The following is a 47,094-nucleotide window of genomic DNA, read 5'->3' as shown; positions in this document are numbered from 1 at the left end:
ATTCGGCGAGCAGGGTCAGGAATCGTGCGGTGGCGGCGGCGATTTGTCCGGCGAGGGTGCAGATTTCGGTTTCGATCTCTTCGATCGGCCGTTGTGTCGGTAGTTCTGTCGGTAGTTGTGCGGTGGTGTTCATCGAATCTCCCCGTTTCGATAGAACTGATGTTCGACAAACCTACCTCGGACCACCGACAGAAACATGATCACCGAAACGTCCCCGCGGGGACGTTCGAATCGGCGCGAAAGGGCGAATTCCAACGATCAGCCGCAGGCCGACTCGCGCACCAGGTTCGTCAGGACCCAGATGCCCGGTCACCGAAAGACCGGATCACCAGAACGTCCCCGCGGGGACGTCCCGACCGGTCCGCGTCAACCGTGTACGTTCGCGGAGCGCCGATCGGCAAATGAATTGATCGCACCCGCCATGGCGTCGGCATGCTGGGTGGTGATCGTCAGCATCAGCCCACTTGCTGCGCCGATCTCGACGGCAGGTCCGGTGGTGGTGACGATCCCGTAGCGGCCGCGCCCCTTTGCGCGCAGCCCCCACCCGCCGTAGTCCTTGAACGGATTGACGTGGATCGACTTAGCTCCGGTGATCTCGTCGATCGAGATGTCTATCGAGGTGAGACCGAAATTGCGGACCCGCACCCCGGTCGAGTCGACGATCACTTCGAAACGCATCAACGCCAGCAGGACAAGGACGACTGGCACGGTCGCAACGAGGGGCCACGTCGCATCGACGAACAGACAACCGATCGCCGCAACTGCGACCACCGACGTAGCAACGACGACCGATCCGATTCTGCTGAAGCCGACGGTGTCTTCGATCGAGGCCAGCACCCCGCGCGGCAGCGTCGGCGGCGGTGGTTCCTCGGCGCGGATCCGGACGCGGAAGTCACGCAACATCGCTGCGCCGGTACTGCCGAACAGGATTCCGGCGAGCACGCCCAGACTGATGACCGGCCACGGCAGGCGCACGTCGGTCACGGAGTCTCGGTCGAGCTGGATCACCAGGATCGTGATCTGCAAGGTGAACAACAGCCCGACGATCGTCAGCCCGAGCAGCAGCATCGCTCGCCGCATCAGCAGCAGTGCCTGGGCCAATGCCGCGACGGCGCAGCATCCGCCGCCGACCAGCACGATCACGAGCGCGAACACCCAGGCGAAGGTCATCGGTTCGGAGAACGAGTCCGGTTTGGCGGCCGTCCAGTGCGTCGCAATCTGATCGGGTAGGCGCGATTTCAGCAGCGCGGTCACGGCGATCCCGACCGCCGCGGCGAGTATCGGCACGATGATGCCGAACACGAGGCCGACGGGGTCGATCAGCCGTTTGTGCTTCACAGCGTCACCGGCTTCACAGCGTACGTCGGCTTCACAGCGTCGCCGGCTTCCGGTGCCGCCACGGCCACCGGGACCGCGCCACCGGTTGCAGTCCGATGGCGGTGAGGTGATCGGCGAAGGCTCGGGCGTCGGCGTATGTCGTCGTCTTAGGTCGGTCCTTAGCCCAGGCGCAGTAGAGGTCCTGGAAGCGATCCCCGCACGCGTACGTCAGTCGCGGATACCGCCGACCGACCTCCTGCGCGCGTTTGCGAAGCAGTGCTCGGGACGCTGTGGCGAGTGCTTCCCGATCGAAGCCTTCGGGTGGTTCTGCGCCCGCGACCAACGCCCGAACCAACGCGGCCTGCTGCGCCGCCAAACCGTCCGTCATCGGTTCGACCATTCTGTTGCTGCGGTGATTCGGTCCAGACCGGCCGAATCTGCGATCGCGTCGAGCTCGGCGAGCAGTGCCGCAGCGGGCGGATAGTTGCCGTCGAGTTCGAGCATCAGAGGTGCAGATGTTGCCGCGCGTAGCTCGCCGACCAGCGCGAGGACATCGTTCGGCACCCGATCGGTGTGAGTGTCGTGATACATCCCGTCGAATTCGCTGCCGCCCGCGACGTGGCAATACGCGATCTGCTCGATCGGGAGTCGGGCGAGTTCTGCGCTGGCGTCGAGACCACGGTTGCGGGCGTTCGCGTAGACGTTGGCGATGTCGAGCAGCAAGTACACACCGGTCCGTTCGATCAACTCGGCGAGAAATTCGGATTCGCTGTATTCGGCATCGGGCCAATCGAACAGTGCTGCGATGTTCTCGACTGCGAACGGCAGGTCGAGCCCGTCCTGGACACGGCGGATATTGCGTGTCAGAACGTCCAGCGCTTCGGCTGTTCGAGGCATCGGCAACAGATGACCGGCCTCGACGCCATCGGCGCGGACGAATGCGATGTGCTCGCTGACCAACGGCGCGTCCAGTGCATCGGCGCAGGCGGCCAGATGGGCGATCCGTGCCGAATCGACTTCGTCGACACCGCCTATCGACAGTGAAATGCCGTGTGGAACAACGGGAACACCGCGGGAACGCAACACCGTCAGCTCGTCGGGTATGGCCAACCCGCGATTCCCACTTACCAGCGACTCCGCGATCACCTCGCAGAAGCCGATGTCGAGTTGCGCGATGATGCCGCAGATCTCCGGTCGCCAACCCATCCCGAGTCCACGATCGGCGAGCGGGCTGCTCAGCCCCCGCATCCGCCACCACCGCCACCACAACCGCCGCCCCCACCGCAGCTTGATCCGCCACCGTCTCCGCTCGACGACGAGCCGCCGTCGCCCGACGAAAAAATACCGCCCGACGATTCCGACGACGACACCCCGGACGCACCGGCGACAGCGGGATCGAGCAACCACAGTGCAGCGCCACCGAAGATCGCGGCGGACACGGCTGCGCTCGCAGGTCCGTAGGACCCGAGCGCAGGCGCGCGACTCGGTCGCAGATGCGCGTTGTTCTGCCACGCGATCATCATCTCGGTCATACCGCGCCGGGTACGACGTGAGGACCGCGCGACGAGCAGACCCGCCATCGTCAGCACTACGAGGGCCAAAATGAGGAAGAAGACCGGCTTTCCGTTCAGCACCCCCGCGATGACGCGAAGCAGTCCGACAACCCCGACGACGACGATCGGTACGGTTGCCATCTTCGCCGCGCGCCGATGGTCGGGCCCGACGAGTAGACCGCGGTCCACAAGCGAACCGCGCAGCTGCGCAAGGGGAACGGTGAGCGAGGACGTCAGCGCGCCGACCGACAGCGACCCGCCCATTGCGATCCGGTCGTACACGCTGCGCGTGAACGGATCCAGAGCGTGTGTGTCGGCTGTTGTCATCGATCGAGCGATGCCGGTGGCGGTGATCAGCTGCGCTCCACGCAGCAGCGCGAGCGCCGCCAGCACTGCGCGTTCGTCGGATATCAGCATGCCCATCTCGGGCGGGGTCAACGGACCGACGCTGCCGCGCGGATTCGACACACTGCGGGTGTACGCCTTGCGCAAGAAGATGCTCACCACGATTGCGATGACGGCACTCACAAGGAACCCGCGCAAGAACTGCCCGCTCGGAATTCCCCAGGTGTCGGCTGCTGTTACTGCGTCAGCGATTACATAAACGTTCGACATCGCAATCACCTTTCTGCGCGGACTGGAACGGCGGTACAACTTCGCCGCCCGTGCGCGTCAGCGAGTGCAGGTACTCGTCAGGTTCGCGCCGACGCGGAGCATCTCATTTTTCGCAGGCATCCTTGAGCGAGCACGAACCGCACGCGTCGCCACAGCCACCGACCGCGGCGGTTGCAGCTACTGCACGAGTTGCGATCGATCCACCGATTCCGGCGATCACCAATGCCGCGAATGCAGCGACGACGACCGCGACGATTGCGATGACACCGCTGAATGCGAAAGCGGCGACGCCACCGATCGCGAGCACGCCGGCGCTGGCCAGTATTGTGGGCGCAGCAACTTTGTTCGCAAGTTCGAACGCAGCGTCGTCGCGCAGGGTTTCCGCAGTCCGGATTCCGGCCCAGCGGTTGCGCGGCAACTGGCCGGTCAGTCCTGCAAGTCCGACACCTGCAACGACGACCGCCAGTACGAAGAAGACAGAAGCGACGATAACCACGTATGCAGGATACGGCCGAACTGCCTGCATGCATAAATGACTTTCACGACGCTTTACGCTGATACACGAGTTTCGAGACTGTCGCCGAGAAGATGTGAGAGCCCTGTGCCGAACGCCGAAGTACCCGAGCACCGCTACGACGCCGCCGCGGCGGGGCGGATCGAGCGCCGGTGGCAGCAGCTCTGGAACGAGCGTGGCACGTTCAATGCGCCCAATCCGGTCGGTCCGTTGGCGACCGGTTCGCCCGTCCCGAAGGACAAGCTTTTCGTTCAGGACATGTTCCCGTACCCGTCCGGTGCGGGTCTGCACGTCGGCCATCCGCTCGGTTACATAGCGACCGACGTTTTCGGACGCTTCCACCGCATGCGCGGCCACAACGTGCTGCACACACTGGGCTACGACGCGTTCGGCCTGCCAGCGGAGCAGTACGCGGTGCAGACGGGTACCCATCCGCGGATCACGACCGAGGCCAACATCGTGACGATGCAGGCGCAGTTGGATCGGCTCGGTCTCGGGCACGACAAGAGGCGCTCGTTCGCGACGACGGATCCCGAGTACTACCACTGGACCCAGTGGATCTTCCTGCAGATCTTTCATTCGTGGTACGACGAAGCGCAGGGCAAAGCGCGTCCGATAACGGAGTTGACCGACGAATTCGCCTCCGGCACAAGGCCGCTACCCGACGGTCGAGCATGGGCGGACCTGAGCGAAGCCGACCGCGGTGCCGTGCTGGACTCGTATCGCCTTGTCTACCAAACCAACTCGATGGTCAACTGGTGCCCCGGCCTCGGCACCGTGCTGGCGAACGAGGAGGTGACGCCGGACGGGCGCAGTGAGCGCGGCAACTTCCCGGTGTTCCGTAAGCGCTTGCAGCAGTGGATGATGCGCATCACGGCGTACTCCGACCGTCTGGTAGACGACCTCGAGTACCTGGACTGGCCCGACAAGGTCAAGGCCATGCAGCGCAACTGGATCGGGCGATCGCGCGGCGCCCAGGTGAAGTTCGATGCCGATGGCGGGGTGATCGAAGTCTTCACCACCCGGCCCGACACGCTGTTCGGCGCAACGTACGTCGTGCTCTCACCGGAACACGAACTGGTCGACACCCTCACCGCGGCCGAGTGGCCCGACGGTGTCGACGAGCGCTGGACCAACAACGGCGCGGCGACCCCCGCAGAGGCAATTGCCGCCTACCGCAAGACGATTGCCGCGAAGACCGATCTCGAACGGCAGGAGAACAAGGACAAGACCGGCGTGTTCGTCGGTTCTTACGCAACCAATCCTGTCAACGGCCACAAGGTGCCGATCTTCATCGCCGATTACGTCCTCAGCGGCTACGGCACCGGAGCGATCATGGCGGTCCCCGCTCACGATCAACGTGACTGGGAATTCGCAACGGCTTTCGGGCTCGACATCGTCGACGTCATCGAGGGCGGCAACTCGGCAGAGGCTGCCTACCCCGGCGACGGACCGCTGAAGGACTCCGACTACCTGAACGGTCTCGGCGTCGACGCGGCGAAGGCCGCGGTCATCGCCCAGTTGGAGGAAGACGGTCACGGCACCGGCACCATCCAGTACAAGCTGCGCGACTGGCTGTTTGCGCGGCAACGGTATTGGGGCGAACCGTTCCCGATCGTCTACGACGAGAACGGTGCCGCGCACGCATTGCCGGAATCGATGCTGCCCGTTGAACTGCCCGAGGTCGAGGATTACGCACCCGTCTCCTTCGACCCGGACGACGCCGACTCCGAGCCGTCACCCCCGTTGGCGAAGGCAACCGAGTGGGTCGAGGTCGAACTCGATCTCGGCGACGGACCGAAGAAGTACCGTCGCGATACCAACGTCATGCCCAACTGGGCGGGTAGCTCGTGGTATCAGCTGCGCTACATCGATCCGACCAATCCGGATACGTTCTGCGCCAAGGAAAACGAAGAGTACTGGGTCGGTCCGCGGCCCGAGTTGCACGGTCCGAACGATCCGGGCGGCGTCGACCTCTACGTCGGGGGCGTCGAGCATGCCGTGTTGCATCTGCTGTATTCGCGGTTCTGGCACAAGGTTCTGTTCGACCTCGGCTATGTCAGCTCGAGCGAGCCCTACCGGCGGTTGTTCAACCAGGGCTACATTCAAGCGTTCGCCTACACCGACGCTCGTGGCGTCTACGTCGCGGCAGACGAAGTCCGAGAGCGTGACGGAAAGTTCTATCTCGGCGACGACGAGGTCTTCCAGCAGTACGGGAAGATGGGCAAGTCGCTGAAGAATGCTGTTGCGCCCGATGAGATCTGCGACGAATACGGTGCCGACACACTGCGTATGTACGAGATGTCGATGGGTCCACTCGACACCTCGCGCCCGTGGGCGACCAAGGACGTCATCGGTGCCCATCGCTTCTTGCAACGTGTCTGGCGCGTCGTACTCGACGAGGAGACGGGCGAGCTCAAGGTCACCGACGACGCGCCGTCCGACGCGACACTTCGCCTGCTGCACAAGACGATCGACGGCGTCATCGCCGATTACACCGCTCTGCGCGACAACACGGCGGGTGCGAAGCTCATCGAGTTGAACAACCACCTCACCAAGGCCTACCCGGCCGGAGCGCCGAGGTCGGTCGTCGAGCCGCTGGTGCTGATGCTGGCTCCGCTCGCTCCGCATCTCGCCGAGGAACTGTGGGAGCGCCTCGGTCACACGGAATCGTTGGCGCACGGACCGTTCCCGACCGCGGACCCGGCGCTGCTCATCGACGACACCGTCGACTACCCGATTCAGGTCAACGGCAAGGTCCGCAGTCGGATCACCGTTGCAGCGGATGCAGACAAGGCTGCTGTCGAGGCCGCCGCGCTGGCCGACGAGAAGATCGTTGCGCTGCTCGACGGCAAAGCGCCGCGCAAAGTAATCGTGGTTCCGGGACGGATGGTCAACGTCGTCGCTTGACGCTACGCTCACTCCATCTAGAACACGTTCTAACTTTGGATGGAGTGAGCGATGACGTCGACGTTGACGGACACAATCCGCGCGACTGTGGAGCGCTATGTTGCGCTGGTCGCGACAGGCACCGCACAGGAGCTTGCCGACCTCTACACGGCCGACGCCGTCGTCGAGGATCCGGTCGGCACCGAACCGAAGGTCCGGCATGCGGCGATCCGTGACTTCTACGAGGTACTGCAGGCCGCCCAGCGGGAGACGAAACTACTCACCGCTCGCATCGCGGGTAAGCAGGCAGCATTTCACTTCGAGTTGACGACGACTTTCGGCGAACAGAAGGTCGTGCTGGCGCCGATCGATGTCATGGAATTCGACGACGACGGCAGAGTGACGAGCATGAAGGCGTACTGGGGTCAGGACGATCTGAAACTGACGTAGTTCGCCATTCGGTTCTTTAGCGGCAGGCGCTGCTGAGCGACTGATACAGGTCGGCCTTCTGCTGCGTCCAGTCCGCGATCGCTTGTGGGTTCAGGTCGCCGACGTTCATCTGCGAGATCGTGCTCGACATTGCTTCGAGCGCGTCCTGCAGCGTGACATCGGTCGTCTGGCCCGCCAGATCGGACAACTTCTGCGCGGCATCGGCGGCGTTCTGTGCCGAAATGTCGGGGTTGTTCACATCCGGGGTGAAGTTTGCTGCCTGCAGTGCATCGACGCAGACGCCTGCCTTGTCGACCGTTGCCGCAGCCTGGTCGAGCGTCTCGCAACCACTGAGAACCAGGACTGCGAAAGGGGCCGCAACGAAAGCGGCAGTGACAGAACGGCGGACGTGCTGGCGGAGGCGCATAGCCGGAGTTTACCGGCATATCGGACGTTGACGAAGGCCCATGTGAACAGCGCGATCTTCCAGCAAATCCGGCGTCGAAACGCACGGATAACGACTCGCCGAAGAGGGCTAGACGGGTAGGTGAACCCGCGCTAGTATCTCGATTCAGCATCGGTGAGGTCACAGCGTAGTCACACTCACCGATTGCTACAAGTTGGGTCGCGACCGGAATCGGATACGGGGATCTCGATATATGTACGAAGAGCGAAAGCCTGCGCCGGACACGGCACTCGGCTATTTACATCAACTTCCGGCACTGATCCTGATCGACCGCCTGCCGATACCGATCTTGGCGGTCGACGCAAAAGGTGAGGTACTGCACGCCAATCCGGCGTTGGAAGAACTGCTGGGTTACGACCCCGGCAACCTCACCGGTCGGCCGTTGGACAATCTGCTCGGTCGGTCGCCGGACGAATACCAGAGCGCTATCGGTGTTCTCGCCTGCCACGGTGGTCAGCCGATAGCGCTGCGTCACCGCAACGGCGACCCGGTACGGGTGATCGCGAGCGACTCGGTCTTCATGCGTCGCGACGATCCGATCACCCTCGTCTCCCTACACGATGTCACCGAAAACCTTTGGGCCGGTGGCCCGTACATGTCACTAGGGCGTGCCCACGGGGCCTAGCCCTCGCCCGGTGGTGAGCGGGAGGTCGACCGCGGTCAGCAGTCCGGGCCGCGCTTCGATCACCGCCGAGACCGCGCTGACAAGTCTGGCCGCCGTGCCGACGAGTCCCGCCGTGCTGTGCTCGCCATCGCTCGCGACGAGCTGCAGATCGAGGATGTAGTCGGGCTCGCCCTTGATTTCGACTCGGTAGCAACCCTTTCCAGCGGGCTGTGGCCATTGCGGCGCGAGATCAGGGCGTAACCGGGTGACGTGTTCGAGCACGAACACCGCCTTGCCCGCCTTCATGCCGCACACCTGGAATCGCAACGCCGCGGCCGTGCCCTCCGCAATCTGGTGACCGTTGAAGTCGAACGACTCGGGCGCGGGCACCCGCTCGAAATTCTGCTCGACACCGTCCAAATCCACGTCGAGTGCGCTCGCGAGCTGCCGGACGACGCTTCCCCATGCCAACGACAGAATGCCGGGTTGCAAGAGCAGCGGCAGGTCGTCGAGCGCGCTGCCGAAGCCCATGATCTCGAAAAGGACTTTCGGATTGTCGTAGGTCGAGTAGTCCATGACCTCCGAGCAGATGATCTGGTCGAACCGCTCGCACCCGCTACTCAGCAGCAAAGGCAACCAGTCGTTGGCCCATCCGGGATCGATACCGTTGACCCACAACGACACTCCACCCTCGGCGGCGGCGTCGACGATCGGATCGATCGCCTCCTGCGGCAGCGTGCCGTACGGAAACTGCAGAAATACAGGACTGCTGGAGACGACGTTGATGCCTGCCCGCAGAAACTTCTTCAAGTCCTCTACGGCTTCCATCAGTCTGTCGTCGGCCATCGCCGTATGGACTATGCAATCCGGCTTCAGTGCGACGAGCGCATCGGCGTCGGTGGTCGCAGTAATTCCGACCGTATGGTCGAGGCCGGCCAGTTCACCAGCGTCCCTACCTGCCTTCTCGTCACTGGACACCCACACGCCGACCAGTTCCAGCTCCGGACGCGCGATGATCGACCGCAACGCCCAGCGCCCGACATTTCCAGTGCTCCATTGCACGACGCGGTACGCCACAGCGATCTCCTTGGTTACGGGGTTTACAGGTCAGGTAGGCCGAGTTCGAGGTTCGGCGCTTCGATTCCGCCGTCGATCTCGAGCACTTTGCCCGTGATGTAGCTACCGGCTCGCGAGCCGAGATAGACGATGGCCGCCCCGATCTCCCACGGCTCACCGAGGCGACCGAGCGGTGTGGCCGCTTCCATTTTTTCCTTGATCGCCGGATTGCTCGCGACAATGTCCAGTGCCGAGGTCAGTACCGAGCCGACCGCGATCGCGTTCACTCTGATTCGCGGCGACAGGTCGGTCGCGGCAAGCCGGGTCCAGTGCGCGAGTGCAGCTTTGGCGGTTCCGTAGGCAAGAAAACCGCGGCCGGACACACGACCCATCACCGACGAAATGTTGATCACCGCACCGCCTCCGCTGGCAAGCAGATGTGGCACGGCAGCCTGAGTCAGCGCATGGGCCGTCGACACATTGAAATGAAAGGCCTCTTCGAGAAAGTCGGTCGAGGTTGTGAGAAATGTGTTCGGCATCGTCCCGCCGACATTGTTGACGACGATATCGACACGTCCCAATTCTTCGGCGGCAGTGGCGCAGAAGCCGCGGACAGCGTCCAGATCCGACAGGTCGGCAGGCACGACGACGACCCGTCGGCCGAGCTCGCGGATCCGGTCGGCAACCTCGACCAACTGCGGTTCGGTCCGCGACGCGATGGCAACGTCGGCACCCGCTTCGGCGAGGGCGAGAGCGGCAGCAGCGCCGATACCGCGACCCGCGCCGGACACAACGCCCACCTTGCCGTCGAGCGAAAAGTTGTCGAGTATCACGTGCCGCTCCTCTAATGCGCCGATGCCCTTCGAGAACGATTATTAAGACCGCTGTCTTAACTGTCAATGGGGTAACATCATACGATGACGATCTCCGCACGGGAACGGCTGATCCTCGCCGCCGAGCGTCTGATGGCGGAGAAGGGCCCGTCGGTATCGCTGCGCGACATCGCAATCGCAGCCGAGCAACGCAACAACTCGGCGGTGCAGTACCACTTCGACACCCGCGACGGCCTGATCCGTGCGGTCGTCGATTACCGCATAGAGATGCTCGAACCGAGACGACGTGCCCTACTGGCCGAGTATTTCGGCAGCACCGTTTCGTCCGCCGAATCGGGCAATCCCGTCCACGGCTTGCTCGAAGTCCTCACGTTGCCGATGTTCGAACTCGGCCCGCGCTTCGGCGCAACCCACTACGCGCGGTTCCACGAACAGGTCCGCGCGAACCGCGCAGTCAGCGACGTCACGAACCTCGGCGACGAGCGACGGTCGTCGATCCTGGCGATCATGCGCGGTCTCGACAAAGCCCTGGCCCCGCTGCCTCCACAATTGCGCGAGCGGCGGCTTCGGTCCTTGCCGACCGTCCTGTTCTCTCTGCTTGCCGACCACGAGCGAGCGGTCGAGGACGGTCGCACTGCCGCTGACGATCCCATTGCTGTTGCCGAGCTGCTCGACATGGCGAACGGACTGCTTCGCGCGCCGGTATCGGCGGGTCAGCGCGTCCGCTCCGACCTCAGCGTCTGATCGGTCGCAACACGATTTCGGTCGGGTGCGCGTCGCGCGGTGTCGCGATCGCGTTGGCAACCGTCCGGGCAACGGTCTGCGCGGTGAGGAATTCGTCGGCGTTGTATTCGCGACCTTCGTGACCGATGATTTCCCGCTGCATGTCGGTGTCGATCCGGCCCGGGTGGATGGACGTGACGCGAAGGTCGGGTTCTTCGAGCCGAAGCGCGTCGCCGAATGCCCGCAGCGCGAACTTGCTCGCCGCATACGAGGCCCAGCCCGCGTTCGCGCGCAGACCGGCACCCGAATTGATCAGCACCACATGCCCTTTCGATGCTCGCAACACTGGAAGGAGAAGTCGGGTGAGCTCGGCGACGGCAATGACGTTGCCCTCCAATGTGTGCCGCCACTGCTCGACGCTCGATTCTGCGATCGTGCCCAGATCGGCGACACCGGCATTGTGCACGAGCACGTCGAGTTTCGTTATGGCACTGACTGCTTCGGCAACGGCGTCGTAGTCGGTGAGATCGGCCGGCCAGGCACGGACGCCGGGAATTTCGCTGATCAGAGCGGTCAGCGCGTCCTGCGTTCGTGCTCCGACAAACAGGTCGTGGGTCGGCGCCAATTCGCGCGCGATCGCGGCGCCGAGTCCGCGGCTGGCACCGGTGATCAATGCTGTCGGTCGCATACATCCGAGGTTAGCCCCACAATATGACCATGGCCGACCGTGGATTCACCCCGACACAGCTGGCTGCCCGCGCTGCGTACCTGCTCCGCGGCAACGACCTGGGCACGATGACCAGCGCCGCCCCGCGCCTGTATCCACACATGTGGAGCTGGGATGCGGCCTTCGTGGCGGTCGGACTTGCGCCGCTGAGCGTCGAGCGCGCCGTCGTCGAACTCGACACCCTGCTCTCGGCACAGTGGAAGAACGGCATGATTCCGCACATCGTGTTCGCGAACGGTGTCGACGGCTACTTTCCCGGGCCCGCGCGCTGGGAATGCCGGGAACTCGCAGCGTTCGCACCACTGGGTCCGGATACGTCGGGCATCACGCAACCGCCGGTCCACGCGATCGCCTTGCAACGAATCCTCGACCATTCCCGCAAGCATGGACGCACCACCCGGTCGGTCGCGGAGGAGTTTCTGAACCGCCGCTGGCCCGACCTCGTGCGCTGGCACCGCTGGCTCGCCCACGCTCGTGACCAGGACGAACGCGGCCGAATCACGCTGTACCACGGCTGGGAATCCGGAATGGACAACTCGCCTCGCTGGGACCGCGCCTATAGCAACGTCATCCCTGGCGAGCTGCCCCCGTATCAGCGCGAAGACACCGCGATAGTCACCGATTCGTCGCAGCGACCGAGCAATGTCGAATACGACCGGTACCTGTGGCTGCTCGAAGAAATGCGTCAATCCCGCTACGACGACACACAACTCGCGGCAACCATGAGCTTCGCAGTGGAAGACGTGTTCGTCAGCGCGATCTTCGCATTGGCGTGCGACGTCCTCGCTCACATCGGTGAGGAGTATTCGCAGCCCAACTCCGATGTCCGTGAGCTGCACTATTGGGCCGACCACTTCCGCAAGGGCGTCGTCGCGACGACCGACGAACGTTCTGGCGCGGCACGCGACTTCGACCTTCGACTCGGCCGTTGGATCAGCACGGAAACGCTCGCAATGTTCGCACCATTGCTGTGCGGCGGACTTCCTCGCGCGCAGGAGCGCAACCTGCTGAGAATCTTCGAGGGTCCACGATTCTGTGGCCATCCCGATCTGCGGTATGCGTTACCTCCGTCGACATCACCCGTCTCGAAGTACTTCCGGCCCCGCGAGTATTGGCGTGGTCCGGTGTGGCCGGTGATGAGTTGGCTGTTCTCCTGGGCATTCGCGCGTCGGGGTTGGGCGGAACGCTCGCTCGGCCTGCGTGCGGAGGGTCTACGCCAGGCCAGTGACGGCAGCTTCGCCGAGTACTACGAACCGTTCACCGGCGAACCGTTGGGGAGCATGCAGCAGTCGTGGACGGCGGCCTCGGTCCTCGACTGGCTGGGGTAGGGGGCTACGCCCCTCGTGCGTCTTTTTGGCGCGCCCACCCTCCTAAAAGACTCACGACCCGCTTCCACCTATGGTGAAAATATGGGGGTTACTTATCGAAGCCAATCGGTGTTCGTAGCACTGGCCAATCTTCCGATCTTGACCAGCCGTTCGAGAATGCGTGTTCTGAGGCACGCAGGGGTCGTCGCAGGCACTCCGTCTCTCGTGCATCGCGGAGTTGTGGTGCAGGGCCTCGGGACCCTGCGCTTCGGGTCGGGGTGTTTCGTCAACTACGGCTGCTACTTCGACACGGTCGCCGATATCACCATCGGAAACAGCGTCTTTCTCGCCGACCATGTCCGGGTCCTCACCAGCAGCCACGAGATCGGCACCGCTGCGCAGCGGGCGTCGACGCTCAAATCGGAGAGCGTCGTGATCGGCGACGGCGTCTGGATCGGGTCCGGCGCCGCGATCATGCCGGGTGTGACGATCGGCGCAGGCACCATCGTCGGAGCGAATTCCCTGGTCACTCGCGACTGCAAACCCAATGCCGTCTACGCGGGCAGCCCGGCCGAGTTTCGCAGGGAACTCGACTAGCCGCTAGACCCCGATCCGCCCGCCACCCGATTTCCAGACTGCGACGACGGACGGTCGTGGCTGGCTGTCGCCACCGTCCGGCCAGTGCGAGGCCGGGTTGTCGGCGCTGGCATCGTCTTCTTCGCCGGGATGCTGGACGCAGACCGTGACGCGGGCGTCGGAGATGATCGGCCCGCAGGTCTCGGCACCCTTCGGCACCGAAAGGAACTGTTTGGTTTCGCCACGATTCGGACCTTCGAGGACGACGGAGAACAGGCCGTCGTTCGACTTCAACGCGTTGCCGTCGGTCGAGATCCACAGGTTGCCGTAGTCGTCGAAGGCAAGGTTGTCCGGGCACGAGATCGGGCTGACCTTGGTTTTGTCGAAGCCGCTGAAGTAGGTGTCGGCCGCTTGCGGGTCGCCGCAGACGAGTAGAAGCGTCCACGTGAACTTCGTGCCTGCGTGCTCGTCGGTGATCTCGAGGACCTGCCCGTTTTTGTTCGTGTTTCGCGGGTTTGCCTCGTCTGCAGGCGCTTTGCCCTCGGTGCCACGCTTGTCGTTGTTCGTCAGCGCGACGTACACCTTGCCGGTCTTCGGGTTCGTCTCGAAATCCTCGGGACGGTCCATCTTCGTCGCGCCGACCTTGTCACCAGCCAAGCGGGTGAACACCGCGACCTCTTCGGCGCTCATGCCGTCGACGAACGACTCGCCCTTACCGTCCTCGTTGGTCTTCAGGATCGGCAGCCATTCCCCTGTGCCGCTGAATCCGTTGTCGGACGGCACAGTTCCGGAGCCGTCGATCTTGCTCGGCTCGTTACCGGTCAAGCGCGCGACGTACAGCGTTCCGGCGTCGAGCAGTGTCATGTTGTGGCGCATGCTCGCCTGCCCGGTACCGGGTTGCATCTTCTTCGACGAGACGAACTTGTACATGTAGTCGAACTTCTCGTCGTCGCCGCTGTACGCGACAACCGTTCCGTCGTCGGTGATATGGATGGTGGCGGCTTCGTGCTTGAAGCGTCCGAGTGCGGTGTGCTTGATGGGAGTCGACGCCGGATCCCACGGATCGACCTCGACGACGTAGCCGAACCTGTTGGCCTCGTTGGGTTCCTGCTCGAGATCGAATCGACGATCGAAGCGCTCCCACTTGCGTTCCGACGCGCCGTCGACGAATCCGTACCGCTTCAAGCGGTCCTTGGCGGTCTGGTCGCCGACCTTGTCGTAGTTGCCGAAGTACTGGTTGAAGTTCTCTTCACCCGAAAGCACTGTCCCCCATGGTGTCACACCACCCGAGCAGTTGTTGAGCGTGCCGATGACCTTGGTTCCGGTCGGATCCGCAGCGGTCTTCAACAGATCGCTCCCGGCCGCGGGACCGGTGACGACGAACTCGCTGTTGGCCGTGATGCGTCGGTTGTACTGTCCGAAAGCCGGTGTGAGCTTGCCACTTCCGGACTCGCCCTGCACCTGCACGACAGACAAGCCGTGCGCGGTGACCGCAACCTGAAACTGCTCGAGCGTGGGATTCTCCGCGTCGTAGCCCTTGAACATAAACGGCTCGGTTGTGTACTCGTGGTTGCAGACCAGCAAGAACGTATTCGGCTGACCCTCGATCGGCAGGAGGCCGGCGAAGTCGTTGTTGAAACCGAACTGCCGCTCCTGCGCCTGCGGCGTCTGACGGTCGAAGTCGAAGGCCGGCGCATCGGCGAACAGTGGCTCGCCCCAACGAATTACGACGGCCTGCTCGTAGCCGTCCGGGATTACCACGGCATCTTCCTTGTTCGGAGCAACGGCCGTGAACTGAGTGCCGGACGGCGATCCCCCTGCCTCCGCCCCCGTGCTCGTTCCACCGCCACTCGACGAGCCGTCGTCACCACACGCCGCGAGCACGCTTCCCGCACCCACAGCGAGGACCGCCGCGGCGCCACCTTTGAGCACGCCACGACGCGACATCGCGGAACGAACGATGTCTCCGAAGTACGCACCGTCGGAGTTGTTCGGCACCTCGTGCGAGCACGCGTTACCGCACTTGTACTTACACGTCACGCCCGCGCGGGACGACTGTCCGTCGTGCTTCACGAACAACGCCAAAGGTATGAGACTCACTTGCAGAACTCCCCGAGTCGGTTGGTCAACTCGCTGGAACCTATAAACCGCAAAAGAGGACAAACCAACGTGCGGGTGAACGATGCAATAACGAGGCGACCCTAAGTTCCGCCGAAAGTCAGAGCACCTGCGCCAGAAACTGCTGCAAACGATCCGTCTCGGCGTTGTCGAAGATCGCGGCAGGCGGACCAGTTTCGATGACGGTGCCGTGATCCATGAAGACAACCGTGTCGGACACCGACCGCGCGAACCCCATCTCGTGGGTTACGACGATCATCGACATTCCCGTCGAGGCGAGGTCAGCCATCAGTGCCAGGACACCCTTGACCAACTCGGGATCCAGTGCCGAGGTCGCCTCGTCGAAGAACATGATCTCCGGCTTCATGGCCAATGCCCTTGCGATGGCGACCCGCTGCTGCTGACCACCCGAGAGATTGCCCGGACGTGAATCTGCTTTCGCCGATAGCCCGACCGACTCGAGCTGCTCGAGTGCAGTCGCCCGTGCTGCCTCTTTGGACAGTCCGAGCAGTTTCTGCGGTCCAAGTGCGACGTTGTCGGCGACCGTCTTGTGAGGGAACAGGTTGAAGTGCTGAAACACCATGCCGATGCGCTGCCTGAGCTTGTCGGGATTGTCTTTCAACACCGAACGACCGTCGATCAGGATGTCGCCCTGATCGGGTTCGTGCAGCCGGTTCAGCGCGCGCAGCAACGTCGACTTGCCCGACCCGGACGGGCCGATCACCGTCGTCGTCTTGCCTGCATCGACGTGTACGTCGACCCCGCGCAGCACCTTGTTCGTGCCGAACGCCAGATGAATGTTGCTGCCTGTCAACGAAACCGGTGCGGTCGTCGGCGCTGTAGCTACCGTGCTCATCGGCTAACCTCTCTCCACGACGATGGCCTGCTCGAGCGGATCGAGCGTCCCTGATTTGTCTGCCTTGCCGGTCCGCAAGCGCTTGTCGATGTAGTTCACGAGATGTGTGAGTGGGATCGTGAGCGCGAGGTAGAACAGTCCAGCGGCGACGAGCGGCGACAGATTGCCGGTCTGCGCGTTGAGGTCTCGCCCGACGGCGAACAATTCACGTTGCGACGCAAGGAGTCCGAGGAAGTAGATCAGCGACGAGTCCTTGATCAGCGAGATGAACTGGTTCATCAGCGCCGGCAGAACTCGGCGCACACCCTGCGGTATGACGACGAGCGTCATTGCCTGGTTGTAGCTGAATCCGATTGCTCGCGCTGCCTCCAACTGACCCGGCTCCACGCTCTGTATGCCGGAGCGGAAGATCTCGCCGATGTAGGCAGCAGCCAGCAACGAGAGCGCCGCCGCGCCGAGCCAATACGGATTGTTGCCGGTGATGCCCTTGACCACTGGACCGATGCCGAGGCCGATGATCAGGATGATCACAACCGCGGGCAAACCGCGGAAGATGTCGGTGTAGATCCGCGCGGGCCAGCGCAACCACCGTGTCCGCGAAATGCCTGCCACCGCAAGGATCATGCCGAGGACCGAGCCGACGATGCCGGAGATCAACGCCAGGATCAAGGTGTTCGGCAAGCCCGTCGTGAACAGGTCGGGGATCGCTTTGCGGTACAACTCCCAGTCGAAGAAGGTGTCGCCGAGTTGCTCGAAAGTACCCTTCGGCGAACTCGGTGCAGCGGCGTCGCCCTTGCCAGCGTTTTCGGCCGCGAGGGCTGCGAAGTCCGGCAGGTCAGGGATGGTCGTCGCCTTGCTACCGGGCTTCCAACCTTCCGGCAGCTCGCGCGGTACCCACTCGGCGTAGAGCTCCGCCCAGGTACCGTCCGCGATCACCGCGTCGAGGCCGGAGTTCAAGGCATCGGCCAGGGCCGGATTGTCCTTGGCCACAGCCCAACCGACGAAATTGTTGAGGCTGAAGGTGTTCTGGACGATCGCAGTAGGATCGCCGTCTTTGATGGCGCCTTCGGCTTGCTGCGACGGCGCGACCCAGGCGTCGATCTGGCCGGTCTTCAGGTTCGCGTACGCCGTGTTGTAATCCGGGAACTTCACGGGGTCGAGCTTCAACGTGTTGACGACATAGTCGTCTTGAACTGTTCCCTGCACAACGCCGATTCGGGTGCCCGCGTTGAGATCTGCAAATCCCTTCACGGAACTGTCTGTCGGTGCGACGAGGGAGAAGTAGCCGAAGTCGTAGCCGTTGGTGAAGCCGACCGTGTTGCGACGCTCGTCGGTTGTGGTGATCGACGACGATCCGACATCGAAGCGCCGAGTTGCGACCTGCGACAACAGACCTGCGAACTCGGTTCCCGAAAACTCCACGTCCAGACCGAGTTTCGCGGCGACGGCCTTCAACAGTTCGTTGTCGTATCCGGTGAACGTCCCTGTGGAGTCGACACAGATGCTGGGCGGTGCATCCGACAGTGTGCCGACGCTGATCTTGCCCGGTGTGATCAGACCCAGCTTCGTAACGTCGATCTGATCGACGGGCGTCGTATTCGCTGTGGTGTATCGATCCTCACCCGCTTGTGCGGAAGCATCGAGGTTCGTCGGTGCTGCAGAGGAACTGCCGACGCCGGGCGGGGAGCACAGATCGCTTGTCCCCGAACTCGAATCATTGTCGCTCCCGCAGGCCGCCAAACCGAGCACGAGCACCGCGGACGGCAGTACCAGCACGAATGCGCGGGCCTTCACCGTGAATTTCCGAACCATTCGGAGCAGCCTAGCGGTGCGCGACCCATAGACAACGGTTGCGATCCCCTGGATTCCAGGGGAATACGTCAGCGCTACTGCGCGTCGACCACCGCATGCCCGTCCCGGCCGAATTCGGTCCGTTTGACGCCAGATGCGTCGCTCACCAGCATCGTTGCAAGCCGTTCTCGATGTGGCGGCAGAATTCTGATGGTTACCAGTCCGGATCCGACGTCGTCGAGCCGATCCGCGATCTCGGCAACGAAGGTCGCACGGCGCGCAGCGTCGAGATCATCGGAACCTTTGTCGTCCAACAACACAACCTCGACGCCGCGGCAACGTGCCGACCGTGCAGCGCGACCGACCGTCTGATCCGACAGGCCAGGTGCCCTCAGGGTGTCGCGTAACTGTGCTTCGAGTAACCGGCACGTCAGCGCCTCTTCCTCGGTGAAAGCGCCACCGCCCGCAATCCGCTCGAGCATCGGTCGGGCAAGGTCGTCCAGGCGGTTGAGCTGGGCGTCCCGCTCTTCGAGCACCGCTGCCGCCGCGGCTTCTGCGGCCACCCGGGCTGTGTTCTGTGCGCGAAGGTCGAAGATCGATCTAGCGAGCGGTCGCAGCGTGATCGCGAAGAACGTAGCCATGAGAACCGGTCCGGCATTGATTGCAGACAAGGACAGCCCGTACGTTGCGCCCTGCCCCGTCGCCGACGACCAAATCATGCACGACGCGATCATCAAGGCAAGGCCGCCAAGCGCGAACGCCGTACGTCCGCGCACACAGAGGAACGCGCAGATCAAGGTCAGTGGACCCAAGAACGATGTCTGCAACGAGTTCTCTATCGGTATCGAGAGGACTGGAAGGACCAGTGCGCAGTTGACCGGTACGAGGGCCATCATCGCCGCAGCGGCTCTGTGCGGCAAAGGATCCCCAGGGATCACGATCAAACCGATCATTCCCGCCGCCGACGCGACCAAGGCCGCGACGATGGGGGCGAGGCTTCGGACCCCGTCCATCGACGTGAAGGTCACCAGAACGTTGGCGGCGATGTAGTAGCCGACCAGGAGCCAGGCACCGGGCGTCTGCATACCGAGCAACGCCGTGGCATCAGCACGCTGCACACGTGATTTCCACGGCGCCTGGACGCGCGAATACTTCATTCGGCACCGATCCACGACAGCTGAACGCGCGTCCCGACATCCGGACGTGACTCGATAGTCGCCGACCCTCCTGGGAGCTGCCGCATCCGTCCCCTGATGCTGACGGCAAGACCCAGTCGATGAGGAGGGACCGCTGCGGGGTCGAATCCGACTCCGTTGTCGGCAACCACTACGTGAAGAGCGATGTCCGAGACAGCAACCGAGATTGCTCGTTCTGCACGAGTTCCGGCATGGCGCAAACTGTTTCGGACAGCCTCGGCGAGTCCGGCACCCATCGCACGCGCCACGTCCGCAGGTATAGCGATTGTTTCGGCTCCAGGTTCGACACTCGTCCGAATTCGGATCGTCTGATCCACATCAGTCGCCGCCAACCGTAGATGCGCAAGGGTGCCGGCCACGTCGAACATCTGCGAGCTGACCTCACCGACGCGCAGTCGATCGAGTTGCGCGAGCGTGGAACGCGATTGCCTGCGCAACAGGCTGTTGACTCCCTCGTTTCCAGCGGACAGGAGCGTGGCCATCACGCCGTCGTGGATCAGTGCGTCGAAGCGCTCACGCTCGACGCCACGCGCTTCGACAGCCGCGGCGCTCGCGGCGGCGGCAAAGGTCTCTGCCCTGGTCTCGTCCATCACCCGTCCGGTCCGGATCGCCATCACCGCGGCGCCGACGACCACTGCGCTGAAACCCAAGCCGTTCACCAACTCCGGCAGCAGCGGACTCTTCGGATCGCGAGCCGCATGGTTCGCAATCTGCGCGGCGACCGTGACAACGAGTAGATGCGCGAAGACCCACCGAGCCCGCCAGGCGGCAGCGGCCGCCAAGCTGGACAGTCCTGGAAAGCTGCACAGCCAGATACCGAGGTGCGAATCGACTGGAACGCCGTTCCATGCGATTGGCCAGGTGCCGATCGCGATCAGGTAGCCGAGTCCACACAGAGTCGCCAGGCGCGGTACCAGCACGGCGCCGCGGCGAAAGATGATGAACAGCAACATGATTCCTGGACCGAAGGACGTCACCAACGCCAGCGGCGTCCACCACGTCGCCATGATCGACGTTTGCGCGTCGATCGCGGGTAGCGAAAGAACCAGATAGGCGACGTATCCGAGTCCGACGAAGATGCCGAACGAGCGCAAGATTCGATCCGCTGCGCTGTGCGGTTCCAGCGCTCTCTCGATTGCCATCGGCTCCCCACCCATCCCTTAGTGACCTGCATTCTTCACCGCCTGGCGCGAACGCGCCCAGTAAAGGGGGGTGGGCATTGATCACCCCTCTGGGGACTGCTTTGCGGGTCGCCGCCCAGCCAAACTTCTTTCAACACCAAAACAATCCAACACCCGCTCAACTCGACCGAAAGGAACTTCGATGACCACCAACATCCGACTCCGCAAGGCAATCGTCCGCACGACCGTCGCCGCCGCCGCCACTGGAATCGCGGCCATCTCCGCGCTCGGTCTTGCCGGCACCGCAGCCGTCGCATCGGCCCAAGACTTCGGACCCAACACCTGTAAGTCCGGATACGTGTGGCGTGAGGCCAACGAGGCCGACCTCGTCTGCGTCACCCCAGACATCCGCGAGCAGGTTCGGGACCAGAACGCCACGCCGCTCGCGAACCGCGTGCTGAGCGAATACGGCCCGGCGACCTGCGACTCGGGCTACGTCTGGCGCGAGACGCAAGCCAGCGACCTCATCTGCGTCACCCCCGAGATTCGCACGGCAGTGCTCGGCCAGAACGCGGACCCGACCGCACACCGTGCTCCCGGTGGCGGCGCATTCGGCCCCGACACCTGCGAGTCCGGCTACGTCTGGCGTGAAGGTTTCGACGGCGACACCATCTGCGTCACGCCCGATTTCCGGGCCACGATCCTGGATCAGAACACCGCACCCGAAGCGAACCGCGCGGCCGACGACCTGGCCTACGGTGCCGACACCTGCATCGACGGCTACGTCTGGCGTGAGGCATTCGACGGCGACACCATCTGCGTCACTCCCGACATCCGCACGCAGACCCTCGCCGACAACGCAGCGGCCTCGAGCCGGATCGCGTAACACCACAACAGCACCGACTTCGAGGCGGCTACCTATCGGGTAGTCGCCTCGAGGCGTTGTCTGCCAGGTTCGCACTTACACTGATGCGATGCTGCGGGGGCGAGGCGTCGTGCCGACGAGACCGCTTGGGTTCCGCGAGGCCATCGACTATCCCTTCGCGGTGATTCAAGCCAATCTCGCGATTCTGGCCGCGCTGACTGGGATTGCTGTTGCGATCGGTGCCTCGATCGTCTCGATCGCTGCTGTTGTCGTGGCGGCCGCAACCGGCGAGATCGGATCCGCCGTCGAGTGGACCGTCGCGGGCGCAACCCTCTTCGTCGCATGGCTCGCGCGAGTTTTCCTGGCGACGATCACGACGACCGTCTCCGCCCTGACCTGCACACAAGCGCCCGTCACGTGGCGAGCCGTCCGGTCACGATCGACGTCGTCGGCACTGGTCCGAATTTCCGGACTGCAGCGCAGTCAGATTGTCATCGCAGTGGGAGTACTGAGCGCAATCGTGTTGATCGCCGACGACTCCGTCGGAATCGGTGTATTGGTGCTCGTCTGTCTCGGTTTCGCCGTGCTCGCACTCGTCTACTTCGGTGCACGCAATTTCGTCGCTGCGCCCGCGGTGATCGAAGAGAACATCACGACCGCACAGGCAACACAACGATCGCGCGCTCTCACAACCAACGCGATCGGACGGATGCTCGGCCTCTGGATCACGATGTACAGCATCGTCATTCTGCTCGTCCTTCCGATCGCCAGCCTGCCGCAGTTCGTCATCGACGCTGTCGGGGGTCCGGACTGGGTTGCGTTGCTGCTGACCGTCCTCGGGTTCCTGCTGATCGCCGGTGTATCGATCGTCGTCGAGTCGGCGACCAGGGCGGTCTCGTATTTCGATCGCCGGTGTACCCGTGAGGGTGCGGACATCTACGGCGTGCTCGGTGCCACATCGCTGACGACAGGTGCCAAGCAATGACCGAGCACGAACCACACAACGCACCCGTTGCCGAGCCGCTCGGCCCCGCGGCTGCCCATCGCGACAGATCCGAACACGCTGCTGCTCAACAGGATTACTCGGCGGCGGTGCAGGAGAGATTCCGCGCGGTGATTCGTGGGCTCGAGCAGGGTGGTGTCCTCGAAACGCGACGATCGCGCACTGCAGACGAGACCGCCGCCGACGCATCGAACCAACTCCCCGGCGACGCCGACGGTTTCACCTCCTCGGCAATCGTTTACGACGAGGTCGTCTACGGTGGCCGGGTCGCCACGCCGGACGATTACGCGCTGCTCGCACACGTTGACCGATTCTCACCGACAGCTCCGCCACCCGCACCCGACGAACCGACCGGACCCGACGAGACCGCACGCACACCACGCCGCCGGCAGCGACGACGTCGCCGACGTCGCCCTATCCGTATGCCCGGATTTCTCGCATCGTCCAAGCTGTGGATCGTCGTTGGGGTCACCGCGATCCTGCTGGTGCTGCTGTTGTTTGCGCCTCGTTCCTGTTCTGTACCCGACGCCTCTGCCCCGCCGCAGTCCCAGTCGGACGGATGGGGCCGCGATTACAACCGCGACGACACCCCGACCGAAGAGCCGGACACCCTGTTCGATCGCCTTCCACCCGAGGTGGTGTTCGGCGGAATCCAGCTGTTCGTCGCTGCGGTGCTGCTGGCGCTGTGGCGCGCGCGTCGACGGGGCGCGCTCGTCCCCGCCGAGCGTCCTGTCGAGGTGAGTGCGAACGAGCTCACCGACGCTCATGCGCGGTTGTACCGCAGGTCCGGTGACAGCGAGCACGTGGCCGGGGTGCTGCGCGGTTCGATGTTGCGACGGGTGCTGCCACGCCTCGGCCTTGCGCCGAACTCTCCGCACGACCGGATAGTACGAACACTTGCCGAACACACCGGAGCTCCGCCCGATCACATCGGCGCCATGTTGTACGGCCCAGTCGAAGACGACGAGACACTGACCATTATCGCTGCCGAATTGGACGCGATCGAGGGAGAGATTCGAGCGAGATGACAAGCGAGACAACAGTAACTCCCGACGATGCCGTCACGGCTCTCAGCGCGGTTCGCGACGAGATCGGCAAGGCGGTCGTCGGCAATCACAACGCCGTCATGTACCTCGTGCTCGCGCTGCTCTGCGAGGGCCATGTCCTCCTCGAGGGTGTGCCAGGTGTGGCGAAAACGCTTCTGGTGCGGTCTATGTCGCGCGCACTCGACGTGGACTACGCCCGGGTCCAGTTCACGCCCGACCTCATGCCGGGTGATGTGACGGGCTCGCAGATCTACGATCCTCGCACTGGCGACTTCACCTTTCGCGAGGGTCCCGTATTCACGAGCCTGCTGCTCGCCGACGAAATCAACCGGACGCCACCCAAAACTCAGGCTGCACTACTCGAAGCCATGGAGGAACGGCAGGTGTCGGTCGACGGCCAGGCGCGGCCGCTACCCAATCCGTTCGTGGTGATCGCGACGCAGAACCCGATCGAGCACGAGGGCACGTATCCATTGCCGGAGGCGCAGCTCGATCGCTTTCTGTTCAAGGTCGACGTCGAACTGCCAAGTCGCGACGATGAATTCCGAATCTTGGAACGCCACGCCGCTGGTTTCGATCCGCGGGATCTGGAAGGTGCCGGTGTCTCACCGGTTGCCGGCGTCGCGCACATACAGGCTGCGCGCCAGGCGGTTTCGATGGTCACGCTCACTCCGGCGGTGCTGGCATACATCGTCGACGTGGTGCGAGCATCGCGATCCTCACCCGCCGTCCAACACGGTGCCTCACCTCGTGGCGCCACGGCTCTGCTCAAAGCCGCCCGGGCCTACGCCTGGTTGAACGGTCGCGGCTACGTCACCCCCGACGACGTGAAAGCTGTTGCTGTACCAGTACTTCGACATCGCCTGTTCCTGCGTCCCGAAGCCGAACTCGACGGCGCAACAGCGGAAGCCGTGCTGAATTCGTTGCTGCTTTCGGTACCGGTCCCGGTGTAGTGCGTACCCAACTCGTCGTCACGGGCCGGGCCGCGTTGGTTGCGGCGGTCGGCAGCATCGTCGTGGCCGTTATGGCGCCGTCGTGGCTGGGCGTCACCGTGATGACGCTCCTGTTGCTCGGAGCGGTCGGACTCGACATGAGCATTGCAGGCAATTGCCGCACCGTGACGATCACCCGATCGAAGTTCGCAACGGTCCGGCTCGGCCGACGCGTCGCGGTACCGCTTACGATCGCCAACGGGAGTGCAGGCCGGGTACGCGGAACCCTATGGGACGACTGGCAATCCAGCGCTGGGATCGTGCACCGCTCGCACCCGATCGATCTTGCACCGGGCCAGGAAACCCGTCTCGACAACGAGGCCGAGCCCGTCCGACGTGGCGATCGCCTCGGCAGCGCGGTGACTCTGCGGGTGATCGGTCCGCTCGGCCTCGGTGGTCGCCAGATTCGCCACACGATCGACACAACGATCCGCGCGCTGCCTGCGTTTCGGAGCGAGCGCCAATTACCCTCTCGCGTAAGGCAATTGCAGCATCTCGAAGGGCGGAACATCGCGACGGTACGCGGCCAGGGTACGGAGTTCGACTCCTACCGCGAGTACGCGATCGGCGACGACGTCCGGTCGATCGATTGGCGCGCGACCGCACGCGCCCGCGACGTGGTCGTCCGCACCTGGCGGCCGGAACGTAATCGCCACGTACTGCTCATCCTCGATACCGGACGTGCGAGCGCTGGACGAACGATCGACGGCACGCGCCTGGACACGTGTATGGAAGCGGCGCTGCTGCTCGGCGGACTCGCGTCCCGCGCGGGCGACACCGTCGACCTACTCGCCTACGACCGTGAGGTACGGGCAGAGGTGCTTGGCATCACGGGAAAACGTCTGCAGCACAGGCTGATGCACGCCATGGCACCGCTGACGCCGAGGCTCGACGAGACCGATTGCCGCGGCCTCGTCGAAGCTGCCCTGCTGCGCACCAAGCGACGCAGCTTGGTCGTCTGGTGCACGAGCATCGAAAGTGGCTATCCTGCAGCCGATCTGCTGCCTGCTGTGCGCACGCTCGCGCATCGGCACCACGTCCTGATGGTGTCGGTCGGCGATCCGGAGGTCACCGCGTTGGCCGGTCGACGCGACGACGCCGCTGCTCTGTACGGCGCGGCCGCTGCCGAACGTGCAATTGCCCGTCGCGATCTCGTCGGTGAGACACTTCGCCGAATCGGCGTCAAAGTCGTTGCTGCCGAGCCAGAACGACTACCGGCCGCACTTGCCGACGAGTACCTGGAGCTCAAACGCGTCGGGACGATGTAGCGATCAGATCGGCCTCGCGAGTGCTCGACGTTGTCGTTCGGCGAGCACAGCGGCGAGAACCTCGAACGGCGGAATCGGTGCAGGCACCTCGACTCGCATGCAGGCGCACACACGTTGTGTCAGCTGTAATCCCACGTCGAAGGCGACCGGCGGCGCGAACTGTCCGTAGCGCTTGAGGTAGTCCCTGACCAGTAGAGCAAGCTGGTCGGGCACAGCGTCGATGTCGAGCTGAGCGGCCCACATCACCATGCGCGGCGGTGGATGCAACAGCGAAGGCGCGAAATAGGCCGCCTCCGAGCGGATTACGACGGTTCCCGCAAGCAGGTCACCGACCCGACGCCCTCGGGCCGAACAGGTCGACGACACCACCGCGACGAGGCCGAAGAAACCAAGCAGCCAGAAATCGACGATGGCGCCGCACAAGCCACGGGTGAGCGCATGACGGAACTCGGCGGGTCCACCGTCGGCACGGACCACCCGCAGGCCGAGCGCGAACTTGCCCGGCGACCTGCCTCTGGTCAGCGTCTCCCACGCCACCGGATAGCCGACCAGGACGGCGACCGTCGATACGATGACCAACGCGGCGAGCAACGCCTCGTCAGCGCGGTATGCGACCATCCCCACAAAAATCAGAAGCCCGAAAAGGGTCGCCAGCTGCAACATCAGATCGATGAGAAATGCGAGGCACCGTGTCGGCACACGAGCGATCGGCAGGTCGAGAGCCACTGCTTCGCCCGTGACGAAAGTGGTGTCGCCTCCGGTCACCGATGCTGCTGTCACGTTCGTCGTCCCCCAGGTTGCGGCGGTTCGCAGCGTAACATTTCGAGCGCGAGAGCCACCGGCTACGCGAGTAAGCGATCCACACGCCGGAGCAGGGGGAAGCCAAGTGGAGTTCGACGTATTCGTTCACAAGCGCACGCCCGGCTGGCGACGCCTCGATCAACTCGTCGGTCGGCGTCGGCTCACCGGCGCCGAGGCCGACGAACTGGTGACGCTCTATCAGCTGGCGTCGGCCGACCTTGCGCATCTGCAGGTTGTTGCCCCCGAACCGATCGTGCTCGCTCAACTCACCGACCTCGTCGCGCGCGCTCGTGCCAAAGCGCTCGGTGCGCGGACCGGCGTCCGTCAAGAAATCGTCACGTTCTTCGCCTACCGCTTTCCTGCGGTCCTGTACAGATCGTGGCCTTGGTGGGTAAGCGTCGCCGGGGCGTTCCTGCTCGTCGCGACCGTGATCGGCGTATGGGTGGCAAACGATCCGAATGTGCAGGCCACCGTCGGTTCTACCGAGGAGATCGAGCGCGTCACAGCTCCGGGCGGCGAATTCGAGACGTACTACTCGGAGAATCCCGCACCGTCCTTCGCCGCTCAGGTCTGGACGAACAACGCGTGGGTTGCCGCGATTGCCCTCTTCATGGGTGTCCTGATCGTGCCTGCGGTGTACGTGTTGGTGATGAACGCCGTGAACATCGGTGTCAGCGGTGGTCTGATGGCGGACGCTGGACGCCTCGACGCCTTCTTCGGATTCATTGCGCCGCACGGCATTCTGGAGCTGACGGCGATCTTCGTCGCAGGCGGGGCAGGTCTGCAACTCGGTTGGACGCTGATCGACCCCGGCGGGCAGAGCCGTGTGCAAGCGCTCGCGCGCCAGGGTCAGGCGGTCGGCGCGATGGCACTCGGCCTCGTCGTTGTGTTCCTGTTCGCGGGCACGATCGAAGCCTTCGTCACGCCGAGCAGCCTCGGCACACCGATCCGCGTGGGAATCGGCGTATTTGCCGAAGCACTTTTCCTTGCTTATGTATTCGTGCTGGGTTCACGCGCTGCTGAAGCCGGGTACACGGGTGCGCATCGGAGTATCGAGGTCACCTGACCACTCGATTCGGCGGCTGACGAAATGCGGCTCGTGCCCTCGGTCTGCGCAGGAAATTCCCGAAACGGCACTCCAGTGTCCTGGAAGGCCAGCATCGATCCTGGCATGACATATACGTCGGATTCGAGCGAGTTCACCTACCCAGTGGTACCAGCACCCCCGCCGATGCTCGGATATTGGGCGGTGATCGAACGAGGCAAGAATCGTTTCTGATCGGAGCCGTCGGGCTTCATCGAAGCGAGCTCCGAACGGTTCGAGGTAGATACGTCGACAACCAACTCACCCGACTGCGTCGTCGCTCTGCTGTAGAAGATGCGGGAACCGTCGGGACTGAACTGCGGATGCACCGCGTACGTGGCGGTCAGCCGGGTGATCTCTCCACCGCCGGCGGGCATCGAGTAGATCTCGGAGCCATTGTTGCCGCCGCGGTTGCTCGAGAACACCAGCGTGGAACCGTCTGGCGAGTAAGCCGGGTCCGAGTTCCAGAATTGGTCCCGCAGAACGACTTTCGATGCCCCGCCCGTCGTTGGCGCCTCGACGAGGTATCCGTCCACGTTGAAGATCAACCGTGACCCGTCCGGCGAGAACTTCGCCCCTGACCCCTCAGACGAGACGACGCGCGCGTCGGAACCATCGGCGTTCATGATGCTGATTCCATCGCTGCTCGTGAACGCGATGGACGACCCGTCCGGGGAGTAGACGGGCTGATAGCCGCCCTCGTGAACGGTCGTCGCCTCCCCCGATTCGAGGGTTATGACGTCGATGGACCTGCCTCCGCGGGTGTACGCCAACTGCTTACCGTCCGGCGACAGTGCGGCGAAGTTTCCGTACCGACCGTCGGACATGTCGTCAGCCACGGTCGGAGTGATCTGCCGCAGACCGCTGCCGTCAGCGTTGGCCACGAAGATCTGGCCCCACCCGTCGTCGAAGGACACGAGCACCGGGGCTGGTTCCGGCGCCGGTTTCGAGTCGTCTGCACACGCGGTCAAAGCAACGAATGCAGCAAACAGAAGGGGCAGTGATCGGGAGCGACGCATCAACTGATCATCGCAACCGAAGCCGTGGTGTGCAGCTATGGGACACAGTTGCGGATCGAGCACGCCGAGGCCGACTACGCTTTGGCACCACCCGCCCCAACTGATCCCAGCCGCCGATCATGACTGAACCGGTCGACGACACCGCACTTCGAGACGTGAGGACGAACGTATGATCGCCGCCTTCGGATTGTTTCCCCGGTTCACCGCACTGGACTTCATCGGGCCCTACCAAGTGTTGGCCGCCATGCCAGGCACCGAAGTAATCCTGTGCGCCGCCGAAACCGGCGTCATCACCGACGACAACGGCCTCCTACAACTGCACATCGAGCACACCTTCGCCGACGTGACCGCGCCCGACATCGTCGTGATCCCAGGCGGCCCCGGGGCTCGTAGAGAAGCTCGCGACCACGGTCCGACCGTCGAATGGATCGCTGCGACCCATCCGACGACCACCTGGACCAGCTCCGTATGCACCGGAGCACTGCTACTGGGAGCCGCTGGACTTCTCGACAACGTCACTGCCACCACGCATTGGTGCTTCTACGACGAACTCGCCGCCTACGGGGCCATCCCCACCGAACAACGCGTCGTCATCGCCGACCGCATCGCAACCGCAGCCGGGGTCTCGGCAGGGATCGACCTTGCACTGCGGCTGGTCGGTGAACTCGCTGGTGATGCGACTGCCCAAGCGATCCAGCTCGCGATCGAATACGACCCACAACCGCCCTACGACAGTGGCGCGCCCTCGAAAGCCGAACCAGAAATTCGAGATTTCGTACGCGCCCTCATGACGCAGAAGACGTCCAACGGTCCGATCTAGTGCACGCCATGACACCGCCACCACCAACACACCGGACGCGCCAGGGCGCAGCTGACGCCGCTCCTACGCCGGCCCGAGCACCGCTTCGGGTGAGCGCTCGTCGCGCCATCGAATAGCCTCGACGACACCGTCCAAGTTGTACTTCGGTCCGCTCGTTCCGACGGTGAACAGCGAAACGCCGGCGTCGACGAAGGCCTGGGCTTTGTCCGCGCCCGGCCACGCAACGGATCGTTCGATCTGATCGGGGTCGGTTCCCACCGTCGCGCAGTGCTCCGCGAGCACAGCCGATTTATGTTCCAGCACATCCAAATTCGAGAAGCTGTGCCAGATCTGCGCATATTCGGCGACCAACCGCAATGTCTTTCGTTCGCCGCCGCCGCCGATCAGGATCGGAATCTGGCGTGTCGGTTGCGGATTGAGCACTTCGAGTCGCGACGAGATCCGCGCGAGATAGTCCTTGAGCAGCGCTAGCCGACTGCCGGGCGTCCCGAAGTCGTAGCCGTACTGCTCGTAGTCCTTGGCGAACCAACCCGCGCCGAGTCCGAGGATCAGCCTGCCGCCACTGATGTGGTCGACGGTACGAGCCATGTCGGCGAGCAGATCAGGATTGCGGTAGCCGCCGCCCGTGACCAGTGCGCCGATCTCGACCCGTTCGGTCTGCTCGGCGAACGCACCGAGCATCGTCCAGCATTCGAAATGCTCTCCGTCGGGGTCTCCGGACAGCGGATAGAAGTGATCCCAGTTGAACACGATGTCGACACCGGCATCCTCAGCCCGCAGAACGGCGTCGCGAATCAAGCCGTAATCGGGCGCGTGCTGGGGCTGTAGCTGGACCCCGATACGAATCGGACGCGACATAGAAGTGCTCCTCAGCGACGAAGAATGCTCACTCGAATTCCGCGCCGAGCCTACCGCCGCCCCCCTCACCCCGCAGAAGCCCACGTCATCGGCCATACTCCCTTCTGCGTCGCAAACCGCGCCGCACCTCCTTTACTTGGATCGTCCGGCACGTTCCTGCCGGTGAAGGGATTTATTTGTCATGGCTTCTGTGACATTCGATCGAGCGACCCGGCTCTACCCCGGCTCGTCAGATCCCGCCGTCGACCAGCTCGAGCTGCAGATCGAGGACGGCGAATTCCTCGTTCTCGTCGGTCCGTCGGGCTGCGGCAAATCGACGTCGCTGCGCATGCTCGCCGGGCTGGAGGAGGTGGACGGGGGCCGAATCTTCATCGGCGAAAAAGACGTCACCAACAAGGAGCCCAAAGAACGCGACATTGCGATGGTCTTCCAGAACTACGCGCTGTACCCGCATATGACGGTCGCCGAGAACATGGGCTTCGCACTCAAACTCGCGAAGGTGAGCAAGGGCGACGTCAAGACCCGTGTGCTCGAAGCTGCGAAGCTGCTCGACCTCGAGGACTACCTCGATCGCAAACCGAAGGCGCTCTCCGGTGGTCAGCGGCAGCGCGTTGCGATGGGTCGAGCGATTGTGCGCCAACCGCAGGTGTTCCTCATGGACGAACCGCTCAGCAATCTCGACGCCAAACTGCGCGTCCAGACCCGCACCCAGATCGCGCAACTGCAGCGCCGACTCGGCACGACAACCGTCTACGTCACCCACGATCAGGTCGAGGCCATGACGATGGGTGATCGAGTCGCCGTGCTGAAAGACGGTGTGCTGCAACAGTGTGCGACTCCGCGTGAGCTGTATGCCAAGCCGGTCAACGTATTCGTCGCAGGATTTATGGGCTCACCGGGCATGAATCTGTTCACGCTGCCCATCGAGAACGGCAACGTCACCATCGGCGGCTGGCAGATCCCCGTGTCACGTGAGGTCATCGAGGCCTCGCTCGACAAGACGGTCGTCGTCGGAATCCGGCCCGAACATTTCGATATCGGCACGATCGGCATCGAGATGGAGGTCGACGTCGTCGAGGAACTCGGTTCCGACGCATACGTTTACGGTCGCGCGATCGCACCCGCCGACTCGCAGAGCACGGCCATGGACACCACCGGAGTGCAGATCACGTCCCGCGCGGACTGGCGCAACCCGCCCGCGAAGGGTGCCCGAGTGAACCTGTACACCGATCCGAGCCACATTCACTTCTTCGCAACGTCGGACGGCCGACGCCTGACCTGACCGGTGGTCCGGCGGCCGGTAACACTCAGGCCGTCGGACCACTCACGGGCGGTATACCGAGCCCGATCGATTCCGCAGCCTTGTCCGCGAATTCGACGCCTGCTTCATCGTAGATATGGAACACGGCGTCGACGCCTGCCTCGCGGAGCGTCACCATCTCCTCGGAGTATTTGACGATTGCGGCGATCTTGCCGAGGAACTCCCGATGGTGCAGCTGTTCCATCGCGAAGATGTTTCCCGAGTGGTCCGGCATGGCAAGCATGACGACTTCGACGGTGTCGGTGAGCAGCAGTTTGTCCCAGAAGTCGGGGTCGGTCGCGTCGGCCTCGACGACGTTGTAGCCGGTGTCACGAAAGCCACGGACCTTGTCCTCGTCCGATTCGACGCCGAGCACAGTCACGCCGTATTGCTCGACCAACCTGTCGTAAGCACCGTGGCCGACCCTGCCCATTCCGACGACGACAGCGCGTGCATCGCCCAGCTCGATCGGTTTGTCACCGTCGTGCAGCTTGCTCGGATCCTGCGGCGGCAACACCTTCACCGCCTTTTCGTACAGCTGCGGGCTGAAGGTGTTCAACAGCGCCGCGATGATGAAACTCATTGCTACCGCGAGCGATACGACGACCAGCCAATCATCTGTCAGCCAGCCGTGCGTCGCGGCAAGTGCGGCGACGATGAGTCCGAATTCGGAGTAGTTGGTGAGGCTGAACGTCGTGAGAAGCGCCGTTCTGTGCCGCAACCGGAGACCGTCGAAAGCGATCATGAAGAACAGGCCTTTAAGAGGCAAGGCGAGCAACAGCAGCGCGGCGATCCCGAACGAACTCCACGTCGGTAGCGCTTCGAGTCCGATGGTGACGAAGAAGCCGACGAGGAACAGCTCTTTCATCTCGAACAGAGATTTGGACAGACCGCCTGCCGACGGGTGCGACGCGAGCAGCATGCCGATGATCAGGGCACCGAGGTCGCCCTTGAGTCCAACCTGCTCGAAGAGGGTGTAGCCGACAACCAGCGCGAGCACGACCCCGTAGAGGATCTGCATTTCGCCGTGTCCGATGCGTGGCAGCAGCGCACGCATCAAGGGGGCGGCCGGGATGAGCAGAACGAGCGCGAATGCCCATGGGCTAGGCCAATGCCCGGAAGACGCGGTGATGAAGACGACGGCGAAGATATCCTGCATGACGAGCACACCGATTGTCGTGCGGCCGTAGAGCGAGCGCATCTCGCTGCGTTCCTCGAGCGCCTTGACCGCAAAGACCGTGCTGGAGAACGAGAAGGCAAAGGCAAGCACCGCCATGGTCGTCCAGCCCGCGTCGGCGAGGAGTGCGATCCCGGCAAGTTTCATCAGGCTGAGGAACCCGATCAGGGCAAGGGTGGATGCGATGACGTTCGATGTCGCCGAACCCCATACCTCGCGCCGAAACAGCGTCCGCACATTGAGTTTCAGCCCGATGGTGAAGAGCAGCAGCGTGACACCCAAGTCGGAGATCGTCTGCAGCGCGTCCGTCTTCTCGTAACCCATTGCGTTGAGCACGAATCCGGCCGCAAGAAAGCCGACCAGGGGCGGCAGTCGCACCAGCATGGCGGCAAGTCCGCCGACGAACGGCACGATGAAATAGGCGGCATCCACAGGCTTCGGCTCCTCCGATAGGGGGGTCGACGGACGCCTAGAATACCTGCCGGACCGCCGAACCTCGGTTCGAGAATTCGCCTGGTACTGCAACGGCACTTGCGAGCCAGTACAGCTCGGGTAGCCGGCTAGCACGGTCACGCGACGTCGAACTCGAAGTCGAAGGACGTTCGAGCGGTCGGCCGATCAGGTTTCCGATCGTGCTGGCTGACGTCGACAACGTTTGGTATGCCGTATCGATGCTCGGCAGGAACGCGAACTGGGTTCGCAACGTACAAGCTGCCGACGGCGAGGCAGTGATCCGCCATGGTGGCTCGTGGAAGGTGCGGCTCACGGAGGTCCCTCCCGCGGCGCGCGCTCCAATCCTCGCGCGATATCTCGACGTCGCGCCAGGCGCACGTCCACACTTCCCGATCGACAAATCCGCGCCATTGGACCGATTCGAGGACATCGTGGCCGACTACCCGACTTTCCGCATCGACGGTTTCTCGCCAAGCGAGCGTTCTTGAGAGGCACCCGCGACGCGACAGCTCAACTCGGCGGCTGTGCAAGGTCAGCCGCGGGTAACCGACAACCGGTATCCGCAGAGATGACAGATGCCTTCAAGGACCCGATCGTGATCGTGTTGCCGTCGTTGCCGTACAACCTGACATTGCGGTTACCAGGCACGTCGGACAGGACCTGCACCTCAGTGATTCCCGCCTCTCGAGCGATATCACGCGCGGCCTGCAACACCTTGGGCCAATCTGCATTTGGAATCGGAACGTCGGACACCGTGTGCGGTGTCGAAACCCACCGGCTCCCAGTGTCCTCGTACTCGGAGGCGCAGGAGTACTGCGAGCGTTCGCGGTTTGGACGCCAGATCAGTGACGGAACGAGTGCGGTGGCCGCCTCGGCTATCCCCCTACTGTTTCGTTCACGAGCCGTTCGGTCTCCTCCAACGACGGCTGCGAGCGCAGTTCCGCGATCCTGTTTTTGAGCCGCTCCTCGTCTTTCACCGATTCGCTCCTGGCGCATCCTCCGGTCACCACCACCGCCACAAGCAGCGCGACGACAGTCCTACCAACTGCGCCCACTCTCATTCCCGCACCGCCAAATGGTCGGTCTGGTACGCGGTTACTCGAACGCTCAACTCGGAGGGTGCGCGAGATCGGCTGCAGGCAATCGACACCCGGTCCGCGCGGAGATAACAGAAGCCGTCAAATACCCGATCATGATCGCGTTGCCATTCTCGCCGTATAGCCGAACGTCACGGTTTCCTGGTGCGTCGGCAAATACCTGTATCTCGGTGATGCCCGCCTGCCGCGCGATCTCGCGGGCGGACTGCAACACCTGCGGCCAGCTCTTCTCGGGAATAGCCTGGTCAGCACCCATCTGCGGCAGAAAGACAGTCAGGCCACCGGTATCGCGATACTCCTGTCCGCAGGTGCCTTGACTCCGCTCGCGGTTATTGTTTGTCGCCCAACTCATCGTGGGAACGATTGCCGTCGCGGCCTCGGTGATCTGCAGAACGATGTCGTTCATTTGTTGTTCGGTCTCCTCCAACGACGGCTGCGACCGCAGTTCTGCGATCCTGATTTTGAGCCGCTCCTCGTCTTTCACCGATTCGCTCCTGTCGCATCCTCCGGTCACCACCACCGCAACAAGCAGCGCGACGATTGTTCTACGAACTGTTCCCACTCGCATTCCCGAACTGCCGAAATGGTCGGTATGGGACGCGGCGACTCGAACGCTCAACTCGGCGGCTGCGCGAGGTCAGCTGCGGGCAATCGACACCCGGTCCTGCCAGATATGACGGTGGCTCCCCGATATCCAATCGTGATCGCGTTGCCGTTCTCGCCGTACATTCGGACTTCGCGATTGCCTGGCACATCCGAAAAGATCTGCATCTCGGTGATTCCCGCCTGCCGCGCGATCTCGCGTGCGGCTTCAAGGACCTGCGACCAGTTCTCCTCGGGAACAGGCCGGTCTGCACGAATGTGAGGCAGAAACACATCCAGGCCGCCTGTGTCACGGTAGTCGTGACCGCACAAACCCTGGTTGCGCACTTGCACTTGCTCCCAGCGCAAGGTTCCGACGATCCCGGTCGCTGCATCGGTGATCTGCCCAACTGTGTCGTTTAACAGTCGTTCCGTCTCCTCCAACGACGGCTGCGATCGCAGTTCAGCGATCTTGATTTTCAAACGCTCCTCGTCATCCACCAACCCACTCCTGTCGCATCCTCCGGTCACCACCACCGCCACAAACAGTGCGACGATCGTCCTACCAACTGCGCCCACTCTCATTCCCGCACCGCCAATTCCGGCAAGCCTGCAACCACGGCAGCGATGTTGTACCCGGATATTCGCAGCGTCTCACCGTCGCTACCAGTTCGCGGGTAGTCAGCGTGGGTGTGGGCTCCCTCTCGTAAAATGCCGTCGGACGTGGTGCCGGGATCGGTGGACAGGTGCGTGAAGTTCGGGTTGGTGTGCGGGTCCGGTCCGAATCGCTCCACCAAGGCCGGGACATCGATCAGATCGTCGGCGTCACCCAGCATCGTGTACCCGTGACCGTGCTCGATTCCCAACTGCTCGGTTTTATCCGCGGAGATACCTGGTGATCCGTAGACCACCATGTCGTCGGCCGCCTCCCCGGGCTCTCCGAGAGCCAGGCCGGTCACCAGCGACCCGTACGAATGACCAACCGCCGTGATGTGCGGATTCTTGTCCGCACCATCGACCTCGTGCGAGGCAACCTCGAGCCCCTCCAAAAACTGCGCCAGCCGCGGTGCGGCCTCCGATGCCTTCAATTCCGACGCCACATCGTGCCAGCCGCGGCCACTGTCGAAGTTCCCAGGCCCCACCGCGTTCGGTGCTTCGAAGCCCAGCCAACCGATTGTCGCAACGTTCTCTCCGTTGTGATCGGGACTGCGGTTGAGCTCACGCATACTCAGATCCCTCAACCCACGGGCTTCTTGCGACATGCTCTCGAACGAGCCGTTGACCGTGGTGTTCAAACCGGGTGTCGTCACCGATATGTGATCGGCGGTATCCGGGTCACCGATCGCGAATGCCGCCTTACCCAGCTCCCCGGTCATGTCCATGTACATGATCGAGAAGTCGGAGTTCGACTTCGCCAGTTCTTCCAACTTGTCCAGATCCTTCAGTTTTTGCTCGGTGTACCAGAGTGCAGCATCGTCGTTGGTGAACGTTCCGCCGAAGACGTTTTCGTCCAGTTTGCGCTGCAACTCGTCCCGCTCGTGTTCCAGCCGCTCGCGTTCGGTTCCGATGCGGGCGATGTTCGCGTCGTGACGGGCTTGGCTGGGAACCCCGTCGAGGTTGCCAACCCATTCCGGGTGCTTCGCGATCACCTCAGCACGCTGCCAGTCGGGCATGGCCTGCCAATAGCCGTTCGCCGCAGCAGGATTCGTCGCCGCGTCGGCAGGTGGTGCAGGTGCACTCAGCGACCCTTGGGACACGCCGGCCGCCGCAGCGGCGTCGATAGTGGTCGCACCGTGATCGTCGATCTTGCCCTCAGCGGCCTTGTTCAAAACCTGAGCTGCGTCAGCCGAGACGTCTTCTGCCTGCAGGATCAACGCCTTCGCCCGCGCCTCGAGTTCTACCCGGCGCTGCTCACGCGCTTCGGCTTCTTCTGGCGACCGCTCGGCGGTGTCGACAACCTTGACAGCACCCGAATCGTCCACCTGCATTCCATCGGCGGCCGCGTCTGCTTCGATGTCGGCGAGTTCCGTTTTCAGGTGTGCGACCGCCTCGCGGGTTTGGCGCGCGCATTCGCCGACAGCCGACAACGCAGCTGCCTCATCGGTCAAATCGTCTGCAGTGACCTGGAATCGGCGCCGCGCAACCTCGCCGGCTTCACTCAACCATGCAGGCAGACGACCGATATCGGCCAGTTGAAGCTGGACATCGGCGACCGTCTCGATCCGCCGCGACAGCGAATCCTCCAACTGCTCGAGCGCGTAGAGATCCCACGCGCGAATGTCGTCGAGCTCCACCCAACCCCCCCGAGTTGCCTCCCGTACCCCTGTCCGGCAGCCTAACATCGCGTCAGGAGCAACCGAGGGGGAGCGAATGCCTGCCGAATCAACACCCGCTGGACCGTCCGTCGACGTCGACACGACCATGCTTCGAATCGCGGCCGACAAACTCGATTCACTGTTCGCCGACACCGCAAAACGATTGAGCGACACCGACAATGCCATCGCCTCCGCCGGAAGAGGCTGGCCTGAAAACTCGCGGAGCAGCTTCGACCGCTTCACCGGCTATGTCGACACCCGCCGCGTCAGCCTCCTGACAAACATTGCCGGACTTTCCGAGGCTCTCGTCGCCGCCGCCATCGCCTACGAGACCCAAGACAGTGCCAACGCCACCGACGTTGCGACCGTCACCGGCACCGCTCACACACCCGGAGTGTCGGCCTAGCCGAGCTGAACCGTCGCCCCCGCCCGACCGAAGATCTTCTTGCCGTCCGAGGTTGCGACGATCGTGACCTCCGCTGTCCGCGCGGCTTCGTCGAGCGATTTCACCTTGCCCGTCATATGCACCTGCGCCGGGCGCTGCGGGTCGACGAATACCGGGCGGGCGAACCTCGCTCCGTAGGCGCGAATGGCACCCGGATCCCCGACCCACGATGACACGAGTCCCGAACCGAGGCCCATGGTGAGCATCCCGTGGGCGACAACGGTGTCCATGCCGACCAGTTTCGCGATGAGATCGCTCCAATGGATCGGGTTCGGATCTCCCGATACGCCGGCATAGTTCACGAGGTCGCCGCTGGTGAGTTCGACGACGTGCGGTTCGAGTTCGTCGCCGACCGAGACGCTCTCGAACGACCGATTCGGCTGCGGCACGAATTTGGCACTGACCATAGGCTGCTCACGCTGGTGAATCGCGGCGTCGACGTAGCCAATTGCTGCCGCACCCTTGCGTGCCGAAGCGGTTGTCATACTTCGCATCATCAGCGCGTCGACTGCCACGGCCAGATTCTCGTCAGCGGTGCCACCGCCCGAGCGCGCGACGATGGTGGTCCACGACGACTGCAGCAAGGTCTCTTCGCCGCGAATTTCGCTGATGTCGGTGCGGAAGACGAAAGTGTCCTGACCGTGTCCCTGCCGGAACCCTTCGAACGTCACGTCGGTGACGAGTCGGTCGCCGACGACGAACGGCCGCCAGAAGACGATCCGCTGCTCGGTGTGCAGCACCTGGCTGAGGTCGTAATGCGGAAGGAACTTTTCGAAGATGCAGCGCTGGGAGATCGCACCGAGAATGGCGCCGAAGGTCGGCGAGGCCGGTAGTTCGTCGTATCCGAACTCCTTCGCGGCGGACTCCACCCAGTGCACAGCATTGAAATCCTGGACCGCACGGGCGAACTCACGGATCTTCTCGCGCCCTACGTCGTAGAACCCGACAAGCCGAAGTGGCGATCCGAGCGTCGTGGTGACCTCGTCCGTCACGTGGTCGGCACAGTTCGTTGCAACAGATTCGCCATGGGTCGGGGCTCCCTCGTGGTGAAGTTCGGGCATTGCTGTTCGACGCCGTGTGTGGCGCACGTCATCAGAGACTTCGTAACCGGAGACGGCAACGGACGGGTCAGTGTGCACCCGAACCGATCCGAACACCACACTCGGCCATCGTCGACCGGATGAGCAGGCCGGCCTCGACGCCGATCAACTCTGCCACCAACTCGAGGTATCGGGCAACGAATTCCTGTCCGTGCGGCGCGACATCGAGTTCGGACGGCTCCAGATGGTGAGCCAGTTCGTGCAGCACGACCAGTTCACGCAGCGCCCATGCTCGTGCCCCGACGTGCAGCGGCACCGCAATCGTCGCCGTTTCCACCTCGTAGTGCGCAGCCTGCTGGCCTGCCCGCTGCCGCACCGACACCGGAACGCACGCTCGTTTCCATTGCGCCCGAACCCAATTCAGCGCCAGCACGCTGTCGACATAACTCTGTACGGACTCCACCGACGCGAACCGACGTTCGATCGGCAACGTGATCGTCGAGCCGAGCAATTCCAACTGCCTGACGCCGTACTCGTCCGCCCGATCGAACACTCGGCGCACCAGCGCTTCTGCGTCGTAGACCTTTCCTCGTTGCGTGTCGCGCCTCATCAGGAAGAGAGTTGCCCGCGAGCAGCACCGAGTTCTGGAGACGTCCCAAGGCGAGCAGCTCTACCCGCACGGTCGCCTGCGCGTCGCGCATCCGACGAATAGCCCGCAGTCGCTCGCGTACCCCGCCACGTGCCACGCGCCTGCGAGGTCTCCGAGTAGTAGTCCTGCAACTCGATCTGCTTGTTGCGCAATACAAGCGCCGTTCCAGTTCCCGCCACCTCGGCTGCGACGATCTCGGCTTCGGCGTCGCGTTTCACGGCCGCGAGTCGTTCCCCGATGCGTGCCGCGTAGGCCAGCTGGAAGTTCAACCGCGCCGTCACACCCGCGATCGGGACCTTGACCCGACGGGTTCGCTTACGCAGGCCGCGCCCCTCGGTGACCAGCTTCTCGACCGTCGCCTCGCGGTAGCTGCCCGATTTGATGTAGGTGTCCGACGCGCGGACCATCTGAATGATCAGGCTCGCGTACAGCGCTTCGCACGCATCGATGTCGGTATCGAAGCCGTAGGCATAGACCTGGGTCGACGACTGCGTCACGTCGCATTTCACGTCGTTCGCATGCGAAATCGCCAGGAACAACTGGACGTAGGTCCGCAAGCCCTTCTTGCCGGTCTCGCCGATCCGAATCATCCGCTGCGTCGGAACGGGACGGCGTTCTCGATTGGCGGTATGCGACCGGGCAACCGCGAGGTCGATCGACGACTGCGTCGCCAAACGCTGCGCCGCCGCCATAAACGCCTGCGCTTCGTGCTCGTTGTCGGTCGACTCCGCCTGCCGCAGCAGGCCGCCGATCCGGGTCAGCATCTTCTCGGAACTCACGGCGCCGAGGGTAATGGGTGCGACCGACACGCGCCGAAGACGCCGACATCTGCAGCGTTCGCGAGTACCGACCCGTTTCGCCGCTTTCCGTGCCAAAGTATCTTGCGATGTGCGTCACGCATGCGTCCGTCGCTGCCTGCGCCGAGAATCCACGACAACTGACTACTGGAGAGAAATCTATGTCATTGCATTCGAGAGCTGTACTCCCTAGAGCAGTGCTGGCGGCAGCAGCCGTCGCGATGCTCGCCGTCACCGGATGTTCGAGCGATAGCGACTCCTCCGACAGCGGCTCGAGCTCGGGCGGCAACGGCCGCGGACCGATCACCTACGTCGAAGGCAAGGACACGACCGAGTCCGGCGTCGTCCGCCAGCTCGTCGACAAGTGGAACGAGACGCACCCCGACGAGCAGGTCACCTTCAAAGAGCAGTCGAACGACGCAGATCAGCAACACGACGACCTCGTCCAGAATCTGCAGGCAAAGCAGTCCAACTACGACGTCATCGCGCTCGATCTGCCGTGGACGGCCGAATTCGCCGCGCGAAACTGGCTGCAACCGCTGACCGGCGAATACGCCCTCGACACCAGCGCGCTGCTGCCCGCGACGGTAGCGAGCGGCACCTACAACAACACGCTCTACGCGGCCCCGAAGAACACCAACGGCGGTCTGCTGTTCTACCGCAAGGACCTGGTCCCGACCGCACCGACGACCTGGGCCGAGATGATGGCATCGTGCGAGGTCGCAAAGACCAACGACATGGGCTGCTACGCCGGCCAGTACGCCCCGTACGAAGGCTTGACAGTCAATACGGCCGAGGCGATCAACTCCTACGGCGGCACCTTCGTCGGTCCCGACGGTAAGACGCCGACGGTCGACAGCCCCGAGGCACGCGCCGGACTGCAGGAACTCGTCACCGCATACTCCGACGGCAACATTCCGAAGGAAGCGATCACCTACAAGGAACCCGAGAGCCAGAGCGCATTCGAGTCCGGCAAGCTGCTGTTCCTGCGCAACTGGCCGTCGGTGTACGAGAACGCCAACAAGGACGGCTCGGCTGTGAAAGACAAGGTCGGCGTCGCCCCTCTGCCTGGTTCCACGGGCGTTGGTACCTCGACTCTCGGCGGTTACAACATCGCGATCAGCGCCTTCTCGAAGAACAAGGCAACCGCGCTCGACTTCCTGAAGTTCATCACCGGTGAGCAGGCTCAGCGGATCATCGGCGAAAGCGGTCTGCCGCCCGTGCTGCCCGCGCTGTACGACGACCCTGCGCTGATCGAGAAGATGCCGTATCTTCCCGCATTGAAGGCAGGCATCGAGAACGCCGTGCCGCGACCGGTGACGCCCTTCTACCCCGCGGTGTCAAAGGCAGTGCAGGACAATGCCTATGCTGCACTCAAAGGCGAGAAGTCGGTAGACCAGGCGATCAAGGACATGCAGGCGGGCATCGAGTCTGCCGGGCAGTAACACAGGAGAACAGCAATGGCAGTTTCTGCTGGTGAAACCAGCGGAGCCAAGCCAGACGCCACCGCGGCCGGGAGTTCAACTCCCGGCCGCGGTGCTGGTCGGCGTTGGTTCGGGAGCCTTCGTGCCTGGCTCCTCATTGCTCCGGTCCTCGTCGCGCTCGGCGTCGTCATCGGCTACCCGGTCGTACGTGCCTTCGTCATGTCGTTCCAGAAGGACCAGGGTCTCGACCCCGCCACCGGAATGTTCGTCGAAGGTGGCAGTGCCGGCTGGACCAACTACACACATTGGCTGTGGCAGGAATGCCCGACCATTTCCGGCGGCGTTGCCTCCTGCCCGCCTGGAACCCTCGGCTCGCAGTTCTGGTCCGCTGTCGGTGTCACCCTGTTCTTCACCGTCGTCACGGTCGCGCTCGAGGTTGTGATCGGCCTCGGCATGGCGATCGTCATGGGCAAAACCTTCAAGGGTCGTGCGCTGCTTCGCGCTGCGGTGCTGATCCCGTGGGCCATCCCGACCGCCGTCACCGCACGCCTGTGGGAGTTCATGTTCGCCTACGACGGTGTGATCAACCGTGTGTTCGGCACGTCGATTCTCTGGACGTCGGACGAATGGCCTGCCCGTTTCGCCGTCATCATCGCCGACGTGTGGAAGACGACGCCGTTTATGGCGTTGCTGATACTCGCTGGCCTGCAGATGATTCCGCAGGATGTCTACGAGGCGGCCCGTGTCGACGGGGCCTCGGCGTGGCAGCGATTCCTGCACATCACACTGCCGCTTGTGAAGCCCGCGCTGATGGTCGCGATTCTGTTCAGAACGATGGACGCACTGCGGATGTACGACCTGCCGGCGATTCTGACCCTCGACAACGACGCGACCCGGACGGTCTCGATGCTGGTCGTCGATCAGATCAGACAGGGTCCCAACAGTGCCTCGGCGCTGTCGACGATCACCTTCGTGATGATCTTCATCGTTGCGTTCGCATTGGTGAAAGTGCTTGGCGCCAACGCTGTTCGCACTCAGGAAGACCAGCGAAAGGGCGTTCGATGACCCATCGCAAACCCGACACACTCGAGGTCGTCGTCCCGGCTCGCCGCTGGAAGTTCGGGTCGCTACGCGTCTACGTCGGCGTCGCCATCATCCTGATCTGGGGTTTGGCGCCGTTCTACTGGATGGCCGTCACCGCATTCCGCAATGCCGACTACACCTACGACACGACACCGTGGCCGACGCATCTCACCTTCGAGAACTTCCGCAATGCGTTCGACACCGACAAGGGCAACCACTTCACGCGAGCGCTCACCAACAGCGTCGTCATCGGCGGCATCACAACCGCGATCGCTCTCGTGCTCGGCGTCTTCGCCGCGTATGCGCTTGCGCGCGTGGCATTTCGCGGAAAATACCTCATCGCCGGGTTGATTCTTTCGGCCTCGATGTTCCCCGTCGTCGCACTGGTGACACCACTGTTCCAGCTGTTCACCGATCTCGAATGGATCGGCAAGTACCAGGCGATGATCATTCCGAACATCTCCTTCGTCCTGCCGATGACGGTTTATATCCTTGCGTCGTTCTTCGCGGAATTGCCGTGGGAACTCGAGGAGGCCGCGCGAATCGACGGCGCAAGCAAATTCCAAGCGTTCCGTCTGATCATGCTTCCGCTCGCCGCGCCCGCAGTATTCACGACAGCGATTCTGGCGTTCATCGCCGCCGTCAACGAATATCTGCTCGCGCGGTTGCTTTCCTCCGACGCCACCGAACCCGTCACCGTTGCGATCGCACGCTTCTCCGGTAACGACCCGAAAGCTATTCCCTATGCGGCGATCATGGCGGCAGGGACGATCGTCACGATTCCGTTGGTCATCATGGTTTTGCTCTTCCAACGCCGAATCATTTCCGGTCTGACGGCCGGTGGAGTCAAGAGCTGACAGGTGGCTGGGCAATTGCTCGAGTGAGCGGTTACCCTGGGCTTCCGATCCGATGCAAGGATCCAGGTAGGAGGCGTCCTGGAGTCCGGAGGCAATGAACGTGAGTTCCCACCGCGCTGCGACGCTGCCGCAACCGTCGCCGGCCAATGAGCCGACGAAAGATTCGGCAGGCGGGGTGAGCTCGGCGCCTGGTGCTTCTCCGAAACGGCCGAAGGATCGCTCGCCCAAGCGCAAGTCGAAGTGGCGGTACGTCCGGCGCACCCTTTACGTACTCGTCGCACTCGCGATCATCGTGCCTACGACAGCATTCGTGATCAGTTACAGCCAAGCCGAGGTGCCACGCCCCTCGGATATGCGCGTCAATCAGGTCGCGACGATATTTGCGACCGACGGAACGACCGTCCTCAGCAAAGTTGTTCCGCCCGAAGGCAACCGGACCGAAGTTCCGATCAGCGATGTGCCGGAACACGTCCGCAACGCAATGCTCTCGGCGGAGGATCGCAACTTCTATCAGAATCGCGGTTTCTCGGTCACCGGATTCTTCCGAGCAGCTCGCGACAACATTCAGGGCAAGGAAAGCGCGGGCGGCGGGTCGACCATCACCCAGCAATACGTCAAGAATGCTCTCGTCGGATCCGATCGCAGCGTCAGCCGCAAATGGCGTGAGCTGGTGATCTCCGCGAAAATGGCGCGGGAATGGAGCAAAGACGACATCCTTGCCGCCTACCTGAACACGATCTACTACGGCCGTGGCGCCTACGGCATCGCGGCGGCGTCGAAGTCGTACTTCGGCAAGCCTGTCGGCGACTTGACCGTCGCCGAGGGTGCCGTCCTCGCCTCGGTCGTGCGAAGTCCGTCGAGCCTCGATCCAGAATTGCATTCCCAAGAACTGACAGCGCGCTGGAACTACGTGTTGGACGGCATGGTCGAGATGGGTGTGCTCCCGAGCGCAGAGCGAGCGGCCAACGTCTTTCCGCCGATCATCCCGACCAATCAGGTCGGTGACGAGAACGTCGCGCGTGGTCCGGAGGGCCTGATCCGCACCCAGGTGCTCAACGAGTTGCGCGCAGCTGGAATCAGCGATCAGGATCTCAACACCGGCGGTCTGCAGATCACGACGACGATCGACCCGAAGGCGCAGCAAGCCGCGATCGATTCGGTCACCAGTATTTTCGAGGGCGAACCAGCCGAGCTGCGGACCGCTGTCGTGTCCATCGACCCGCGAACCGGTGCGGTCCGCGCGTACTACGGCGGTGCCGACGGTGCCGGCTTCGATTTCGCGCAGGCCCCGCTGCAAACCGGTTCCGCGTTCAAGGTGTTCGGGCTGGTTGCAGCGCTCAAGGACGATATCCCACTGTCGGCGATGTACAGCAGTGCGCCACTGACGGTCGGTAGCGTCTCGATCTCGAACGTCGGCGGCGAAACCTGTGGGACCTGCACCATCGCCCAGGCGTTGAAGCAGTCCCTCAACACGAGCTTCTATCGACTGACTAGATCGATGGAGAACGGTCCCCAGAAGATCGCCGACGCCGCTCACGAAGCCGGCATACCGGAGAACATTCCAGGACTGCCGGGTAAGTCGTTGTCGCAGGACAACGGCATTCCGGAAGATGGCATCGTGCTCGGTCAGTACCAGGTTCGACCCATAGACATGGCGTCCGCCTACGCCACGCTCGCCGCATCCGGCACCTACCACGCCCCTCACTTCGTCCAGCGAGTCGTGACTGCGGACGGAACCGTTCTCCTCGATCGCCTACCCGAACCCGGCGAGCAGCGCATAGAACCTGCTGTAGCCGAAAACGTAACGCAGGCAATGCTTCCCATTGCTTCGTACTCGCGGGGCCACGGTCTCGCAGGTGGGCGGCCGTCGGCCTCGAAGACCGGAACGGCTCAGTACGGCGACACCGGATTGAACAAGGACGCGTGGATGGTCGGCTACACACCGTCACTGTCCACCGCAGTATGGATCGGCACCGAGCAGGCGCAAGCCATCACCGACCTCTACGGCAGCAGCATCTACGGATCCGGATTGCCGAGTGACATCTGGAAGAAGACGATGGACGGAGCGCTCGAGGGCACCGACGTCGAAAAGTTCCCCTTCCCGGACCCCATCGGCGGCCAAGCTGGAGTTCCGGCGTACAGCGCACCGGCAAAACCTGCCCCGAGCACGTCCGCCGCACCGCCTCCGCCACCACCGTTGATCGTGCTTCCGCCGCCACCACCGATGCGGCAGATCGAAATTCTGCCGGGCATCACGATTCCGATCCCAGGCTGAGTGGTCCAGACGCGTTGACGAACAACACCTTTCGTATGGTCGACTCCCACATCCATCAGTGGGATCCCCATTCGACACCGCGCGACTGGCGCTTGAACCTTACGCCTGCTCGCCTATTGCCGCCGGTGCTCGACCTCGGGTTCAAGCTGCTTTCGCGCGCCGATCGAGAATCGATCGCGGACCCCGTCTATCTCGCGAAGCCGTATCTGCCAGAGCAGTACCGCGCCGATATCGACGGCTTGCCGATCGATACCGTAGTCCACGTCGAATCCGGCTGGCGGGGTCGCGGAGAATTCGCTTCGGTCGACGAAACCCGTTGGATCGCATCACTTCCGTTCGAGCCCGACGGTCTGCGTCTCGGCGCAATAGTCGCCGCGGCCGATCCGACGTCGCCGAATTTCGCGCAGGTACTCGACGCGCATCTCGACGCCTCGCCGCTCGTTCGAGGCATTCGCTCGATTGCTGCGCACCATCAGGACAAGGCGGTCCGCTCGTGGACCTCGGTGTACCGACTGCTTGTTCAGCCGCGATTTCTCGACGGTTTCGCCAAGCTCGCGGAGCGGAAGCTGACCTTCGACGCCTGGGTTTACGCGCACGACCTACCCGATGTCGCAGAGTTGGCCATCCGCTACCCGGAAGTGACGATTGTGCTGGACAACATCGGCACCCCGGCGGGGGTATTCGGGCCCGTCGGCCGCAGCACGGGTCGTTCGGAGGCCGAGCGTCGAGCGCTGTTGGCTGCGTGGCGTGACGATCTGGCTGCCGTGGCGCAACAGCCGAACGTCGTGGTCAAGTTGACCGGGCTAGCGTTGCCGGTTCTCGGACATCGGCTGCCGTTGCGGGGAACGTCGGTACCGGTTGCCGAATTGGCAGAGCGGGTTGCACCGTTGGTCGACTTCGCGCTGGATCAGTTCGGATCCACGCGAACGATGTGGGGATCGAACTCCCCCATGGAGAAACCGGTATCCGATCCGCGTGGCGTCGTCGAGGCGATCAGATCGATCATCGCTGAACGACAGAACGACCGAAGCGCGTCGGAACACGACGACGTCTTCGGTCGGACTGCGGAACGGGTGTACGGGTTGAACGCCTCGCGCTCGTGAGTTAAAGGTGCCCTCCGGACGCGCTGCTGGGGTGAAAATGGGGTGTGGTC

Annotated in this window: 45 protein-coding genes and 1 pseudogene; 21 read left to right on the top strand and 25 right to left on the bottom strand. The window is 63.3% G+C overall.

The features are described 5' to 3' along the window. Positions 1-366 precede the first annotated feature (366 nt). From ACHIRB_RS19385 to ACHIRB_RS19365, 5 genes are all read right to left on the bottom strand, one after another. A complete protein-coding gene (locus tag ACHIRB_RS19385; RefSeq protein WP_395114372.1) occupies positions 367-1,338 on the bottom strand; it encodes a DUF1648 domain-containing protein in 972 nt (323 codons plus the stop codon). Between the two features lie 31 nt (positions 1,339-1,369). Further along, on the bottom strand, positions 1,370-1,705 hold the full coding sequence (locus ACHIRB_RS19380; protein WP_395125699.1) for an SCO6045 C-terminal-like domain-containing protein: 336 nt from the start codon (positions 1,703-1,705) through the stop codon (positions 1,370-1,372). Beyond that, entirely contained in the window at positions 1,702-2,565 is an 864-nt protein-coding gene (locus ACHIRB_RS19375; RefSeq protein ID WP_395125700.1) for an MbnB/TglH/ChrH family RiPP precursor modification enzyme, read from the bottom strand. Before ACHIRB_RS19375 ends, ACHIRB_RS19380 begins: the two co-directional genes overlap by 4 nt. Then, entirely contained in the window at positions 2,553-3,485 is a 933-nt protein-coding gene (locus ACHIRB_RS19370; protein WP_395125701.1) for a TIGR04222 domain-containing membrane protein, read from the bottom strand. Before ACHIRB_RS19370 ends, ACHIRB_RS19375 begins: the two co-directional genes overlap by 13 nt. Before the next feature lie 103 nt (positions 3,486-3,588). Next, positions 3,589-3,981 (bottom strand): SdpI family protein, encoded by a 393-nt coding sequence (locus ACHIRB_RS19365; RefSeq protein ID WP_395125702.1) that lies wholly within the window; start codon positions 3,979-3,981, stop codon positions 3,589-3,591. Positions 3,982-4,086: 105 nt separating this feature from the next. Between ACHIRB_RS19365 and leuS the strand changes: the two genes are divergently transcribed. Together leuS and ACHIRB_RS19355 are read left to right on the top strand one after the other, a co-directional pair. After that, positions 4,087-6,909, top strand: a complete 2,823-nt coding sequence (leuS, locus tag ACHIRB_RS19360; protein ID WP_395125703.1) for a leucine--tRNA ligase — start codon at positions 4,087-4,089, stop codon at positions 6,907-6,909. Positions 6,910-6,960: 51 nt separating this feature from the next. Further along, complete coding sequence (locus tag ACHIRB_RS19355) at positions 6,961-7,338, top strand: nuclear transport factor 2 family protein (protein ID WP_395125704.1); 378 nt, start codon at positions 6,961-6,963, stop codon at positions 7,336-7,338. Between the two features lie 16 nt (positions 7,339-7,354). Here the strand turns inward: ACHIRB_RS19355 and ACHIRB_RS19350 are convergent, their stop codons facing one another. Continuing rightward, on the bottom strand, positions 7,355-7,744 hold the full coding sequence (locus ACHIRB_RS19350; RefSeq protein ID WP_199703958.1) for a bacteriophage spanin2 family protein: 390 nt from the start codon (positions 7,742-7,744) through the stop codon (positions 7,355-7,357). A 232-nt stretch (positions 7,745-7,976) separates the two neighbouring features. On the opposite strand from ACHIRB_RS19350, the gene ACHIRB_RS19345 reads away from it, so the two are divergent. Further along, positions 7,977-8,408, top strand: coding sequence for a PAS domain-containing protein (locus tag ACHIRB_RS19345; protein WP_199703957.1), 432 nt, complete (start codon positions 7,977-7,979; stop codon positions 8,406-8,408). Here ACHIRB_RS19345 and ACHIRB_RS19340 read toward each other — a convergent pair. Continuing rightward, entirely contained in the window at positions 8,385-9,464 is a 1,080-nt protein-coding gene (locus tag ACHIRB_RS19340) for an NAD(P)H-dependent amine dehydrogenase family protein (protein ID WP_395125705.1), read from the bottom strand. The two genes, ACHIRB_RS19345 and ACHIRB_RS19340, sit on opposite strands and share 24 nt — an antisense overlap. A gap of 23 nt (positions 9,465-9,487) precedes the next feature. Further along, entirely contained in the window at positions 9,488-10,276 is a 789-nt protein-coding gene (locus ACHIRB_RS19335) for an SDR family oxidoreductase (protein WP_395125706.1), read from the bottom strand. 84 nt (positions 10,277-10,360) lie between these two features. On the opposite strand from ACHIRB_RS19335, the gene ACHIRB_RS19330 reads away from it, so the two are divergent. Beyond that, positions 10,361-11,020, top strand: coding sequence for a hypothetical protein (locus tag ACHIRB_RS19330; RefSeq protein ID WP_395125707.1), 660 nt, complete (start codon positions 10,361-10,363; stop codon positions 11,018-11,020). Here the strand turns inward: ACHIRB_RS19330 and ACHIRB_RS19325 are convergent. Then, complete coding sequence (locus ACHIRB_RS19325) at positions 11,010-11,687, bottom strand: SDR family oxidoreductase (protein ID WP_395125708.1); 678 nt, start codon at positions 11,685-11,687, stop codon at positions 11,010-11,012. The two genes, ACHIRB_RS19330 and ACHIRB_RS19325, sit on opposite strands and share 11 nt — an antisense overlap. Positions 11,688-11,716: 29 nt before the next feature. On the opposite strand from ACHIRB_RS19325, the gene ggh reads away from it, so the two are divergent. Then, positions 11,717-13,054 (top strand): glucosylglycerate hydrolase, encoded by a 1,338-nt coding sequence (ggh, locus tag ACHIRB_RS19320; protein ID WP_395125709.1) that lies wholly within the window; start codon positions 11,717-11,719, stop codon positions 13,052-13,054. Between the two features lie 156 nt (positions 13,055-13,210). Continuing rightward, positions 13,211-13,630 (top strand): acyltransferase, encoded by a 420-nt coding sequence (locus ACHIRB_RS19315; RefSeq protein WP_395114355.1) that lies wholly within the window; start codon positions 13,211-13,213, stop codon positions 13,628-13,630. Between the two features lie 3 nt (positions 13,631-13,633). Here the strand turns inward: ACHIRB_RS19315 and ACHIRB_RS19310 are convergent, their stop codons facing one another. The 5 genes from ACHIRB_RS19310 to ACHIRB_RS19290 all read right to left on the bottom strand — a co-directional run bounded on the left by ACHIRB_RS19310 (position 13,634) and on the right by ACHIRB_RS19290 (position 20,712). After that, positions 13,634-15,709 carry a PhoX family protein gene (locus ACHIRB_RS19310; protein ID WP_395125710.1) on the bottom strand — a complete coding sequence of 692 codons (2,076 nt, stop codon included), beginning with the start codon at positions 15,707-15,709 and terminating at the stop codon, positions 13,634-13,636. 118 nt (positions 15,710-15,827) lie between these two features. Next, positions 15,828-16,583 carry an amino acid ABC transporter ATP-binding protein gene (locus ACHIRB_RS19305; RefSeq protein ID WP_395125711.1) on the bottom strand — a complete coding sequence of 252 codons (756 nt, stop codon included), beginning with the start codon at positions 16,581-16,583 and terminating at the stop codon, positions 15,828-15,830. Positions 16,584-16,586: 3 nt separating this feature from the next. Continuing rightward, positions 16,587-18,395 carry an ABC transporter substrate-binding protein/permease gene (locus ACHIRB_RS19300; protein WP_395125712.1) on the bottom strand — a complete coding sequence of 603 codons (1,809 nt, stop codon included), beginning with the start codon at positions 18,393-18,395 and terminating at the stop codon, positions 16,587-16,589. 74 nt (positions 18,396-18,469) lie between these two features. Then, positions 18,470-19,531: a hypothetical protein gene (locus ACHIRB_RS19295; protein ID WP_395125713.1), complete on the bottom strand. Its 1,062-nt coding sequence runs from the start codon at positions 19,529-19,531 to the stop codon at positions 18,470-18,472. Beyond that, the gene (locus ACHIRB_RS19290; RefSeq protein ID WP_395114348.1) at positions 19,528-20,712 is read right to left on the bottom strand and encodes a sensor histidine kinase; all 1,185 of its coding nucleotides are present in this window, start codon (positions 20,710-20,712) and stop codon (positions 19,528-19,530) included. Before ACHIRB_RS19290 ends, ACHIRB_RS19295 begins: the two co-directional genes overlap by 4 nt. 181 nt (positions 20,713-20,893) lie before the next feature. Between ACHIRB_RS19290 and ACHIRB_RS19285 the strand changes: the two genes are divergently transcribed. The 5 genes from ACHIRB_RS19285 to ACHIRB_RS19265 all read left to right on the top strand — a co-directional run bounded on the left by ACHIRB_RS19285 (position 20,894) and on the right by ACHIRB_RS19265 (position 25,865). After that, positions 20,894-21,577 (top strand): hypothetical protein, encoded by a 684-nt coding sequence (locus ACHIRB_RS19285; protein WP_395114347.1) that lies wholly within the window; start codon positions 20,894-20,896, stop codon positions 21,575-21,577. 88 nt (positions 21,578-21,665) lie between these two features. After that, on the top strand, positions 21,666-22,541 hold the full coding sequence (locus ACHIRB_RS19280) for a hypothetical protein (RefSeq protein ID WP_395125714.1): 876 nt from the start codon (positions 21,666-21,668) through the stop codon (positions 22,539-22,541). Further along, positions 22,538-23,587, top strand: a complete 1,050-nt coding sequence (locus ACHIRB_RS19275) for a DUF4129 domain-containing protein (RefSeq protein ID WP_395125715.1) — start codon at positions 22,538-22,540, stop codon at positions 23,585-23,587. The genes ACHIRB_RS19280 and ACHIRB_RS19275 overlap by 4 nt, the downstream gene beginning before the upstream one ends. Beyond that, positions 23,584-24,558, top strand: a complete 975-nt coding sequence (locus ACHIRB_RS19270; RefSeq protein WP_395125716.1) for an AAA family ATPase — start codon at positions 23,584-23,586, stop codon at positions 24,556-24,558. Before ACHIRB_RS19275 ends, ACHIRB_RS19270 begins: the two co-directional genes overlap by 4 nt. Continuing rightward, the gene (locus ACHIRB_RS19265) at positions 24,558-25,865 is read left to right on the top strand and encodes a DUF58 domain-containing protein (protein ID WP_395125717.1); all 1,308 of its coding nucleotides are present in this window, start codon (positions 24,558-24,560) and stop codon (positions 25,863-25,865) included. Before ACHIRB_RS19270 ends, ACHIRB_RS19265 begins: the two co-directional genes overlap by 1 nt. A 3-nt stretch (positions 25,866-25,868) precedes the next feature. Here ACHIRB_RS19265 and ACHIRB_RS19260 read toward each other — a convergent pair whose 3' ends face one another. Further along, the gene (locus ACHIRB_RS19260) at positions 25,869-26,645 is read right to left on the bottom strand and encodes an RDD family protein (protein WP_395125718.1); all 777 of its coding nucleotides are present in this window, start codon (positions 26,643-26,645) and stop codon (positions 25,869-25,871) included. A 106-nt stretch (positions 26,646-26,751) separates the two neighbouring features. Between ACHIRB_RS19260 and ACHIRB_RS19255 the strand changes: the two genes are divergently transcribed. Then, a complete protein-coding gene (locus ACHIRB_RS19255) occupies positions 26,752-27,732 on the top strand; it encodes a stage II sporulation protein M (protein WP_395125719.1) in 981 nt (326 codons plus the stop codon). A gap of 137 nt (positions 27,733-27,869) precedes the next feature. Here the strand turns inward: ACHIRB_RS19255 and ACHIRB_RS19250 are convergent, their stop codons facing one another. Beyond that, on the bottom strand, positions 27,870-28,721 hold the full coding sequence (locus tag ACHIRB_RS19250; protein ID WP_395127747.1) for a hypothetical protein: 852 nt from the start codon (positions 28,719-28,721) through the stop codon (positions 27,870-27,872). 217 nt (positions 28,722-28,938) lie between these two features. Here ACHIRB_RS19250 and ACHIRB_RS19245 point away from each other — a divergent pair, with 217 nt between their 5' ends. Continuing rightward, positions 28,939-29,589 (top strand): DJ-1/PfpI family protein, encoded by a 651-nt coding sequence (locus tag ACHIRB_RS19245; protein WP_395125721.1) that lies wholly within the window; start codon positions 28,939-28,941, stop codon positions 29,587-29,589. Between the two features lie 63 nt (positions 29,590-29,652). On the opposite strand, the gene ACHIRB_RS19240 is transcribed toward ACHIRB_RS19245, so the two are convergent. After that, positions 29,653-30,447, bottom strand: coding sequence for an LLM class F420-dependent oxidoreductase (locus tag ACHIRB_RS19240; protein ID WP_395125722.1), 795 nt, complete (start codon positions 30,445-30,447; stop codon positions 29,653-29,655). 181 nt (positions 30,448-30,628) lie between these two features. On the opposite strand from ACHIRB_RS19240, the gene ACHIRB_RS19235 reads away from it, so the two are divergent. Beyond that, the gene (locus ACHIRB_RS19235; protein ID WP_395125723.1) at positions 30,629-31,729 is read left to right on the top strand and encodes an ABC transporter ATP-binding protein; all 1,101 of its coding nucleotides are present in this window, start codon (positions 30,629-30,631) and stop codon (positions 31,727-31,729) included. A gap of 25 nt (positions 31,730-31,754) precedes the next feature. Here the strand turns inward: ACHIRB_RS19235 and ACHIRB_RS19230 are convergent, their stop codons facing one another. Continuing rightward, the gene (locus ACHIRB_RS19230) at positions 31,755-33,356 is read right to left on the bottom strand and encodes a cation:proton antiporter domain-containing protein (RefSeq protein WP_395114325.1); all 1,602 of its coding nucleotides are present in this window, start codon (positions 33,354-33,356) and stop codon (positions 31,755-31,757) included. A 128-nt stretch (positions 33,357-33,484) separates the two neighbouring features. Here ACHIRB_RS19230 and ACHIRB_RS19225 point away from each other — a divergent pair. Then, positions 33,485-33,865 (top strand): annotated as a pseudogene (locus ACHIRB_RS19225) (nitroreductase/quinone reductase family protein); the annotation flags it as partial. 22 nt (positions 33,866-33,887) lie between these two features. Here ACHIRB_RS19225 and ACHIRB_RS19220 read toward each other — a convergent pair. The 4 genes from ACHIRB_RS19220 to ACHIRB_RS19205 all read right to left on the bottom strand — a co-directional run bounded on the left by ACHIRB_RS19220 (position 33,888) and on the right by ACHIRB_RS19205 (position 37,350). Further along, positions 33,888-34,373 (bottom strand): LppA family lipoprotein, encoded by a 486-nt coding sequence (locus tag ACHIRB_RS19220; protein ID WP_395114324.1) that lies wholly within the window; start codon positions 34,371-34,373, stop codon positions 33,888-33,890. Between the two features lie 111 nt (positions 34,374-34,484). Next, complete coding sequence (locus ACHIRB_RS19215; RefSeq protein WP_395114323.1) at positions 34,485-34,958, bottom strand: LppA family lipoprotein; 474 nt, start codon at positions 34,956-34,958, stop codon at positions 34,485-34,487. A 131-nt stretch (positions 34,959-35,089) separates the two neighbouring features. Beyond that, positions 35,090-35,557 (bottom strand): LppA family lipoprotein, encoded by a 468-nt coding sequence (locus ACHIRB_RS19210; protein WP_395114322.1) that lies wholly within the window; start codon positions 35,555-35,557, stop codon positions 35,090-35,092. Positions 35,558-35,637: 80 nt separating this feature from the next. Continuing rightward, on the bottom strand, positions 35,638-37,350 hold the full coding sequence (locus ACHIRB_RS19205) for an alpha/beta hydrolase (RefSeq protein WP_395125724.1): 1,713 nt from the start codon (positions 37,348-37,350) through the stop codon (positions 35,638-35,640). A 76-nt stretch (positions 37,351-37,426) separates the two neighbouring features. Between ACHIRB_RS19205 and ACHIRB_RS19200 the strand changes: the two genes are divergently transcribed. Further along, entirely contained in the window at positions 37,427-37,777 is a 351-nt protein-coding gene (locus ACHIRB_RS19200; protein WP_395125725.1) for an ESX-1 secretion-associated protein, read from the top strand. On the opposite strand, the gene ACHIRB_RS19195 is transcribed toward ACHIRB_RS19200, so the two are convergent. The 3 genes from ACHIRB_RS19195 to ACHIRB_RS19185 all read right to left on the bottom strand — a co-directional run bounded on the left by ACHIRB_RS19195 (position 37,774) and on the right by ACHIRB_RS19185 (position 40,284). Then, a complete protein-coding gene (locus ACHIRB_RS19195) occupies positions 37,774-38,808 on the bottom strand; it encodes a fused (3R)-hydroxyacyl-ACP dehydratase subunits HadA/HadB (protein WP_395125726.1) in 1,035 nt (344 codons plus the stop codon). The genes ACHIRB_RS19200 and ACHIRB_RS19195 overlap by 4 nt on opposite strands. Before the next feature lie 136 nt (positions 38,809-38,944). Further along, entirely contained in the window at positions 38,945-39,466 is a 522-nt protein-coding gene (locus ACHIRB_RS19190; protein ID WP_395114315.1) for a TIGR04338 family metallohydrolase, read from the bottom strand. Then, a complete protein-coding gene (locus ACHIRB_RS19185) occupies positions 39,466-40,284 on the bottom strand; it encodes a DUF2786 domain-containing protein (protein WP_395125727.1) in 819 nt (272 codons plus the stop codon). Before ACHIRB_RS19185 ends, ACHIRB_RS19190 begins: the two co-directional genes overlap by 1 nt. Positions 40,285-40,463: 179 nt before the next feature. On the opposite strand from ACHIRB_RS19185, the gene ACHIRB_RS19180 reads away from it, so the two are divergent. The 5 genes from ACHIRB_RS19180 (at position 40,464) to ACHIRB_RS19160 (ending at position 47,044) form a co-directional block, all read left to right on the top strand. Continuing rightward, complete coding sequence (locus ACHIRB_RS19180; RefSeq protein WP_395125728.1) at positions 40,464-41,747, top strand: ABC transporter substrate-binding protein; 1,284 nt, start codon at positions 40,464-40,466, stop codon at positions 41,745-41,747. Between the two features lie 15 nt (positions 41,748-41,762). Next, on the top strand, positions 41,763-42,791 hold the full coding sequence (locus tag ACHIRB_RS19175) for a carbohydrate ABC transporter permease (protein ID WP_395114311.1): 1,029 nt from the start codon (positions 41,763-41,765) through the stop codon (positions 42,789-42,791). Continuing rightward, positions 42,788-43,666 carry a carbohydrate ABC transporter permease gene (locus ACHIRB_RS19170; RefSeq protein WP_395114310.1) on the top strand — a complete coding sequence of 293 codons (879 nt, stop codon included), beginning with the start codon at positions 42,788-42,790 and terminating at the stop codon, positions 43,664-43,666. The genes ACHIRB_RS19175 and ACHIRB_RS19170 overlap by 4 nt, the downstream gene beginning before the upstream one ends. Before the next feature lie 94 nt (positions 43,667-43,760). Continuing rightward, positions 43,761-45,941 carry a transglycosylase domain-containing protein gene (locus ACHIRB_RS19165; RefSeq protein WP_395114309.1) on the top strand — a complete coding sequence of 727 codons (2,181 nt, stop codon included), beginning with the start codon at positions 43,761-43,763 and terminating at the stop codon, positions 45,939-45,941. Between the two features lie 14 nt (positions 45,942-45,955). Further along, positions 45,956-47,044 (top strand): amidohydrolase family protein, encoded by a 1,089-nt coding sequence (locus tag ACHIRB_RS19160; protein WP_395114308.1) that lies wholly within the window; start codon positions 45,956-45,958, stop codon positions 47,042-47,044. Positions 47,045-47,094 lie beyond the last annotated feature (50 nt).

Origin of the sequence: Antrihabitans spumae, from assembly GCF_043944905.1 — a bacterium.
Lineage (GTDB): Bacteria > Actinomycetota > Actinomycetes > Mycobacteriales > Mycobacteriaceae > Antrihabitans > Antrihabitans spumae.
This window is presented reverse-complemented; position numbering and strand designations above follow the sequence as displayed.

Coding starts and splice junctions, on each gene's coding strand:
- ACHIRB_RS19200 (WP_395125725.1), top strand. CDS start 37,427: ATGCCTGCCGAATCAACACCCGCTGGACCGTCCGTCGACGTCGACACG.
- ggh (WP_395125709.1), top strand. CDS start 11,717: ATGGCCGACCGTGGATTCACCCCGACACAGCTGGCTGCCCGCGCTGCG.
- ACHIRB_RS19350 (WP_199703958.1), bottom strand. CDS start 7,744: ATGCGCCTCCGCCAGCACGTCCGCCGTTCTGTCACTGCCGCTTTCGTT.
- ACHIRB_RS19370 (WP_395125701.1), bottom strand. CDS start 3,485: ATGTCGAACGTTTATGTAATCGCTGACGCAGTAACAGCAGCCGACACC.
- ACHIRB_RS19295 (WP_395125713.1), bottom strand. CDS start 19,531: ATGAAGTATTCGCGCGTCCAGGCGCCGTGGAAATCACGTGTGCAGCGT.
- ACHIRB_RS19245 (WP_395125721.1), top strand. CDS start 28,939: ATGATCGCCGCCTTCGGATTGTTTCCCCGGTTCACCGCACTGGACTTC.
- ACHIRB_RS19355 (WP_395125704.1), top strand. CDS start 6,961: ATGACGTCGACGTTGACGGACACAATCCGCGCGACTGTGGAGCGCTAT.
- ACHIRB_RS19305 (WP_395125711.1), bottom strand. CDS start 16,583: ATGAGCACGGTAGCTACAGCGCCGACGACCGCACCGGTTTCGTTGACA.
- ACHIRB_RS19180 (WP_395125728.1), top strand. CDS start 40,464: ATGTCATTGCATTCGAGAGCTGTACTCCCTAGAGCAGTGCTGGCGGCA.
- ACHIRB_RS19275 (WP_395125715.1), top strand. CDS start 22,538: ATGACCGAGCACGAACCACACAACGCACCCGTTGCCGAGCCGCTCGGC.
- ACHIRB_RS19300 (WP_395125712.1), bottom strand. CDS start 18,395: ATGGTTCGGAAATTCACGGTGAAGGCCCGCGCATTCGTGCTGGTACTG.
- ACHIRB_RS19190 (WP_395114315.1), bottom strand. CDS start 39,466: ATGAGGCGCGACACGCAACGAGGAAAGGTCTACGACGCAGAAGCGCTG.
- ACHIRB_RS19220 (WP_395114324.1), bottom strand. CDS start 34,373: ATGCGCCAGGAGCGAATCGGTGAAAGACGAGGAGCGGCTCAAAAACAG.
- ACHIRB_RS19315 (WP_395114355.1), top strand. CDS start 13,211: ATGCGTGTTCTGAGGCACGCAGGGGTCGTCGCAGGCACTCCGTCTCTC.
- ACHIRB_RS19175 (WP_395114311.1), top strand. CDS start 41,763: ATGGCAGTTTCTGCTGGTGAAACCAGCGGAGCCAAGCCAGACGCCACC.
- ACHIRB_RS19375 (WP_395125700.1), bottom strand. CDS start 2,565: ATGCGGGGGCTGAGCAGCCCGCTCGCCGATCGTGGACTCGGGATGGGT.
- ACHIRB_RS19330 (WP_395125707.1), top strand. CDS start 10,361: ATGACGATCTCCGCACGGGAACGGCTGATCCTCGCCGCCGAGCGTCTG.
- ACHIRB_RS19345 (WP_199703957.1), top strand. CDS start 7,977: ATGTACGAAGAGCGAAAGCCTGCGCCGGACACGGCACTCGGCTATTTA.
- ACHIRB_RS19240 (WP_395125722.1), bottom strand. CDS start 30,447: ATGTCGCGTCCGATTCGTATCGGGGTCCAGCTACAGCCCCAGCACGCG.
- ACHIRB_RS19270 (WP_395125716.1), top strand. CDS start 23,584: ATGACAAGCGAGACAACAGTAACTCCCGACGATGCCGTCACGGCTCTC.
- ACHIRB_RS19290 (WP_395114348.1), bottom strand. CDS start 20,712: ATGGCAATCGAGAGAGCGCTGGAACCGCACAGCGCAGCGGATCGAATC.
- ACHIRB_RS19165 (WP_395114309.1), top strand. CDS start 43,761: ATGAACGTGAGTTCCCACCGCGCTGCGACGCTGCCGCAACCGTCGCCG.
- ACHIRB_RS19285 (WP_395114347.1), top strand. CDS start 20,894: ATGACCACCAACATCCGACTCCGCAAGGCAATCGTCCGCACGACCGTC.
- ACHIRB_RS19280 (WP_395125714.1), top strand. CDS start 21,666: ATGCTGCGGGGGCGAGGCGTCGTGCCGACGAGACCGCTTGGGTTCCGC.
- ACHIRB_RS19380 (WP_395125699.1), bottom strand. CDS start 1,705: ATGACGGACGGTTTGGCGGCGCAGCAGGCCGCGTTGGTTCGGGCGTTG.
- ACHIRB_RS19170 (WP_395114310.1), top strand. CDS start 42,788: ATGACCCATCGCAAACCCGACACACTCGAGGTCGTCGTCCCGGCTCGC.
- ACHIRB_RS19325 (WP_395125708.1), bottom strand. CDS start 11,687: ATGCGACCGACAGCATTGATCACCGGTGCCAGCCGCGGACTCGGCGCC.
- ACHIRB_RS19235 (WP_395125723.1), top strand. CDS start 30,629: ATGGCTTCTGTGACATTCGATCGAGCGACCCGGCTCTACCCCGGCTCG.